Source organism: Methanomassiliicoccales archaeon, assembly GCA_035527755.1.
Lineage (GTDB): Archaea > Thermoplasmatota > Thermoplasmata > Methanomassiliicoccales > UBA472 > UBA472.
The window spans coordinates 1-49,709 of the sequence record DATKZX010000013.1; the positions used below are offsets into that span (position 1 = coordinate 1).

Consider the following 49,709-nt stretch of genomic DNA (forward strand, 5'->3'; position numbering starts at 1 on the left):
GTGAACGATCTGCTTCCCGTCGTTCTCGGTGAAGTACAGAATGTCGCCCATGTTGACCTTGCCGTACGGTGAACGACGTCCCATTGCCGCCCGACCCACCATGGTCTTGTCGCCTCGGCGCATGGCCTCCAGGGCGCCTGCCGGTTTGTCAAGGTAAACAATGTGGTCCATCTAGTGAGGGAATGGCGGAGGGGAGATAAACCAATTACTCGAAAATTCTTACAACGGCCGAAGAACTGAGATGATACGTCGCCCTTCCCCTTGACCCATGAAGATCAGGTAACGCATGACATCGACCCTGGTCCCGTCCTTGCGCTGTAAAGTGGCGGGCGCAAAGATCCGCCCTCCGATGTTGAACCGGCGGTAAGGTTTTACATCCTCGGGCGAATTGACAAAAATTTCCCGAGTGTTCCTCAAAGCTCCCAACTCCTCCCATGAATATCCCATCTCAGAGCAGGCCGATTCGTTATAGAGGTACAGGTTGCCATCGATATCGTGGACCAGCACTGGACGGGGGTATTTGTTGAGCGTTGTCCCCAACGGACCTTGAGGATCTCGGACCGCCGCCTTCAACTTCGGGGCCAACTCCCAAATTCCGGTGTGGGGGAACTCGGTCACCGGATGCGGCCGGAATATGACCACGATCATTTCCACCATATCGCCCTTGAAGACCGGTACCCGGTGAACCTGAAGCCCCGTTCGTCCGTCCATTAACGTGACCGATTCCTCGGTGACCGTTGTGTATCCATATTGGAAGATCTCCTCGTATAGGTACCGGTTCTCGGCGGGAAGTCCGATGAAAAGCTCGAAGATCGTCTTCCCCTCGAACGCGGTGTCCAACCCCAGCCCTTCCAAGAACTTCACGAAGGCGCTGTTGCCCTGGGTGACCTTCAGCTCCCGGTCCACCATCAATACCATTTCCGTCATGGCGTCCAGCATGATCCTTTGATTGTTCTCCGCCTGTAAAAGGGCGAACTCCACCATCTTGCGTCGGATGTTCTCCTCGTGAAGGCGCTCGTTCGCGAGAATGAGCTGAGAACGTTCCTCCTCCACCATCATCCTCTGGACGTTCTCCGTCCGGATGGTGTTCAATTGCTGGAAGAGATCGCGGGAGATATCTGTGGACCCACTCTCTTTTGATGGACGATGAAAGTAATTCTGACAAAGCATCCCCTGCTCGATGATGATAGGGTATGAGGTCAGTGACCGCATCAACAGCTTAGGCGAGAGGGTGGTGAGGTCGTACATGCAGACCACGGCGATCTCCAGCTCTTCCCTGATCAGGTCCAGCTTTCGCCACGTTCCCTCCTCTGGTACCTGTTCAGCCAGCTCCTCGGGCACGTCCATGATCAGACGGGCCCCGGAATATCCCTGCCCCCTTGCCTGATGGACCAGAGCACGCATCTGATCGGCGATCGTTTCAAACGAATATTCTTCCATCCTCAGGATGGAGGTGGGAACGACCATTATGCCGGGGTATGAACCGATGTCAAGCCCCAATGCTTTGAACCGGTCCTTGATCTCCGACGAGGACGATCGGGACATGAAAACGCACATCTCGTGGTGCCTAACGCCCTCTTTCAACAAGGAGATCACCGTGTCAAGCATCTCGTTCGAACGATGATAGAACAGGGCGACCTTGTCCCCGGGGCAAATGGATGAAAGGGCGTAGGGCTTGGCTTCGATGAGCGCCTCCCCGGGTTCCCTTCCACCCTTGGTCATGGAAGAGGCATGCATTATCATTGATAAAACATTCACCGCCAACCGGCAAAAGATAAGTCCGCCCTCTACGATCACCCCTTCATGTGCCTGGTCCCGGACCACGAGATCGAATCGATGCTGAACGATGGCTCCCTGGTCATCACTGATTTTATTCCGGAGGGCCTCACCCCCAACGGATATGACCTGAGGGTGGCCGAAGTGCGTTTGGAAGGGGGGGAGAGCGTGACCGCCGGTACCGTTAGCATACCGCCGGGCAGGCTGTTCTTCGTATCGACCATTGAAAGGGTGGAGCTCCCGGACGACCTGGCCGCCCAATTATGGACCCGGACGTCCTGGTTGAGGAAGGGATTGCTTATGGGTCTGGGCAAGATCGACGCCGGCTTTCACGGCACGTTGACGTTCAGCGGGCTCAACGCCTCCTCCTCGCCGGTGGAACTGCCGATCGGCAGCCGCATGGTGCAGATGGTCCTTGAGCGCATGAGCTCCCCGGTGGAGCGTACCTACGCCAAGCGCAGCGGCAACTACCAGGGGCAGCAGGGTATCACATTAAAGCCAGCCGATAAGAAGTAGATCGGCGGAGAACACCGAAGCGCTGGGAGAGTAGGTCTTAAGCTCCTCGCTGCGCAGCACCTGGACCTCCACGCCCATGCCCCTGGCCTGCGTGATCAGTTCATCCAGCACCGCCGGGAACTCGTCCTTTTCGCAGATATGGTAGAAGTGCATGACCCCACCCATCTTCAAACGCGTCAGCGCGTCAGCGAAGAAATCCTTGGCCGTATGAGGAAGGTTCATTATCACCCGGTCGGCGCAGGGCAGGTCGAACACCCATTGCCGGGCGTCCCCTTCCAACGGCACCACCCGGTCCACCTTGTTCAACTGGACGTTGTCCTTCATCAGCTCCACCGCTTCGGGGTTCAGGTCGATGGCGTAGACCAATGAGGGACGGGCCGTCTTGGCGATCATGATGGCGAAGGGTCCGACACCGGAGAACATGTCCACGACCAGTTCCCCCTCCCTGACCAGGGACGCCACCCTCCGGCGCTCGGTAGCTAGCCGAGGATTGAAGTACGCTTTCCTAGGGTCGATCTTGAAGCGCAGCCCGTACTCGACGTGCACCGTCTCGCTGCGGTCCTCGCCGGAGATCACCTCCAGGTCCCGTACGCGAAGTTCACCGGCCACCCCGTGGTCCATGAACACGGAACGCAGGCGAGGGAACGCCAACATCAGAGCGTCGCCGATGGTCTTGGCATGGGGGATCAGCTCATCGGGCAGGCGTATGATGGCTATATCCCCCAAAGTATCGAACGATGTGGGGAGCAACGCCCTCAGCTCCTCTGGCACTTGGCTCAGCACCTTGTAGTCCCGCTCGTCCCTTTCCCTTTCGCGGAACTCGCGTTCCTCCACCTCCCCGACGTCTGGCCTTGCGGTCACCGGCAGGTAAAGGTGGTCCTGGTCCTTCTCCACGTATAGGGATTGGTTCAGCAGCCCGTCCTCTAAAAGCTTTTTACGGACCGACTCCCCTTCCCCCTTCCGGACCCTGACGCTAAGGGAACGCACGGTGTTGCCATGGGAGAATTGATATTTGTTGGTTTAGGGCTAGGAGGAACGGACGATCTGAGCACCAGGGCCGTGAACGCACTGAAGGGATGCGACCAGGTCTTCGGGGAGTTCTATACCTCCAAGCTCATCGACTCCACCCCGGACGAACTGGAATCATTGATCGGCAAAAAGATCGTCCGCCTGTCCCGCCGGGAGGTGGAGGAAGAGGAGATAGTGATCGAGGCCAGCAAGAAAGGGAAGGTCGCTTTCATCACCGCCGGGGACACCATGGCCGCGACGACGCATGTGGACCTGAAGATACGTGCGATGGAGGACGGGATCAAGACCACCATCATCTACGGGATATCCATCTTCACCGCCTGCTCCTCCGCCTTGGGGCTGCAGCCGTACAAGTTCGGCCGGACCGTCACCATACCCTTCCAGGAGCCGGGGTATACCCCTCTCTCCCCCTACGAGAACATATTCGACAACTGGTCTCGCGGACTGCACACCCTGGTGCTACTGGACATACGCGAGGAGGAGGAGCGCTACATGACCGCCAACCAGGCCGTGGAATGGCTGCTGGCGGCCGAAAAGGCCGTGGGCAAGGGCATGATCACCGACAAACAGATCATCTGCGCCGCCGCCCGCGTCGGCTCCCAAACCGAGAAGGTGGCGGCCAATTATCCGCAGGTCATGCTGAACGAGGACATGGGACCGCCGCTGCACGCCGTGGTGGTGCCGGGCAAACTGCATTTCGTGGAGGCTTACGCACTGGTGAAGTTCGCTGGAGCGCCGGATGAGATCGCCGAGGATCAGAACCTGTAGGACAAGAGCAATGACGCCTTGACCCTCCGACCCAATGAGGGGTCGTGATGCGTGGTGAACAGCAGACGTTTGATCGGCAGCGCGCTACAGACCTGGTTGACGCATTCCTGTAAGCTGTCGCGGTCCGTCTCCCCTTGGGTCACCAACAATAGGGCGTTCTCAGGTACGAAGTCCTTGGAAGGGAACCAGGGTGATGACAGAGCCTCTTCCACCGCCAAACGCTCCCGGTCGAAACCGAGTCCGTAGCCGATGCCCGCCCGCATCTCCTGGCGCATGAAATTTTCTTTCAATAATGGGAGCGCATTGGCGGTGAGGCTGTGGCATATCTCCTCCGGCATGGACAGCATGATCTGGTCCATGACCCCGAAGGCCTTGCTCAATGGCAGGTTGGGCGCCAATTTTATCAGCGGGTCGTTGGCGTATACCGCCACCAGGTCCGCGGAGCCCCTCAGGCGCTCCAGTCCTTCCTTGGCCATTGCCCGGCGGCCTATCCCCTCCACCGAGAACGGCAGGCAGACGCTGACGAAGGTAAGGGTACTATGATGGGCCAGTCCGGCGATCAGAGGTGAAACGAAACTGCCTGTCTCACCTCCCAATCCAGAAAAGATGAACATGATGTCAGGGCGGCCGATAGCCTCTATCAGACGCGCCTTCCATGGAAGGTCCGAAGAGTGCAATGCGGCAGGAGAACTGGTGCGGGCCACGGCCACCTCTCTGCGTCGCAGGATCACATGTCCCGGTCCCATCGCCCCGGCGTCACCTTCTTGGCACACCGCTAATTTCGTACCGGGCATCTGCGAGGCCATGTGCCTCCCGGCCCCACCGACCCCAACCACCAGTACATCTGGTCTGGGAAGAGAGGATTGATTGGGGAGCTCTACAACCTCCGGGCGCACGTTCACATTAATGTCTTTCATAGATATGGCGTTTTCACCGCCCTTGGAGAAATTACTATACCCAATGGTCACCATGGACCGGTCGTTATGAACGATATCGGCAGGGTCTTCGGCAACAGCGTGATGGAGCTGCGATTTCGCACCTCGGAGGCGGAAGACCTCCAGGTGGGCGAGATGCTGGTTGTCGAGGAGGGGGACGTCAAGTTCCTGGTGCGCACCATGGACGTGCTCTTCGGGGCCGACGCTGCCGAAGAGAGCTGGATGGAGAAGGAGGCGGGCGTGGCCCTGCGTCATTCTTCCGAGGCCTACGATTATGACGGGGTCAGGTCCAACTTGTACAAGGTGGGGGTATGCACCCCGCTGGGCTGCCTGAAGGATGGCTGCTATCGTAAAGCCAAATCGATACCGCGTCACTTCTCCCGCGTGCGCCGTGCTGACCAGGTAGACTATGATTTTCTCAAGCCCATGATGGGCGACGTGGAGGTGGGCCATCTGCGCTCGGGGGACCGGGTCATGGACTTCCGTGTAGGCATCGAGAGCCGTTCCTTCCCGCACCACGTAGGGATATTCGCCACCACTGGAATGGGAAAAAGCAACCTGATGAAGTCATTGGCCCTTTCCTGCATGGCCTCCCGACGCTGCGGCTTTCTGATATTGGACCCGCACGGCGAGTACTACGATGGAGGCGAACGGGGTAAGAAGGGGCTCTCCCACTCCAAACTGGCCGCTGAATCCTTGGACGTCTACGCCTCACGGCGTTTGGAAGGCCCGCACAGCTCCATACACGTTTCCAGCGGTGAGATCGAGATCCCAGACCTGGCGAACCTGTACGAGTTCAGCGGTCCCCAGCTGGAGTGCCTGCAGGCGGCGCAGTACCGCTACGGCGAGAGATGGCTGGAGGACCTGCGTGACCGGGACGTGAGCACCATCGTCAAGGACCTGGGCGGGAAGTTCCACGAGGGCAGCGTCAATGTCATCAAGCGGAGATTGGATTCCATATTCCAATTCGACCTGGTGACCACGGACCGCAATCTCTCGATGACCAAGGCGGTGATCTCGGCGCTGCAGTCCGGAAAGACCGTCCTGGTGGACACTTCCAACATGTTCGAGGCAGAGGAGCTGCTGGTGTCCACGGTTCTGGCCAGGGCCGTCTTCGAGCATAACAAGGCCATCTACTCCGACAAGGAGAAGTTCGAAAGATCTCCGCCGGTGCTCATCGCCCTGGAGGAGGCTCAGCGAGTCCTTTCCCAATCGAAGGGAACGGTATTCTCGCAGCTGGCTCGCGAGGGACGAAAGTTCAAGGTCGGACTATGCGCCGTATCGCAGCAGCCCAAACTGATCAACGAGGAGATCATCAGCCAGTTCAATACCTTGTTCGTTCTCGGACTTGCGGACAAACGCGACCGGGACATACTGAGGAACTCGGCCAAGCAGGACATATCCATGCTGGACAATGAGATACAGATGCTCATGCCCGGGGAAGCCTTGGTCGCCTCGCCCTTCACCCCCTTCGCCATCCCCTGCCGGGTGCACCTCTACGAAGAATACCTGGAGGAGATGAACGCCAGGGTCGGAGATATGTCCATTAAGGTAAAGAAGGATGTAGATGACCGGTTCTTCTGAGGCATATTGATGGATGCGGAGACGACCTTCCTGCTGGAGATGGCCCTGGTCCTGGTCACGGCCGGGGCCACGGCCGTACTGTTCTCTCGCCTACGACTGCCAGTGGTCATCGGATACCTGGCCGCCGGGATCATCCTGGGACCGAACCTTTTCAGTAGCTCGCTCATCTCCGACATAGGTACCATAAGCAACCTGGCGAACATAGGCATCGTGCTGCTGATGTTCACCCTGGGCCTGGAGTTCAATCTGCGCCGCCTGCGCAAGGTGGGGTTGTTCGCCGCTCTGGCAGGCAGCATTGAGATCGCCCTGATGATCGCGCTGGGTTACGGACTGGGGCAGTTCCTGGGCTGGTCTACGGTGCAGTCGGTGTTCCTGGGGGCGGTCATGAGCATCAGCTCCACCGCCGTGATCATCAAGGTGCTCTCCGACGCCTCGATGATGCGCAAGGAGTTCGCCGATGCCATCATCGGCATTCTGATCATCGAGGACATCGCCGCGGTGGTCATACTTACCCTGGCTTCGCCTCTGGCCGCCGGTGATGCTGTCACCTTCAGCAGCATATTGCTGCAAGTGTCCTTCATCGGGATATTCATGGTGATAGCTCTGGTGCTCGGTCTGGCGATAGTGCCTAGGATCATGGACCGGGTCTATCGGAACCACTCCGCGGAAACATTGTTGGTGGTATCACTGGGTCTGTGCTTCGGCATGGCCATCGTGGCTCATTTGTTCGGCCTGTCCGTGGCCATCGGTGCCTTCCTCATGGGCGTGATCGTCTCTCAATCGAAGGCGCAGGAACGCCTGGAGGAGAGGATCGCCCCCATCAAGGAGATGTTCATGGCCATTTTCTTCATATCCATCGGAATGCTCATCGACCCTTGGCTGGTGATCGACAACATCCTGATCGCCATAGTCATAGCCGTGGTCTTCATCATCGGAAAGGCCTTCAGCGTGAGCGTGGGCACGTTCCTCAGCAACAAGGACACCAGGACCTCCCTGATGACCGGGCTTGGAATGGTGGCCATGGGAGAGTTCTCCTTCGTCATTGCGAAAACGGCGTTCGACCTGGGGGCGGTGGACCAACTGTTCTACTCTTCCGTCGTCGGCGCTGCGCTCATCACCATGTTGTTCCTCCCCGCCTCTTTCCGCCGGGCGCCGAGGACCATCGATAAATTAAGCAAGTTCATCCCCGGATCGGTCAAGGAGACCTTGCGCCGGGTGGACTGCCTGCGCAGAGATATGACCGCTTGGATGAGCGTTCACCTTGACCGCCGCCGGGAGGTGCGCCGCCAGATCTTCTGGATCTTCATCGACCTGGTCATCATATTCCTGCTGCAGTTGTTCGCGGTCACCTTCTACGATATCGTAGAGATACTGGGAGCGGACCCGGCCGGCATCGAGGCCATCACCTACCTGGCATTCATCTCCGTCCTCATCGCCCTGATGCTTCCCCCGCTGCTGAACATACTCAACCGCATACGGTTCATCGGTCTGATGCTGATACGCGGGGTCATGGAGAAGGGGCATTTCGAAAAGGGAGCGGAAGGTCGCCTTTTCAAGGTCTTCGTGGACCTGATCGTGGCCGGCATCGGCGTGTTCCTTTTCTTCATGTTCATCCCCATCGCCCCCCATGTGGAGATGTTTCCCCTGCTCCCGGTGTTCGGCATCATCATCGGGTTGATCATCTCATACTTGTTGTGGGACGCCAACAAGAGCGCCTACGACCGCATGTGCCAGATCCTAACGGACGGCTTTAAGGAGGAGTGAGCATTTTCAGTGAGCCCATCAAATGTTTATTTAAGGCCTGATGGCTAATCCCCGCTGAATGAGGATAGCGCACATCGCCGACACGCACGTGGGCTTTTCTGCTTACCGGCGCTCTGACCCCGGTTCAGGGATCAACCAGCGAGAGATAGACGTCTATCAGGCCTTCGCACGCCAGATCGACTCCATCGTAAAGGTGCGTCCTGATCTTGTACTGCATGCCGGCGACCTGTTCGATTCGGTAAGGCCGTCCAACAGGGCGTTGTCCGTGGTGCTGGAGCAGTTGCTGCGATTGTCGGAGGAGAACATCCCCATCATGCTCATCGCCGGCAACCATTCCACCCCCAGGCTGAGGGAGACCGGTAGCGTGTTCCGCCTGTTCGAGCACATCGAAGGGGTGCACCCGGCGTATACACCTGGGGCTCACAAACTGGAGATGGGGGACCTGCTGGTCACCGCCTTCCCGCATCAGGACCGGGACGGGCTCATCTCCGAACTGCAGAACTGGAAGCGGGGGAAGCACCGCTTCGAGGTAGGGATGCTCCATACCGGCATACAAGGGCTTTCCCGCTACAGCATGGGCGAGGCGAACGAGCTGAACCTACCTTCATCACTGCTCAACCTGGACATGGACTACATCGCCCTTGGCCATTTCCACGAAAGGAACGAGATAACCGCCAACGCCTGTTACAGCGGTTCCTTGGAGCGCATGTCGTTCTCCGAGGCGGGGCAGGAAAAGGGATATTTCCTAGTGGACCTGGAGCGGAGGAAGAGGGAGTTCGTACCTCTGAAGACCAGACCCATGTTCTCGCTGGGACCGTTCAGCGCCAAGGGACGCAGCGCGGCGGAGCTTCAGCGTGAGCTCGTCTCGGCCCTGGAATCGGTGGATCTCAAAGGTGCCCTGGTCCGTCTGATCGTGAAGGACATCCCCCCGGCGATCAACCGGTCCCTGGACCAGAACGCCTTGCGTTCGTTGGCCGAGGACGCCGTACATTTGGAACTGAAGTTCGACATCGTGCAGGAAGGTTCCTCCGTTCAATGGCGCTCCACCTCGCTGGGAGATATGGACCGAGAGTTCGACACCTTCCTGTCCCAGTACGCGGTGGAGGGAGTGGACAAGGAGCGCCTGCGACAGAAGGGATTGGAGTACATCCATGGGGGGATGAAGGAATGAGGCTGCGCTATATGGAACTGCGAAATTACCGCAAGTTCCGCGAGGCCAAGATCGAGTTCCCTGACGGCGTGGTGGCGATCGTTGGACAGAACGGCACCGGTAAGACGACCCTGCTGGAGGCGGTCTCTTGGGCCTTGTACGGAAATGAAAGCTCCGTGGTACGGAACGGCAAGGAAGGGGTGATCACCACCGGCGCTTCACTGGGCGATACGTGCTCCGTTTCCCTGGAGTTCGAACTGGGAGGGGACGGATATCATTTGGTGCGCAGCATGCGTGGCAAAGAAATGCGGGTGGACGCCTCATTGGAGGTCAACGGGGAGCTCGTGGCCAAGGGCGACCGAGCGGTGACCGAGGCTGTGACCACCAGATTGGGCATGGACCATCGGGCCTTCTTCGTCTCCGTCTTCGCCAAGCAAAAGGACCTCAACGCCCTGGCGAACATAAAGCCAGCGGAACGTAAGAAACTGGTGCTGCGCATGTTGGGCGTGGATTTCCTCAACGACGTGGTGACCTCGGTGGACCGGGACGCGCGTTCGACGAAGAACCAGGCCGAGCAACTGCAGCTATTGCTGAAGGACCAGCAGGGCCGGGACAAGGAGAAGTTGCTCAGGGAGGACATCTCCGTCCACCAGGTCGAGCTGGAGAAGATAAAGGTCAAAGAAGTGGCGATGACCGGGGAGAGGTTGCAGGCCGCGGCGCTGGTCAGTGAGAGCCGCGCCCTCTGGGAAAATGAGGAAGGACGCTATCGTCTGGATGTGGCCTTGGAGAGGCGCCTCACCGGCCTGCGGGTCGGCCTGGGATCCCGACGGGAACATCTGGCACGGTTGCAACGGGAGATCGGTGAACTGAGGAGACTTAGCTCATCACTACCCGGATTGGAGCTGCAGGAGGAGGAATATCAAAAGGTCAGGGCGGAGACGGAGCGCATGAACCTTTTACGGGAGGACTACCTTCGAAAACAAAGATTGGAGGAGGACATCGGCAACGCCCGTAAGGCCAGGGACGACCTGGAAACGGAAAAGGAGCAGACCGCTCAAGGTCTTTCCCGACTGCCTGACGTCGAGGGGCGCCTTTCTACTGTGGAGACCTCCCTGGAAGAGACCAGAGATACCGCTACCACCATCGCCTCCCAGAAGCGCTTGGCCGAATCAGAGCGCGACCGCCTGCAGCGATCGTTGTCAGAGTCCGCGCAAAAGACCGCCGAGATAGAGGTTTTGGGTGAGGAGAGCAACTGCCCCACCTGCCTGCGCAGGATGGGGAGGCAGTACGCCGACCTGCTGCGCCGGTACGCGGAGGAGCAAGGGTCCATATCCGACAACCTGGTGGAGCTGGGACGGACCATAGAGGAACTTGAAGGGCAACGTAGAAAGAACGAACAGCGCAAGAAGGTGCTGGAAGATCGGCGCAAGGAACTCCTGGAGCAATCGAGAAATGTCGCCTCCCTGCGGGAAAGGGAGCGCAAGATACTGCAATCACTGGATATAATTGCGGAAAGGAACGATGTGCTGAAAAAGGAGCTGACCGCCATGGGCGCGGTGGAATACGATCAGACCGCCCACGATCATGCCCGACGGAAAATGATCGATCTGGAACCGGCCCACCTGGCAGTCGGCAAGGCCCAGACCAGATTGGAACGGCTCCCGCTGGCCGAGACCGAGCAAGGGGGGATGAGTTCTATCCTGACCGAGGAGGAGGGGCAACTGAGCGGCGTCTCCCAAGAAAGGAGCGATCTGAACTTCGATGCCCTTGTCCTTCAACAACGGAAGGCAAGATACGAGGAGGTCAGGGACAAGGAGGAGAAGCTGGCCCAGGAGATGGTCCGCGTCGATGGTGAGAAGCGCCGTTTGATCTCGGAGATGGAAGGGCTGAACAAAAGATCGGAGGAGCTTGATGAGATCAAGACCAGACATCGGGTCCTGATGACCGACCTGGAGATGCTGAACCGCCTTGGCCAGGTGATGAGGGACTTTAAGGAGAACGTCATCTCCCGGGTGATCCCGACCCTTTCGAACGTCTCCTCGGACCTCTTGTCGCAATTGACCGACGGCAAGTACGGCGGCATACGTTTGGACGAGGAGTACCAGATGTACCTGTATGATCAGGGGGAGGAGCACCCGCTGGAACGGTTCTCCGGAGGCGAATCTGACCTGGCCAATCTCTGCCTGAGGCTGGCGATCTCCCGCATGATCATGGAGCGTTCCGGCAGCCAGATGAACTTCATGGTGCTGGATGAGATATTCGGCTCCCAGGACCAGTCGCGCAAGCGCAACATACTGGAGACTTTGGGGCAGCTGCAGAAACAGTTCCGGCAGATACTGCTGATCACTCATATCGAAGATGTGAAGGATAATGTCAGCGCGGTGCTGAAGGTAACAGAAAAAGAGGATGGCTCCAGTGCCGTGGCACTGGAGGATTAGTTCACTTCTGGTCCACTACTTGGATGAGGTGATAGCCGAACTGGGTCTTTACCGGTCCGACGACCTCTCCCTTGGCGTGGTTGAAGGCGGCGTCCTCGAACTCCTTCACCATCATGCCTTTCTTGAACCAGCCCAGGTCCCCGCCCTTGCGTCCGGAGGGACACGTGGAATACTGCTTGGCCAGATCGGCGAAGCTGGTGCCGTTCTTGATCATCTGCAATAGCTCGGCGGCCTTGGCCTCCTTCTCGACCAGAATATGCGCTGCCCTGACTTCTTTGACCATGCCGACGCATGTTCGGAAATGATATTAACATTATTGTTCGACGATCAGCGGTATACCTCGTCCAGGTCCACGTTCTCCAGCACCGCTTTCTCCACCAGTCTGACCTTCTCCGAATCCTCCGGTTCTATCCTGGCGATGAGGTGCTCCACCATGTCAGAGGCGGCCAAGGTATCGTATCGCGTGACCAGTATGGGCACCCCCCTCTCGTAGGCTTTGGAGACCACCTGGTTGGCCGGGTAGAGCCCTCCGGTCAATATCAGGCAGGCGGTGTCCGTGGACAGCGCGGCCAACTGTATGTCCGAACGGTCACCTCCAGTGATTATCGCCTTATGCCGGTGGCGACGCATGTACTTGAGGGCCATCTCCATGGTCATGGCACCGATGAACACGTCCTCGACCACGCGGTCCAGGTTCTCCGATCCTACCACCACGTCGGCGGAGAGCGCCTCCACCACCTCCTTGACCGTGAAGTAGGTCATCTCCGGTATGTGGGGAATGCATCCGAGCACTTTGACACCTTTGCTCTCCAGGAAATTGGCCACGGAGAGGTCGTCGGTCTTGTTGAGTATTACGCCCTTCAGATTGACCTTGTAATTTTCCATCAACTTCCGCAACATGGCGATCTTGTCCAAGGCGGCCGGGTCGGGGGTGGATATCAAAACCATATCGGCGCCGATGGCCTCGGCGATGGCCAGGCCCGAGACGTCGTTGAAATAACCGGTGGTGACCTCCCGTGTCCCTTCGATTATTATCAGGTCACAGTCGCAGGAGGCCTTGTTGTAGGCTGTTAGGACCTCGTCCATGCGCACCGTACGGAAGACATCGTAGGTGAAGGGGCAAAGTATCTCCTCGGGAAGCTCCAATTTCAACACCTCTCGCATCAGGTAGGCGTCCTGGTCGATGACCCTGTCCCCCTGCCTCATCAATCTTTCCTTAAAGGGCTTGAAAAAGCCCACCTTGCCGGGATGGTTCTTGGCCAGGCCCAGCGTCACCATGGACTTGCCTGACTTCTCCACCACTGAACCTAGGTATAGAGATCTCATTGCCGCTCCCCCTTTATGGTTACCAAAGCATCCACCGCCGTCACTCCTGTTCCCTCGTCCCCAACCATTACCGGGTTCATCTCCAGCTCCTCTATGCTGGGGAACTCCATGGAGAGCTGGGACACTTTCAATATCACGTCCACCAGCGCCGGTACGTCCCCCGATATATTACCGCGGGCCCCGGTCAGCATAGGGTATGCTTTGATGGAGCGAACCATGCGTCCGACCTCATTGCGGTCCAGGGGTGCTATGCCCTGCGTAACGTCCCGCATGATCTCCACGAAGATGCCACCTAACCCAAAGGTGATGACTGGCCCGAACTGCTCATCCCTCACCATGCCTACTATGACCTCGCGTCCCTTTATCATCTTCTGAACGGAGACGCCGGTCACCCTGGCTCGGGGCATCTTCTCTCGGACCTTGCTGAGCATGATCTCGTATGAACGGGTCATCTCCTCGGGCGAATCGATGTTCAGCACCACCCCGCCCACATCGGTCTTGTGCGCGATGTCCGGCGATTCCACCTTCATGACCACTGGATAGCCGATGCTATTGGCCAATTCGATCGCCGACGGAAGGTCGTGGGCGATACCTTCCTTGGGAGTGGCGATACCATACGCACGCAGTATGCGCTTCCCCTCGGCCTCGCTCAATTGGAGGCGCCCCTCCGACCTCACCGAGAATATCACATCCTCCACCGCCTCTCTGTCCGCATCCAAGCGCTTGATGGGCAGGGGCTCGGACCTCTCCATGCTCCGTCCATGCTCCATCATGGCGCTGAGCGCCCGTATGCCCCGGTCAGGCGAAGGATAGTTGGGTATTCCGGCAGCCTTCAGCATATCGATGGATGTCATCATTCCCTTGCCGCCAACGAAGGATGTGACTATCGGTTTCGGGGAGGAACCGGCAAAAGCGGTGAGCGTTCTGGCCACGGATGTTATGTCCACCAGGTCCGTCGGGGCCAGCAGTGCCAGGACACAGGCTACGTTGGGGTCGTCCATGACCGTGCGCACCGCGTGATCGTATCTTTCGGCGTCGGCGTCCCCCACCACATCGATGGGGTTGTACAGGCTGGCCGCGGGAGGAAGCTTGAGCTTCAGTTTTTCGACCGTGGACGCCTCGAACGTGGCCATTGTTAGACCGAAATCGGAACAGGCATCTGCGGCCATCACCCCCAGGCCACCCGCGTTGGTCACTATGGCCACGCCTTCGCCCTGCGGCAATGGCATGGTGGAGAAGGCTTGCAGAAGATCGAACAGCTCCTCGATGTCCTTGACCCGTACGACCCCGGCCTGTCTCATGGCCGCATCGTACACCTTGTCGCTGCCTGACATTGCGCCGGTATGCGAAGATGCGGCCTTCGCCCCGCTGCTGGTGCGTCCCGCCTTCAACGCGATGACCGGTTTCACCCTGGTGGTCAGTTCGGCCTGTCTAAGGAACTCCCGACCGCGATCAGCCCCTTCGATATACATTCCGATGACCTTGGTCTCAGGGTCGTCGCGAAGATACTCAAGCAGGTGCCCCTCGTCCACGTCCAACTTGTTTCCGACGCTGACGAACTTCGAGAACCCTATATTGATATTGGCCGCCCAGTCCAATACGACCACGCATATGGCACCGGATTGGGAAGAGATGGCGATGTTCCCCTGCCTCGGCGTCTCGTTGGCGAAGGTGGCGTTCATGTGGTGATGGGTGTTCACCAATCCCAGGCAGTTAGGGCCCAGTACCCGCATGCCATACTTCTTGGAGATCTCGCCCAGGCGCTTCTCCAGCTGAGCCCCCTCCAACCCCACTTCCTTGAAGCCGGCACTGATGACGATGACGGCCTTGACCCCTTTCTCACCGCACTCCTCCATGACCTGCAGGACGAACTTGGCCGGGACGACTATCACTGCCATCTCGATGTTTACAGGAACCTCCTTGACGGAAGGATAGCACCTCAGCCCGAGAACCTTCTGATAGCGGGGGTTGACCGGATGCAGTTCCCCTTTGAAACCAGACTCGATGATGTTGCGCAGGATGATATGGCCCACCTTATTGTCATCCTGGGAAGCACCGATCACCGCCACGCTCGTCGGTTCGAAGAGTTCGCGCATCTGGAATCATAATGGCTGGGCGGCGGTCATATCCTTTACGGTCGGCGCAAGATTAATAAGGTGGAGCGACCTGAAGCGTCACGCCATCAGTAAAAATGAGGGTGACCGGTGATCCCTACAATAGTCTGGTGGTGCACAGTGCGCCGATAGGTCCCTGCAGGAACTACGATGTGACATCGCGTCATGACTGGAGGACAACCCCGGGGCACGACAACGAACCACCCGCCCGGGTCAGTGTGGGGAGCGCGGTCCGCCGCGGCCATGAACCAATCTGTTAGGGCGGGGGGCACACCACCTGAACATTTTTTTATCGATCCTCACCATTTCATGTGAAGGTCATGCTGTCCATCAAGACCTTGAACATCCAGACCCCATAAATGGATACGGCGAAAAAGCAGACCGTGTACAGGATCATCCGGGTCAGCGAAACATTTTCCGTTTCATTGTAAACCCTGGTGAGCGCCAGGATCATTGTCCATAATATGAGCAGAAAAAGGACGAACGGGATCATCATGAACATTATGAGTGTGTCCGCGCCATTGGTTAGATAGGACCCCCCGATGCCGAAGAATTGAAAGGCGCAGATTCGAAAGATGAAAAGTCCCATGTAGATCAACAGTAAGATAAGGAACACCTTGAAAACGGAACGGTGATCGGTCCCGAATTTCACTTCGCCCATGGTCATCAATTATTTTTTAGAGGATATAAGGGAATGCCAGCCCCTTCATTCATTTCAGATAGACACTCCCCAAGTTCCTGTCCTGTACCCAATCGTCCTCGGTGTTGGCCGTCTTCTTGACCGTGATCATCTCCTCTATCCGGCTGTCGGTCAGGTCGGCCAGGGCCAGCGCCTGCGCCTCTGGGAACTGCGGCGTTTTCGGCGACCCATAATCGGTAGTACCGTGACTGGACAGCACCAGGTGCTGCACTTTCAAGGCCAGTTCCGGCGGGAAGCCCTCTATCATCCGGCAGGCGTCCCCTACCATTCCCGAACCTACTACAAGGTGACCGATCAACCGTCCCTCGTCCGTAGCCCCGATGATGCTGGTCACCACGTACTCGCGCATCTTTCCCAGGTCATGCAATATCGCCCCGGTAACCAGCAGGTCCCGGTCCAGGTCCGGGTGCTGACCTGCATAGAACTCGCAGAGGTTCGCCACCCTGAGAGTATGTTCCAACAGCCCCCCTATCCAATTGGCATGATGGGTGATGGCTGCGGGGCAGGAGCAGAACCGTCTGACAAAATCCTCGTCGGTGAAGAAATTGGCCAGCAGCTCCTTGAGCCAGGGGTTCTCCACTTTTCGTATCAGCGAGAAAAGCTGGGAACGCATGACCTCCACGTCTTGGGTGGTCACGGCCACGAAATCCGAGAGTTCGTACTCCCCTTCCTTGAGCGCGTTCACTGTATCGCCGGAGGAGGGGTTCACATGGATCTCCAGCGAGTCCTTGAACTCACTGACCCTCCCCTTGACGTGGATGACCGATCCCTTGGAAATGGTCTCCCAGACCCCCTTGACCTTCTGCTCGTCCTTATCCCCCCAATACTTCAAAGCCAGGTCTCCACCGGAATCGGAGACCCACATCTGGAATGTAAAACCGTTCTTGTATGCCGCCACCGGTTTCTTGAATCGGACCGCAAAAAGATCGTCCACGGTCCCTCCGGCCTTCAGCTCACTAATGGTAATTGTCTTGCGCATCTCTTTCCCCTCCCTGCTTAGCGTTGCGTCCATAAAAAGAATTGGCCTTGGATCATCGAAACTGGGGATCGGCCACGATCTTCCTGAGCCATCTCTCCGCCTCCTGATGATATGGATGGACCCTCTCCCTCTCCCGAAACTCCCGATCGTGATAGGAACCGAAACGCAGACCATCCTCCAGATGTAGCAGTTCGTGGTAGAGCACGTAGCTGGGAACATAGGAGGGGGTTTCCTGACGGTCAAGAACGCGACTTACCGCCACCACCCGCATGATAACGCTGCAGTAGCCCACCCTTTGACGGTTATCACCCTTGGTCCAGGTAAGATAGGCTTCAGGTACCTTCGATATCAGGCCCATGTCCAGAAGGTCGTTCTGCAGCGCCTGCAGGTCGTGCACATGTCCCTGATGTTGGTAAGACAGGTTCCTACTCCTTTTCAGATAGAGGGGTTGATTTCTCTGTATGAACTCCGGGCTCAGGAAATGCCGCCTCAGCCGTTCGGAATAGATGTCCTTGGCTCCGCCACGGCCCATTCGACCGAAAATACCCTTGGCCAGATCGTTAATGAGCTCCGGTCCCGAATCCATCATGTAATCGGTGATGTGCAGTTCAGCGCTACCGGAGCACCGTTTCCAGGTAGCCTTGAACTCCTTGAATCGTTCCCAATTGGCCATGACCCGGGAGAAGCCGTGCTCCGCTCCAACGTCTGAGAAGCATTGCTGCAGCTGGCGGTCCTGATCATTCATGCCGGTGGCACCCCAGTAGGATATGTCCGTCACCTTCTTCACCTACCATCTGAGTCGTTCGGCCGCCATTTAACCAGTGGGAATAGACGCAGGCTACGCAGGCGCGGTCGTCCGTCGTCTCGTTCATCATATCCGTGATGCTATGGCGAATTGTAACGGTGGTCACCACACCTTCGTAACGCACGTTCCGGCATCGCTCCTTGAAAATATGTATTGTGCCTTCGATCCATTCTCAAATTTAGATAATTATCAATAGATTTATTTAGGCTAGAACCCAATTAATGCCACCGAATGGAATCACATTCCTTCTCACGTGACCACCGGGACAAGCATATAATCACCAGAGGCAACGTCGATGGCATCGTTTCCACGGCCATCTTTCTCAATGTTCATCCGGACGCGAAGGTCACCTTCGTCACATCCCCCTCTGCTGGTGCCAGAGCATTATCCTTGGACGGCAGGTCGGAGGATATCTATCTCGTAGACCTGGCTCCGGTCCCGGACCTGGTGGAGGCCGCTCGTTCCATTCGCTCGGACCAGACCTTGACCATGGTGGACCATCATCCATCCTCGCTGTCGATAGAATGCCGCACTCTGGTGAAGGAGGGGGTCAGTGCGGCCAACGTCCTGTTCCATCACCTGCATCCTGACGAGCGCCTGCGGAAGTTGGTGGCGGTGGCCGACCTGGTGGAGTATATGTCCACACCGCTGCTGGACAGACAGATGCACCGATACGGAAGGGATCGAGTGACCCATGAGTCCATGGTCCTGGACTTCTCCTGGCGACTGGTCATCGATGACGATCGTTTCCGTTACTATGCGGCCAAGCGTCTCTCGCGGGGCCTGTGGCCATCCCAGGTCGATAGTGTCAAACGTCGCTACATCCAGGTGGTCAACGAAAAACGCTGGCCTCGGGCGTTGGCCAAGGTGGACCGCGCTCTCAAACTTCGGGGGCCGTTGGGCATCATGGACGAGATGAACCGCAACCGCACCTTGTACGGCTTCGGAACCAGAGCATTGGTCGAAGTGGCTCAGCGTCGCGGTTGTGAATATGCGGTCATGATCAATCCCCGGGGCATTTATTCTTCAGTGTCGGTTCGGGGGATAGGGTCGAGCAGCATCGACCTGGGACGGTTCGTCGAGCAGTTCACCATCGAGAACGGCGTGGATGGCGGTGGACATCCCAAGAGCGCCGGCGCGCGCATTCCCACCCTTAGCAACCCGCTTTTCCTGGACCATCTGCTGGAAAGGGTGATGTGAACGGTTCATCTGCTTGACCCTGTTCGAACGCATGTCGTTGATCGGAGCCATCGAGTTCGTCAGAGGCTCATCTTGGTCCTGAAATGATAAAGCAGCATGACCACGCATATCTGTATGGCGATGACCGATAGGACCATAGCTAGGATGGGCAGCATTATTTCATTGCTCTCCTTGGCCGGGACCGTGGCAATTATGGAGTTGCCCGGGCCGCTCTCTCCGTCCTCGTTAACAGCGGTCACGTAATAGATCCGAGTGGTCCCGTCCTCTAGGTTCCCGTCGTGATAGGCGGTTATGGGCGCGGTGACGTTGGCGATGGGGGTCATGTCGTTCACACCCGTTCCTTGGTAAACGATGTAGTTGGTAGCGTTACCAGAAGGCTGCCACCACAGGTCCACGTAATCCCTTCCTATCTCGACCTGCAGGTCTCCGGGAGAGGTAGGCGTCGCCGATAGATAGGGAGCGGCCAGTGAAAGGGCCAGGATCATTACCAAACTGAACGAGAACATGGATCGTATGGACATACGGAAGTCACCGCTCGAAAATACTGCCTTGACGATATAAAATATTGGCCTCAGACGAGCTTCTTACGCATGACCATGTTATTGCCATTGGGGTACATCAGATCGTATCCGTGATAGAAATAGAACTCCTTGGCCTTCTCGTTGGTGGCCTGGACGCAAAGTTCCACCCCGACCTTGCCCCCTTCCTTCCCAGCGGCCTCGATCAGTCCAAGCATGTGCCGTCCGACCCCTTGACGCTGCCGATCTTTGCCCACTTGAAAGGAGGATATGAAGAGGTACTCGTCCATCTCCTCAACGCAGTAGTAGCCAACGATCTCCCCTTCATCCTCCAGGACCATGGTGGTCACCTGCTGATCCAGAAGAAGTTCCAGAAGCTTCTCGTCCTTCCATTCCTCTCCCCAGGAGGCCAATATGATGGCGGCCATGTTCTCTCGGCTCATGGAGACGAGAACGGGTAGGTCGGACCTTTGGAGTTGGCGGCAGCGCATCGGAGGAGGAAAGCCTCACGCCTAGAAAAATGTAGGCCGAGACATGATGGTCCCCCTTGGTCTTTGAGAAACCTCATCAAGTGGGAACGTGGAAGCGGATGATCTCTTCATCTGGACGCTCCAAGCGATCTTTCTTTAATTTGTCCGTGTTCGCGACTTCGATACAATTGTTTAAATATCTGCTGTTATTTTGAAACCCCTAGGAGTCAGGTATAGATGGTCACTGTAACCGATGAAGCTAGCAAGTACATCGTGGATCTGATCGCCAAGAACGATAAGCCAGGATATGGCATAAGGATATATCTGGCTGGAATGGGTTGCTCCGGCGCTCAGTTCGGCATGTCCTTTCAGAAGGATGCAAAGGAAGGCGATATAATAGAGAAGCTGGACGGTTTCTCCGTATTCTACGACGATGAGACCAAGGAAGCTCTGGACGCCTGCACCGTTGATTTCGTTGAGACCCCCTACGGCTCGGGCCTGGTGGTCAATAACCCCAACGCTAGCGGAAGCTGCGGGTCCTGCGGTGGCGGTTGCCACTAAGACCCTTCCCCAATCCCTTTTCTTTTATTATCGCTAAACCATTCACCCATCGTGTATTTTGAGCACCCCCTGATCAAGAAGCAGAGCGTGCAGCTCCGGGAATACCAGGAGGAGCTGGCTAGCCGCGCTTCGGGATCGTCAACTTTATTGGTCCTGCCCACCGGCCTGGGCAAGACCGTTGTGGCCGCCATGGTCATCGCCGAGGTGCTTCACAGGAAAGGAGGAAAGGTGCTCTTCCTGGCCCCGACCCGCCCATTGGTGGAACAGCACCGGCGGACGCTGGAGGCTATGATCGAGGGGAAGCGCATCGGGATGATGACCGGTGAGGTGGACCCGATGGAACGGGAGCTCATCTTCCTGGAGAACGACATCATAGCCTCCACCCCCCAGGTGGTGGCCAACGATCTCAAGCATGGTCGTATGGACCTCAAGGACGTCCGGTTGATAATCTTTGACGAGGCGCATCGGGCCGTGGGCAACTATGCCTATGTGGCAGTGGCCAAGGAGTACATGGAGCACGACGGGCTGGTGCTGGGCATGACCGCCTCCCCTGGCAGCGACAAGGAGAAGATCAAGGAGGTCTGCCAGAACCTGAACATAAAGGAGATAGAGGTCCGTACGGAAAGGGACAAGGACGTGGCCAAGTACGTGCAGTCCATACGCATGGATTGGGTGGAGGTGGAGCTGCCCCCGGAGATGCGCAGGATCGCCGCCATCATCCAATCGTTGTATGAGGCCTACCTCAAGGAGCTGGTGGCCTTGAACGTCGTCGATAAGGACCGGGTGCTCAACAAGCGTTACCTTCTGGAGATGGCCTCATTATGGCAGGCGCGGCTGCGCGGCGGGGAAAAGACCCGCTCCTTGTACAAGGCCATCAGCGTACAGGCCAAGGCCGTGAAGGTGGAGCACGCCATGGACCTGGTGGAGACGCAGGGCATGTCATCTTTGAGAGCGTACCTGAAAAGAATACAGGACGAGGCGTCCTCGGAAGTAGGGTCCAAGGCCTCACGGGAGATCGTGGCCTCGGCACAGTTCCAGGACATCATCGAGATGACAGAGGCGGTGAGGGCGGAGCACCCCAAGCTCTCCAGGGTCATGGGGGTCATCGCCAGGCAGTTGTCCGATAGCCCCTCCTCCAAGATATTGGTGTTCACCCATTACCGTGACACCTGCGAACTGATGACCAATAAACTGTCCCGGGTGGAGGGGGCCAAGGTGGCAAAGCTGGTCGGGCAGTCCGATCGGAAGGGAGAGAAGGGACAGCGCCAGAAGGAACAGGTAGGCGTGCTGGAGCGTTTCCGGCAGGGGGAGTTCAATGTGCTGGTGGCCACCTCCGTTGGGGAGGAAGGGCTGGACATCGCCAGTACCGATCTGGTGGTCTTCTACGAGCCGGTCCCCTCGGAGATACGCAGCATCCAAAGACGGGGGCGCACCGGTCGTTCCCGGGCGGGAAAGGTGATCATCTTCATCACCAAGGGCACCAGGGACGAGGCGTACTATTATTCAAGCATGAACAAGGAGAAGGCCATGCGCCGTCGGCTGGAGACCATGAAATCCGAGCTGTCCCAGGAGCGGCCCAAAGAGGAGAGGCAGCGTACCTTGGGAGACTTCTGAACGGTCAGAATTTAATAATCGCGAGTCGTTGGGATTCCTATGCTCTTCCGGGAACTGGCCGACACCTACGAAAGATTGGAGGCCACCTCGTCCAGATTGGAGATGACCGATATCCTGGCCGAATCGTTCCGCCACTTCGATCCGGCGGAGATCGGGATGGCCACCTACCTCACGCAGGGTCAGCTCTACCCAGACTTCCACCCTTTGAAGCTAGGCATGGCGGACAAGATGCTGCTGAAGGCCATAACTTTCGCCACGGGGGCCAGGGAATCAGAGGTACAGGACCTGATGTTACGGGAGGGCGACCCTGGCCTGGTGGCCCAGGAGATCATCACCAGGAAGAGGCAGACCACCCTCTTCTCCGAACCATTGACCTTGCGTAGGACCTATGAGACGCTGGAGTCCATAGCCAAAGCGGAGGGAGGCGGTTCCCAGGACCTCAAGATCAAGCTCATGTCCAAGCTGCTGAGCGATGCCTCTCCCTCCGAGGCCAAGTTCCTTTCGCGGGTCATCACCGGCCGCATGCGCCTGGGCGTTTCCTCCATGACCGTCCTGGACGCACTGGCCGTCGCTTTCGCCACCAAGGAGGACCGGGATGCGGTGGAACGTGCTTTCAACGTCTCATCCGACCTGGGGCTGGTGGCGGAGGAGATGGCCTTACACGGCCTGGAAGGGATCACACGGATCAAAGTGGAGGTGAATCGGCCGTTGAGGGCCATGCTTGCCGAGCGCATGTCCTCGCCCGAGGACATCCTGGAGAAGCTGGGCGGTACCTGCGCCTTTGAGTACAAGTACGACGGGGTCCGGGTCCAAGCGCACATCTCCAAAGGAGACGTGCGGCTGTATTCCCGTAAGCTGGACGATCTGACATCGCAGTTCCCGGACGTGGTGGCCGGGCTGAAACGGGCCTTCGCCGCCGAGAGCGCCATCGTGGAGGGGGAATGCGTCCCCGTGGACGTGAACACCGGAGAGTTCCTGCCCTTCCAGGAGGTGTCCCATCGCCGTGGCCGGAAGTACGGAGTGGAGGAGGCGGTCGAGGACTACCCGGTGAGGTTGTGCCTGTTCGATTGCATCCTGAAGGATGGCGAGGACCTGTTATCGAGGCCCTTCCCGGAGAGGCGTAAGGTCCTGGAATCGTGCGTTACCGAGGACGACTCCGTGGTCCTGTCGGAAATGCGGGTGCTCTCCTCGGCCGAGGAGGCACAGAAGTTCTTCCTGGAAGCCATCAAGGACGGGTGCGAAGGATTGATGGCCAAATCGGTGGCCGATAATTCAGTGTACCGCGCTGGGAACCGCGGTTTCCTGTGGATCAAGTACAAGAAGGAGTACCGTTCCGAGATGAACGACACGGCGGACCTCGCCGTGGTCGGTGCTTTCGCCGGCAGGGGAAAACGCAAGGGCGTCTACGGCGCCTTGCTGATGGCCACGTACGACGTTCAGGCCGATCGCTTTCAGACGGTTTGCAAGCTCGGCAGTGGTTTCGACGATGCCAACCTTGCCTCCTTGCTTGAGATGCTGGCCGAGGACCGGATGGCCGAGAGGCATCATCTGGTCGATTCGAAGATGACCGCCGATTTCTGGTTCCAGCCCCGGCTGGTCCTGGAGGTCAGGGGGGCGGAGATCACCCTGTCGCCGATACACACCTGCGCCTTCGGGGCGATACGCAAGGACGCGGGGCTGGCCATCCGGTTCCCCCGTTTCACGGGGCGCTTCCGTGATGACAAGGAAGGCCGGGAGGCCACCACCAGCCAGGAGATGTTGGTCATGTACCAGGCGCAGCTCAAGCAAGTGGAGTGATGTCAAAAGGTTTATAGCCCCATCCCATATTGGTGAATTCTATGGAGATCGAGCTCGCAGAGAAGGAAAAGGACTCCATCAAGGTCCGCCTCATCGGTGCGGACATGACCTTGATCACCCCTCTGGTACAGGAATTGTTGGAGGACAAGGATGTCGCCGAGGTGAAGTACACCATCGGCCACAGCACGTTGGAGGAACCCACCCTGTTCATAAGGGTAAAGACCGGTAAGCCCCAATCCGCGCTTAAGAAATCAGCGAAGGCCCTGTCCAACGAGTTCAAGGAAGCCCGGGAAGCGCTGCAAAAGGAATTGAAGTAATTTTTATGGTCCAACCTAGCGGGGACCGGGAACGGGACATTGGGCTGGAGGTCTTTTTTACTGACACTGCCGGTAGCGGCGGAAAGCTGAAGACCGTGGCCGAAGATTTCGTTGTGGACGAGGTGTCGAAGTACCCTCCGGCCAAGCCTGACGGGCGCCATTGCGTGGCCAAGGTCACCGCCACCAATTGGGAGACCAACCGATTGGTCAGGCATCTGTCGAAAGCATTGGGCGTCTCCCGCAACCTCATCGGCTTCGCCGGTACCAAGGACAAGCGGGCGGTCACCTCTCAACTGATGTCCTTCGAGGCGCCGGTGGAGCAGGTCATGGCCCTTCATCTCTCCCAGGTGATCATCGAAGACGCCTACATGGCCAAAAGGGGAATGAGCATCGGTGACCTGGTGGGCAACCGATTCTCCATCCGAGTACGTGATTGTCAGATCAGCGGCGAGGAACTGCGTACCTCACTGGAGGGCACTGAAACGACCTTGCGGGAATTGGGCGGGTTCCCCAACTTCTTCGGTGTGCAGCGCTTCGGCACGATCCGACCGGTGACGCATCTGGTCGGCAAAGCCATTGTCAATGGGGACCTTGAGCAGGCTGTGCTGCTGTATATCGGCAACCCGAGCGATGAGGAGGATGAGCAGTCCCGAACGGCCAGGGAGGCACTGCACCGGGACAGGGACTATGCGGCCGCACTGCGCGATTTCCCTAGGAAGCTCACGTTCGAACGGATGATCATCGGCTTCCTGGACAGGAACCCTGAGGACTTCGCCGGAGCCATCTGCGTCCTGCCGTCGAATCTGCAGATGATGTTCGTTCACGCCTACCAATCATACTTGTTCAACATCATAATGTCCCAGCGGCTCAAGCTTGGGATCCCGCTCAACTCACCGATCGTCGGCGACGTGGTCCTGCCGGCGGATAAGGACGGCAATCCCGACCACGACAAGCAGGTGCCCGTCACCGCTATCAACCTGGACCTGGTGGAGCGGCAGGTGCGGGATAGACGAGCTTTCGTCTCCGGTACGCTCTTCGGCTCCGAATCGGTGCTGGCCGATGGAGAGATGGGTAGAATAGAACGGCAGGTCATCGAAAAGGAGGGGTTGTCCCCCAAAGACTTTTTGGTACCTGCCATACCCCACTGCTCCTCCAGGGGCTCCCGGCGGGAACTGATATGCGAGTACCGGGACCTTAAGCTGGATATCGCACATGACGAATATCTTGCCTCGTTCATCCTGGGCAAAGGCTGCTATGCCACCGTCCTTTTACGAGAGTTCATGAAGTCGGAAATGGGCGACTACTGATCACAGTCGGCTCCAGTCCCTCTCTTCCGGTTCCGATGGTTCTGGGGATCCCACACCCGTTTCCTCTGGTGCATTCCTTCTTGGCGCGTTATCACCTAAGGTGAAATTGCAGCGCGGACACTTTCCAGAGTCCTCGCATTCCTTGCACAGCATGCTGGAGCAGTTGGGGCAGACGGAAACGGCCAAGGCTCCGTGGAACAGGCAACGCCTACCCTCGACCTCATCCTTCTTCTCTGCCTTCTTCTTCCCCGACTTTGGAGGATAGAACGTATCGTAAAGCTCTCTCTCCTCTGAACCGAACAGCCGTACCCCTTCCCGGTCCTGCTGGTCCGGCGGGCGGGGGCGTTCGTCGGGCAGGAACACCGCGTCGACCTTCTCGGGCCTCTTTCTCTTCGGGCGTTCCACGAAAAGATCATCGGTGCTCCTATGAGCTTGCGGAGCCCTCTGCCCTTTAGACCGTGATGCTGGTACTGGCCTCTCCCCGGCCTTCAAGGAATTGGTGATGGCGATGATGTTCCGTGCCTTGTACACCCCGATGTTCAACCCCTCCATGAGGGAGAACAGATTGCGGCGTTCCTCGGGCATGTTCAGCGCGGTGCGCAGCAACTGCTCGGTCTCCTCGTCCGGCATGACATAGGTGAAGTCGATGTCGTTGACGCCCTCGATATAACCGAGTACCCTCTTGGCCCGGGCGATGTTCCTATCAGGCAATGACGAATAGACGTCGGCCAGGGTCATTCCCCCTTGGCCGCTGCGGGAGCTGCGATAGTAGGTCAATAACGCAGTTCGAGATTGCATCTCCAGGGAGCTGAACTCCTCCTCGGATAGCTGCGATGGGTCGACGTATTCCCGCTGTTCGATGAAACCGAACACATCGTCAAGCATCTGATAGGGCACGTTGCACTCACGGAAGACCTCCTCCTTGCCCATGCGCCTCCCGTTCCTATACTGGAACTCTAGGACCTTACCGGCCATCTCCGACACTTGGTTCTCGCGCTGCTTTCCGTCGGCCATGCGCAGCCCTTCCGTGGCGGACGTCATGTTCGGACTGAGCTCCAGGGCCTTCTCGAAAGCACGTTTAGCTTGATCGTGTCGCCCTATCCGCAGCAGAACGAACCCTTTCCCGTTCCAGGCGGCCGGGTCCTTGGGGTCCAGGCCGATGGCGTTGTCATAGCTGCTCAACACATCTTCGTCCCTTTTTAGCCGTTCGGCCATGTCCGCCCGCTCCATCCATCCCCGGCGATTGTGGGGATCTATGGCCAGGGCCTGTTCCAAGAGACGTATGCCATTATCGGTGTTACCGAGCTTGTCCTCTAGCATGGCCATGCTCTCAAGTACAGTGGCCTCCGACGGGTCCAAGACTAACGCCTTTTCGTAGGAGTCCATGGCATCGTCGTTCCGTCCCATCTCCTCCAGCACTCTGCCCCTGAGCTTGTAGACACCGAACTCCTCGGTACCGAGGTCCACGGCCCGGTTGAAGCAGAGCAGGGCGTTCTCCATCTCCCCCAAACGATAGAGGGCGTTACCCTTGTACTTCCAGGTCTGAGCGTCAGAACGGTCGAAGGCCAGTGCCTTATCGAAAGCCGCTATCGCGTCCTCAATGCGGTTGAGCGAGGCCAGCGCCCTCCCGCGATCGCTCTGGTAGTGCGCGGTGTTCGGGTCTAAGGTAACACATTGGTCGAACGCGTCCAGCGCTAGTTCGTAGTTGCGCATCATGAGCAGGGCGCGGCCTTTGCTGGCAAGAGATTCCACGTCCTTTTGGTCCAATCTGAACGAGGTGTCGAAGGCCTCGGATGCCTCGCCGTACTTGCCCATGGACATGAGCACCCGCCCCTTACCCTTGTAAAGGAACGCGTCCGTCTCATCCAGGAATATCGCCGCGGAGAAGGTGGAGAGCGCCTCCTCCAACCTGCCCAACTTCTCTATGGCCCCAGCCTTATCGATGAGGGCCGACTTGTTGCGGGGGTCGATCCCCAATATATCGTCACAGACCTTCAGGATATCTTCTGGTTCTCCCTTGGCCACCACGGCGGATCGCTTCAACTGCAAGACCTGAATGTCCCCTGGCTCCACATCCAACGCCCGGTCGTAGGAGCGCACCGCATCCTGGTAGTGGTTCAATCTGGAGTATGCCAGACCGCGATCCACCCAGGCGATCTTGTTCTTGGGATCCACTTTTACGATCTTGTCGCACACCTTTATGATATCCTCATTGCGACCCAGTAGTTTCAGGCTGTTCTTCTTGGACACCAGCACCTCGATGTCCTTGGGCCCCATTTCCAGAGCCTTGTCGAACGATATGACCGCCTCTTCGTTGCGACCCAGCTTAGCCAGGACCTGCCCCCGGCGTGCGTGTACGAAGCGCCCTTCCTTGTCCAGTATCGCTGCTTGATCGTAACACCCCAATGCCTCCTCGAACCGTTCCAGCCATTCAAGGGCTATGCCCTTGCTGATCCAGACGTTCTTATCGGTCACATCCAGGGTGATGGCCTGATCGTAGCAGACCACCGCTTCCTCGAAGCGGTGCAGGCTTTCCAGACATAATCCCTTCTGGTAGATCAGTTTCTTATCCTGAGGGGATAGCGCTATGGCCTTGTCATAGGCCTTCACCGCCTCCTCGAACCGCTTCAAGGTGAAAAGGGAGTCCCCTTGGATGCGCCAGAACACCAATTGTTCCGGGTTGTGGATACTGCCAGACACCGCCCGGGCCAAAGCCTCTTCGAAGCGGCCTAGGGAGAAGAGCCCTACGGATATGCCCTTGGAAGCGTCCACATCGTTGTGGTCCAGGGAAAGCACCTGTCCATAGAGGCCGACGGCATCCTCTTTCTTGCCCAATCGGTCCAGGGCTACCGCCTTATCGAAAAGGGCGACCTTGTCGTTCGGTGTGATGCGCAGCAACCGGTCGCACACCTCGGACACGTCCTTGTCCTTACCCGCTTGCTTGTAGCATTCCTTCAGGGTCCCCAGCAATGCCGGGTCGTCCGGTACGTTCCTCAACCCCCGTTCCAAGGTCTTTATGGCCTCGCTCACCCTACCGAGCGCCAGCTGTGATTCGCCCAGGTCCCTTAACGCCTGCACGTGGTCCGGTTTTACGGCCAACTGTTCCTCGCTCAAGACCATGACCTCCGGGAAGCGCTTCTGCTTTACCAGAATGGTGCGGCGACGGTCCATCAGTTCCAGGTCCTTGGGGAATGACCCCTGCGCCTTGGTCAGTACCTCCAGGGCATCGGGCTCGGCGCCCATCTTCATCAACATCTCAGCCACGAAGAGCGGGGCGGCCGGATCATTGGGTATCCCGTGCATGAGCTCCTCGGCGGCGGCGTCAAATCCGGGACGGTCGTTCATGGTCGCTAGGACAGTGCAGCGACCATATAGCGCCTGTACATTCCCCGGTATGACCTCTCTCAACCGATCGTAGGACAGCAGGCTTTCCTCGTACCTTCCCATCTCGTTCAGAAGAGAGGCCACTTCCATCCATCCCAACGAATTCTCAGGGTCGGTGCGCAGAGCCCGCTTGTAGTGGTCCAGGGAGTTTGACATGTTCCCGTCGACCCTCGCCTGTCTGGCCACCTTCATGTTGGCCAGAGGATTGTCCTTTTCCCTGTCCAGTACTTCCTCCAATAGGTCCTGGGCCTCCTCGTTGCGTCCCAATTTTTCCAGGGACTCGACCTTGATCATCATGAGGGTGGTGTTCCTAGGAGCCAGAACCAGAGCCGATTCCAGCTCCGTCAGGGCGGCCTCGGGATTATCCTTGTGAAGCATAGCCGATGCCTTCCTCCCCTTCCAAAGGGGTATTTCATCGGTCCTCTGCAAAATAAGGTCGTAAGTACTTTCGTCCAGAGGGTCGGCCTCCAGAGCCTTTAGCAATGCCTGGAACGATTCGGTGGGACGGTTCATGGCATCGAACACCTCTGCCCGGACAACGTGTGCCGTTCGGTCATTGGGTTGAAGGGACACGAAATCGTCCAGTATCTTGAGGGCGCCCTCATTATCCCCTTGTTTTCGGTATAAAGCAGCATACAACAGAACGCTGCTGCGGTCATCGGGAGCAGAACGTACCAGTCGTTCCATGACCTCCCTGGCCGGTACTGGGAGACCGCTGCGCATATAGGCATCCGACAAACGGGCCACGGCATCCCTGTAGATATCCGGACGGGCGCTGGTCTTGCGGTCCATCCCCTCCAGGATAATCCTTGCCTTCACTAGCTCGGCCTTTCCCCGGTCGATCTCATTGGATTGAATATACCGGTCCGCGGCGTCCATTGATCGCGAGGCCTTCTTGACGGTCCTCATCTCCCCGTCCATCAAGCTGTCGAATAAACCCATATGTCCCACCTATACCGACTTCAATGGGGCCCTGACAATTAATATCTTTGTCGGCGCCCCTAGACCATGATTGTCATACGTTTATTTCATAATTGTCTGACCGATGATCAATAAACAATAATGATGCCACCATAGTAAGCTACACCCACACTGGCATCTAAACATATATGCCCATAATAAATTATATATATCATAGGACACTATAACTTAATTTGTCCGACTAATGTCGGACGGATGGGATGCGAAATGAGGCGAAATGAGAGCTCGCTTTGGGAACAGCAAAACGATGATCATGCCGTTGAATGGATGAAGACCCATACGATCCAAGACCTCAAGCTGATGGCTTTTCAAATGGACCAACAGGGAGAGGATTCGTTGGATATATGGGGCCTCATAAATGATCTGAGAGTCATGAGCAACTAGGTTCATACGTTCCTGGAACAAGTTCTGGTGGAAAGAAGGACCCCCCTTAGCCTTTCCACTAGCCTCTAATTTTTATTTTTTCTCTGGCTATTCTTGCCAGCGTTCTTCACTTTATGAAAGGCTTAAAATACAAAATCTCCATTATGAGCGCACCGCGCAGGTGTAATCTAGCGGTTAGGATTTTAGCCTTCCAAGCTAAACACTCGGGTTCGAATCCCGACACCTGCACTCCATCTCCTATCCAGAGAATTATTTTCTGGATTCAATCAAAAGGGTAATTACAAAAACCCTTTTCTTTTTTATTTTTTCAATTGACCGGAGGGATCATCTTGTGCGATGATTCCCCGTCTTCGCTCGTTCCGTATAATGGAAAAAGTGGGCTGGATGATGAAAAACCTAGAAAAGAGTATGATTTTTCTGATGGTTGTCAAAATTCTTATTCTTTTGAATTAGAGTGCCACGAATGTGGAACGAAGATAGATTTAACTGTGGGCTGTGGAAAAAGGTTTCCACAACAATGTCCCATCTGTTCTAAAAAATGGAAACGAAAGACTTTTAAGAAATATTATCGAGCAATAACACAATTTAAGGATCCTAAATTTTTAACGCTTACCCTTCGATATGATAAGACAAAAATAGAGTTCGTGGCTAAAGACAGGGATATCTGGAGCATGAGGAAAGAATTGTTCAGAGTGCTCAGAGAACAGTATCATAAACCCATCAAGGGATGGGTTGCTACTGTTGAATATCCTAATCATATCCATTTGGTGATCGATTCCCCCTACATCGACCAGGATTTGATTTCTAGGACATGGCAAACTATTACCGGGGATTCTTTCAAGGTAGATATTCGCCAGGTTAAAAAATATGAATTCAGGAAGATGGCGTCCTACTTGACAAAATATATTAGTAAGGCTACTTGTTGGGATGATGTTGATCTGGATCAGTTAAAAGGTTTTCACATCAAAGGACAATGGGGTTTAAACCCTGGTGTCCCTCCCCCAAACCTATGCCATTATGGCCAAGTGCATAAGGTTGAGCATGAAACAAGTTATTCCAGTCATGCTAATGCTGATCGTCTGAGACTGTTTTTAAAGGATAGTTTGCCCCCACTTGGATGAGTAATAGAACCCATCTATCCGGGCATCATTTATTCGAGAATTTTATTAATTTTACTTACTGTAATATTTTTGGATTTCATTATGAAATTGATTAAATCTTCTTTTTCATCACCATCGAATAAAGGAGAGTAATTCATGTCCAGTTCGGAAATTATTTTTTTTAATTTGGGTTTTGATAATGTTTTTAATTTTTCCTTTTTTGTAAGTGGTTTTTCATCACCTGTTTTTGTCTTTGTAGCTGTATCAATGTTTTCTTTACTTTCTTTAATGCCAAAATGTTTTTTCTTATATCTCTCAATAGACATTGTGCCCATACCACGGTTGCAGGGGCCACAAATAGGCCTTAGGTTGTCGATGTGATCATTTCCGCCTTTTGATACTGCCTTGTTATGTCCAATTTGAAAATCGGTTATGTGAATAGTTCTGATTTGGCAACAATAGCACTTTCCTTCAGCTTTGTTTCCGATGTATTTGAACCAGACTGCATCTCTAGTGTTTTTATCGATCTTTCTCCGTTTCGGTTTTTCTTCATCTAACCAACCGAACACTAAATCACCATGGAAAGTGTATTTTTATAATGAATAAATAAAGATATTTAGAAATTTACTGATATTGAAAATAATCATTTGAAGGAAAAATTAGATGTTATCGAAATGATATTTTGAACAGTTCTCGATGGGTCTTTAAAAAGATTGGTGCAGAGGCCTATCTTCTCGGGCGTGCGTCAGCACGACCGCCAACGGCGCAGAGCGCCGGTTTTCAATAAAACAGTACTGAATGATAAAATTACATTTCTTTGACATATTTTAGAATACCAATCAGTAAACAAACTCCACCAGCAAGAAGAGTAAGATGTGCTGGAATAACTAAGAATAGATAGGGTTGACCCATAACTGGAATATGATAAGATCCAACATAAGTTATTACAGTAGAAAAAGCAAATAAATATGTTATATAGCCGATTGCAATCAAAATAAATCCATAAACAATAAATCGAATTCCATCTTCACATTTCGGTTTTCTTTTAAATTCGGATTCTAATAAAAGATCATTATCTCTCAATTAAACCATCCATAAATGATTTACATCATTCAGCTTATAAGTTGCCCATCTTTTTTAAAAATAATTATACAAAATATCAATAATATATTATTGTACAAAAATATTAATAATCATATATGTTATTATATAATATACAATTATTAAAAACAATCATATGACCTGATTTGTTGGTCTATTTATGGTATACCAGATATGTGTTTAAAATATACAATTATATTACATATTTATAGAAACATTTATTAACAATTAGGCCAATTATTTCATGCACTTAAGTGCTTAAAAACTGTAATAATACTGACACGCTGCCCACGATCTAACTCTGTTCTGTTTGTGATAATTGTTGTGATAAAATGTTAGATCGAACGATCAGGAGAGCAGCAGGTCAATGTCTTTCCCTAAGAATGACCCGGTTAAAATCGGAAATTCATCATCATTCAATGGGAATGCTGCACCAAAGATAATTACTCCAGAGCCTAATTCTCCTTCTGAGGGTTCGAATGCCAAGCGCAAAGCTGGCAAAAGTAAATCCTCTGTGGTCAAACGCAAGCCAGGAAAGAAAAGGAAGGGGAGAAGTATGGGCAGATACCCCTTTCTAACCTGGAAGAGCAAGTATCTTGAGACGATGGGGAGTAATTATACGGAGGCTACTAGAAAGGAGCATGATCGGAGATATCGAAGGATGCACAGGGATATGACAATGCTGGTTGAGAAGGGAAAAATGACTACCACCAATCCTGAGAAGATGACAGCGGAGGATATTCTAACTTTCATGGGATACCTTAAATCGAAAAAGGTCAAAGAAAGTGAAAGATGCCATGATCTGTCAGCTTTGAAAAATCTATTTGCCTTTGTCGGTAGTCTAGCCGTGGAACAGTTTAAAATTAAGTATAAAACAATGGTTCCACAAAGAAGACAGGGACGATATCCCCCGATGCAGGATACCGACTTTGAGGTCTTATTAAAGGCCTCTGAGACGGTCGATAATGACAATTGGAGGCTATTGCAGGCCTATGCCATTGTCATTCTTTCCATCTGTGCAGGTCTGAGAAATAAGGAGCTCCGCCTCAGCGATGTCTATGATCTTGACGCTAATGAATGGATATTCCATGCTAGGAGGGTCAAGGGAGAAGACACATATGGCCAGGCCAGAGATATTCCGATAAGGCCTGAGGCTCGTAGATTACTCATAAGATACTTGAGATTGAGAAAGCGATTAGTTGCCGAAAAAAGACCGGATAACTTGGCTCTCTTTCCAGCATTGGGAGACAAGAGGGATGGGTATTATGTTGGCAACAGTCTGCAAAAATTGAAGACCTTAGTGGAACAGGACACCGGAATCAAGTTCGATCTGAGGATGTGCCGTAGGACATTTGGACAATTGGCACTCGATGAAGGGATGAGCATTGAATCTGTGTCTGGTTTCTTGGGTCATAGTAATACAAAGACCACAGAGAACAACTATTGCCGGAGAAAACAGGATTTGGCAATAAAGGAAGCTAAGAGATTATGGAACGATCAACATGATTCTAGCTCCTTGCCGATTGTAAAAACCCCTCTGATTGAATCTAAATATGAGGTGACTGGATATGTTTGAGAGTGAAGACCGACACCTGCACCATTTTCCCTTTTATGCCATATCCCTTCACCGACCATTTTTCTATTCATAAAAAATTTCCTGTGGTGACGAACATGAGCGATTTATGTTATCCCGCCCATGCAGGCGAAACGGTGAGCTTTCAGAAATGAATGATCTATGATAAGACATACATGATCCACGGCCAGCTGCATAACTGATCTGAGGATCGTCCGTAAGATCGGAAGTTCATTGGAGCTGTGCAAGAACTATCTGAAAAAAATGTAAGGCGGGGGAGACGGGGCCTGTTGTCCCCCTCCGCCTTGGGATGGTCGTCATAGTCAGGGGCACGAAGCCCGTATTTTATGGTAGTTCTTGCTGATATTAAAGGCAAGAAGGGGAGAGGTGAGTGAAAATAGAATGGGGGCAATAAAAGACTGGCCCACCTTCAATATCAGTGAAAATGTTTACTCACTTTCGCTTGTGCCGCACCTTGACCGCTTCACCCCGGCGCATATCCATCATCTCCCGGCCGCCCATGGTAGCTACGCCTACGCCGACGACCTTCTCGTTGCGCATGATAGCCACTTCTTCGCCAGCCCTGATGGATTCATCGGCGTCCGCGACACCGACGGCGAAAAGACTTCCCTTCAGTTCAAAGTCTCCCATGACCACCTTGGGCATTACCGGCAATATCGATTCCGCGCCTTCGATGGTCAGGGAGATCATTCCCCGCTCCGGGTTAAGCATGCCCCTCTGCTCCTTTCGATGCATGATCTTCATGAAGGGATAGTTGCCCAGGATGTGAGCGTCCTCCAGCAGTGCTTCGCCCCCGGGCCCGAACTGGAAACCGGATACGGAGGACATGGCCGCCCAGCGGTCCATCGACGGATCGATGCGATCGTAAGTTCCGCAGAGCGCCACCAATGTCTCCTTGAGCTTACCCAAGGAAGCGTTGGATGTGGGGGAGCCGTCCGAGGTGATGGTCCCATCCAGCACCTCCTGGATGATGGGACCCTCGTCTCCCAGATGGATGATGACGTGATCGTAGCCCTGCTTGGCCACGGACAGTGTCATGTCCTGTACCATGGCCTGCTCCTCCCGGTCCCAGTGACCGGTGACGGGTATGTCGTACTGCGCTGCCGGATAGAACAGTTCCAGTTCTCGGGGGACCGCCCCTAGTGGTGAGGTGATGATCATCTCTTGGACCACTGCTCCGTTGGGGACCTCCCACAGCACCTGACGGAAGAGCCTATGGCTCTTCGACGTGTAGTAGGGCTTCTTGGCCGAGCAGGGGATGAGCAGCAATATCTTACGGTGGTCGGGACGATGGAAACGTGTTTTGACCATCTCCCTGAAACGTTTGACGTCCGGTCGGACCAGGGATTGCTTGGCGTTGCAGTAGAAACGTGGACCGACCACCCCGAAGTCCGTCTCTTGATAGGCGTAATGATCGTCATCGCAAATACGCAGTGCGGCCACGTTCCAAGGGGTGGCCTGGGAACGTAGCTCTGCCAGTTCCCTCATCCTGCCCATGGATATCATATGCTTGATCAGACCGATCTCGTTCATCATCTGTTGTCGGTTGAACTGCTTCAGGTCGGTCTTCCCGTCCATAAGCCAGGAGGCCTTGTCCGCCGATATCGCTCCTTCCGGCAGGGATAACTGCCCCAATGCCGCCCGGTGATCGATCAATGCGCTGTCCACGAGGTCCACGCCAAGATAGATCAGTATGGCCAGGTTGGTGGTATCGGCCATGCCGGGAGCGTATATCAGCTTGGAACGTCCCACTTCGCTCCTAAAGGACACTAAGGCGTTCACGAACGTTCGGGCGTCCCGACGCAGTTCAAAGGCGTTCTTCAAGACGGCGATCTCGGTCGATTCCGGCTCCGGTGACAAACAGCTTTCTTGAAGGAGGTTCCTGGCCCTCAGCGATGGAACCATCCCATCGCTCCATATCTTTAGGACCTCGCGGTCGCCCATTTTCAGTTCTGGACCTTCCTCGCCCATGCGGACGCTCAGCCCTTGTTCTCCACCCACCATGAAGACACCAGGTGTCTCTACCGAGCTGTCCTCTAAAGACCATAGGCAACGGCGAGCAGTTCCGGACCGGGCCAGCAGTTCCAACATAAAACGGTGATTACTCTATCTATTAAAAAGGATGGTGAAAGGGGTTTCAGAAGGTCGTCACCAAATCGTGCTCGGCGATCACCTGACGGGCCTTTTCCCAATCGATGACCTCCACGCCCTCGATCAAAGGTACGTCGCCGACCACTTTCAGAAGGTCCTCGCCAACCACGTATATCTTGGCCTCGAAGTCCAGAAGGTCGGTTATGGCTTCAGCGTTGGATGGCATCTTCACTGCCTCCGGTCTCTGAGCCTTGACGGCGTTAAGCGTGCCTTCCCCCACCAGCAGTACGTCGGATACCGGGACCAGCCCCGAGACCAGCATTCCCAATCCTGCCCGCAGACCGGCGAAGGCCTCCTCGAACCCATACGGAGGTTTGGTGACCAATATCAATATGCTCTCTGCCATCTCATCACCTCGCTATGGTCACCATGCGATCGCTCTCCGCAACAAACCTGGACAGGTCGTTGGTGAGGCTTCCGATCTTGGTGCCCTCGATCTCTTCTCCACGAGCGATGCCACGAGCCTTGCAACAGGTCTCGCAGACCACCACCTCAAGCCCTTTCTCCAGCAGCTCCTTGGTCTCGTTGCCCACGTTGGGAAAGCGCTTGGGGTCCTGACCGTTCTTGATAAGCGTCACGGCCTCTCCATAGCCGAAGATGCGCACCCCGTACCCTTTGTCCAAAGCGGCCCGTGCCAATTTGACCATGACGTTCGCGTCCATGTTCATCATGGTGCCGGTCCTTACTTGGATCGTCAGTGTCTTCATTTCCTCACCTCACACCGTTATGGTCTGTTCGAACCTCTCCATGATGAGGTCGACCGCTTCGGAATAGTCGATGATCTTGAACTCAGGCATTGCCAGAGGTAGACCCCTTGCTTCCCAGTCGTCCTTTATGACATAGACATCCTTGACGACCGATCCCAGCTCCTTGCCTTTCTTGGCATTTGCGGCGAACAGCACCGCGTCCTCGAAAAGCAAGGCGGCGCTGGGGGCGCCCTCGCCCATCGATCTCACCAGGTCGTAGCTGGTGAACTCGTGGGGAGATTTTAGCAATATGAACAATTTGGACCTCATGTCATCACCTTCAGCCGAGGAACAGCTGCATGTCCGAGTCCGCTCCGATGTCCAGGAAGGCTGCGGCACCCAATATGGTAACGCCGTCGATCAGATCTTCCTTTTTAATGCCCATCAGCTCCATGGAAGTGTTGCAGGCGTACAGGTGAATGCCCAGGTCCTTGGCCATCGTTAACTGTTCTTGGAAGGCCTCTATCCCCATGCCCTTCATCTTTTTGATCATCATTCCGGTGAAAAAGCGGAACATTCCTGGCATTTTTGGATTGGACCCCTTCTTCAATAGTCTCAGGCCGAAGAAGGTGAAGAATATGTGGGTATCCAACCCCATGCTGGCCGCAGTATTGCCCATCATCATGGACATCATGGCCTTGTCGAAGGTGCCTTCGGACACCACCATCGCGAACTTCTTTGTCTCTACCATTACCATCACCTACTGTCGATATGATTTGATTCACGTCTCTTTATTGTATCTTTTTAATGTAGAAGTAGAACACGTTCCCCTCATCCCTCTGATCTACGATCTCGTTCCCGGTCCTCTTGCACCATGCGGGAACGTCCTCTTTGGAGCCAACGTCATCAGCGATGAGCTCCAGCACGGCACCGACCGGCATCTCCTTCATTTTCTTGGCCAATTTCACGATCGGCATAGGGCACATCAAGCCCTTGGCATCAAGTGTATCGTTCTTTTCCATTGAACCCACTCCAACGGTTTTGCACGGTTGTGCAACAATTATATATAACTGTAGGTTTATAAGCTTTTCTAACTAAAGGAGCGTGGTCTCTTGTTACCAGAATCGATCAAAGATATCAACAGCTGTCAGGATCTGGTACAGTGCGTCTTCAACCTCAACGGGTTCGAGGTGGAAGTGTACGAGAAGCTATTTGAGATAGGACCGGTGAACGCCAACGAACTGGCCGATGTAATTGGAAAGGACCGCTCCACTGTCTATCGAGCATTGCAGAAGATGCTGTCCTGCGGAATGGTGTTCAGGGAGACCCGGAGCATCCCTCGTGGCGGTTATTTCCACGTATACCGGGCCATCGGAAAGAACGATCTGCGTCTGAAGTTGGAAGGATGCGTGGATAATTGGTATGGAAAGATGAAGCTCGCTTTGGACCAGCTCAGCGGTAATGATTCAGCATAGGCCGGATCAAAGGGTCGCCTTCATATCGATCTGTATTTATTGGTCCAAGGTTTATAATATAAATAATTATATATTATATCAATAATATTAATATTATCATCTGAAATTATGAGATGGGTGATTATCCCAAGAGTCAAATACGGTCTCGAAGATTCAACATTGAGAGCATGAGCTTCACAGGAATGGACATCGTGTCGATCCGCGATCTTACCCATGAACAGATCGAAGAGGTCTTGGAACGGTCCGAGAAGATGATCCCCTACGCCAGGGGAGAGATGAGGTCCAAAGCCCTGGACGGGAAGATATTGGCCACCCTTTTCTTCGAGCCATCCACCCGCACTCGAATGTCTTTCGAGAGCGCCATGATGCGCCTGGGAGGAAGGATAACCGACCTGGGCGTTCCCTCCATGAGCTCCATATCCAAGGGCGAATCCCTGGCGGATACCATCCGCATGGTGGAGGTCTATTCGGACATCATCGTCATCAGACATCCCCGTGAGGGAGCGGCAAGGTTGGCGGCCCGTTTCTCTTCCAGACCGGTCATCAACGCGGGGGACGGCGCCGGGCAGCACCCTACTCAGACATTGCTTGACCTTTTCACAATAAAACGGATAAAAAAGGACTTTAAAAAGCTCAAGGTGGTCATGGTGGGTGACCTGAAGTACGGACGGACCGCTCACTCCCTGGCCGAAGCGTTGAGCTCCTTCGGCGTGGAGCTTACCTTCGTAGCTCCGGCCACCCTGCAAATGCCCAAGGAGACGGTCAAGCAGGTGGAGAAGATGGGCTGCAAGCCCAAGCTGACCAACCACCTGGAGGAGACCATCGCCGATGCCGATGTCCTCTATGTCACCCGGATACAGAAGGAAAGGTTCCCGGACCTGGCCGAATATCAGAAAGTGGCCGGAATGTACCGGGTGGACCGCAAGCTGCTGCGGGAGGCCAAGAGCGACCTCATCGTCATGCACCCCCTGCCCAGGGTGGACGAGATCGATCATGAGGTGGATGAAACGCCCCATGCCAAGTACTTCGAACAGGCTTTCAATGGAGTGCCGGTGAGGATGGCGCTCCTCAACCTGGTCCTCGGAGGTGAACTATGATGAAGGAGTTCAAGGTGACGCCGATACGAAACGGCACGGTCATCGATCATATCGAATGCGGCATGGCGTTGAAAGTGCTGCGCATCATCGGCATGACCGAAGGCAAGGTGCAGTCCCCGGTCAGCGTGCTCATGCATGTGCCTTCGAAGAAGGAGGGATGGAAGGACGTGGTCAAGGTGGAGGATCGCGAACTTGATCCGAGAGAGGTGGACAAGATCGCCTTGATAGCACCTAAGGCCACCATCAACATCATCCGGGATTTCAACGTCGCCGAGAAGCACAACGTAGTGATGCCCGAACGAGTCGTCGGCAAGGCTCGCTGCAGCAACCCCAACTGCATAACCAATCAGAACGAACCTATTGAACCTGAGTTCGTCGTAGAGGGGAAGAACCAGCCAGTGCTTCGCTGTGTCTATTGCGACCGGAATGTGGACGATATAGCCGAGAACTTGCTCTGAACGGGCCGAGCCCGCCGGACATCTTCCCCGATTTTTTCTTAATGTTGATTCGAGCGACCTATCTTGAAGAAGTCCACCTTTGATATAACCGTTCAACGTTTGATGGGGTGAAGTTCATGGGCGTATTCATACTGACTGGCATGCCCGGTGCGGGCAAAGAGGAACTTGTGTCCGTCGCCAAAGGGCTGGGGTTCGAGATCAGAAGGATGGGCGATGTGGTCAGGGCCGAGGCGTTACAGCACGGCATCTCACCTCAAGACCAAGGTGTGGGGAAGTTCGCTCACAGGGAACGCGAGCTCCATGGATACGACATATGGGCCAAGAGGATTGTTCCCTTGGTGGGCGACGGTGATACGATCATCGACGGCTGCCGCGGGATGTCCGAGGTCAAGATATTCAGAGATGCGTTCGGAGAGCTTGTCAGGATCATCGCCATCCATAGCGCCCCTTCCACTCGCTACCCACGCCTGGTCAATAGAGGAAGGTCCGACGCGCCCAAGGACCTCAAGGAGTTCGAGGAGAGGGACCAGCGGGAATTGGGTTGGGGATTGGGAGAGACCATCGCCTTGGCGGATATCGTACTGGTGAACGAAGGCGATATCGATTCTTTCAAAAAGGAGGCGGCCAAGTTGCTCAAGGAGATCAAGGGATGAAGTTCAAGGTGGAGAGGATCTGCCGTACCGATTCCATGTCTGCGATACCTATGGAGAGGATAAGGTTCGACCTTAAGGCCTCAGTGGAGACCATAGAGCAGGCAGGACATGCTGTGGAATCTCAGGAACTTTACCTTGCCATCAAGATGGAAGGACTGGACGTGACCATCTACCCCAGCGGTAGAATGCTCATCCACCCTCTTAACGACAAGCCTAAGGCCAAGGAGCTGGCGCAGCGGGTTTTCTCCTTTTTGATCGAGGAAACCGATTGACCGACGCTCGGACCGTATCGTTATCAAAATAAGCAGCAATCCGGGGGAAACGCCTTCCCAGACTGAAATGGGTCCATCCAGACCTAGCAAATTATTTATCTGGAGAAATGAATATCAAACGATACGGGGTGGGCATGAGACGATTAGCGGTAGCCGTGCTGTTATTTTTGTTCCTTATCAGTACGACGCTTCCCGGCACCGCTACACCAGCGTATGGTAGTGCAGCAACCCTCGATTACGAGAACCCAGGAATCGATGATGGAACATCGCTTTTTGATGAGTTCTCTCAAACTTTCGTCATTAGCGGTGAACCGTTGGACCAAGTGGTCGCTGATTTTAACGGGGATCTTCGCAACGATATTGCGATAATATATGTCAACTCACCAGTTGTTGACATTTTCTTTTGTAATCCACAAAATAGCTTTTCCTATACGAATCGTACGAGCGTCAGTTTATCCCCCTACTTTGTAACGGACATAGCGGTGGGAGACATGAACCACGACGACCTGAACGATCTTGTGGTGACCTTGAACACCACCAGCAATAATGTGGTCATCCTAAACCAATCGAGTGGTTTCATCGTTTCGAACGAAAACAAATATAATACAATCCTAAGGCCACACGGAGTACTCCTGGAAGACCTAGACAATGATACCTTTTTAGATATCGTGACCCTTTTTTCCAGAGATTCCGCCCCTTTTGATTCTGGAATAAGGATTCATTTCCATTCTGATGATTATGGCCTGGGTGGAGTAGAGATTGATCTTGATAACGTCCTCTATAACATGGACCTGCCCCGTTACTTCACGCTAGGTAACTTCAATGGGGATGATCTGGTCGATATGATCGTGGGAGACCAAACTACGGGAACGGTGGTCGGTTTTGTAAACGGTAATTCCAACGGTCTGATCTGGACCGCCACGACCTCCATCCCTCTGAACAATCCAACCGCTATCATGCTGGAACAACTCGTAAGTGGCGGGTTGAAGGATCTAGTAATTGCTGAAAAAGGAACCTCCATGCTTAAGTTCTGGCGTTACTCGAACAGCACCAGTTCGTTCGAAATGTACACGAATAAGGGGGACCAGTCCATGATATCATCGTTGGCTGCCATCGATATCAACGGTGATGGAAGGATAGATGTGACGAGTTCATCGACCCTTTACCACAACATCACCGTATTCAACACTCCGATCTCAGGTTCATACAGCTATTCCAATGCCATCACCTTCCCCACACCCTTGAACCCAATAAGCGTGAAGACGGCGGATATGAACTCGGATGACTTGAGCGACCTGGTGGTCATTTCCCGGCCCTCGACCGGATATGGAACCGTTTCCATCTATTATCAGAACCTGGATACCGCATCCAACGCCAATGATAATCAGTTCGTGTCAGGGATATCCGCGGACCTCTCGACGATGGGAGACTTCAACGGAAATGGAAATGCGATCGCGACCTATAACCAGTCCTTATCCATCATCAGATTCATTCGTGAAGGCAGCCCCAATCTGGCTCAACGATACGTTGGATTGAACCTATCGGCCATTTTGTCGACGGACCTGAACGATGATGGTTATGACGATCTGATCATGGCCGCTTTCGACACAAAGGATGTCATTGTAATGTTCGGCGCTCCGACCTTCCTAAGCGGAGGAGGGACGACCCTCAATTTGACATCTACCTTTTCTCAGACGTTATCCCTTACCAGCGGTGACCTTAATGATGATTCACTGACGGACCTGGTCGTGGGTGGGAATGGAGGAGTGAACATTTTTAATAACTCTGGAACGAGTGCTCCGTTCTCTGATTCTCAACGCTTTACGCTCGCTTTACCAGGCTCCTCGGTTTCATCGATCGCCACCGGACAATTAGCATGGGACAACGACCACATGACTGATATCGCCCTGGTCAATTCCAGCGCATCTCGTATCGAGATATACTATCAACAAGGGGGTTCGACCAGATTCATCGCCAGTGCTCACCAGTACATGAATATCATGGCAAATATCAGAGGGCTCGCGGTCGCCGATCTTAATTCAGATGGCCTCGACGATCTTCTGACCTCCACATCTACTATGATGCATTTGTATATGCAGAACCCCTCATACGAAAATGGGTTTGATCAGAGCCAACCAATAAGGACCGTAGCTATTCCGGAGGGGTCACAATATTTCAAGCTCGGAGACCTGGACGATGATGGCCATTGTGAGTTTGCTGTGATAACTAGGAATTCTACCCTAATTGCATACGAATATTCAGGCTCCGGTTTTTCCATTTTGACCCGACAGACCGTTGGCGCCTCCCCCGTATTGCTCATGATCGGAGACGTGGATGGGGATATCAAGGACGATCTGATCGCGTATTCCGTCCTTTCCCACACCATATCATTCTTTTACCAGAACAATTTCGCGCCGACCGCGTTCTGGACAGTAGAAGCGGGTGAACACTTTGAGGGGGTTGCCGTCACATTCGATGGTTCATCGAGCTTTGATTCAGTGTCTGACCAGGCCTTGCTGACGTACGCATGGAACTTTGGCAATGGCCAATATCGTTCAGGGGGCTTGAACCCCTATTACAATTATTCCTACCCGGATAATGGGACGTTCACTGTCACTCTCGTAGTGACGGACCAAAGCGGTCTGAATCACACGTACTCGGACCAGATCATCATAGAAGATGTTGGTCCAAAGGCTGCCCTTTCATACTTTGGAACGACGCTGATGGAGGGTCAGCCGGTCCAGTTCAACGACCTTAGCACCTCCTATCCGGACACAATAACCTCCTGGCATTGGGATTTCGGAGATGGTCAGATCTCTTCGATTCAGAATCCACAGAACACCTATGCTGGAAACGGAACTTACGATGTCGAACTGACCGTGACCGACGATGATGGTAGCATGGATAGCGCCACCATCAGCGTTACGATTAATGATTCAGCACCAATCTCGCTCTTCCAGATCGATACCTCATCGCCTCTGGAAAAACAGATGGTATATTTCTCCGACCACAGCACCTTCACCGATGACATCACCTCTTGGTTCTGGACCTTCGGCGATGGAGGGAGCAGCGCCCTGAAGGACCCGACCCATGTATATGAGAACAACAGGACCGAACCATACCTGGTGACATTATTAGTCACAGATTCCGATGGTAGCACACATTCCAGCAGCAGGACCCTGATTGTCGGGGATACGAGTCCGAGCGTGACCGGCCTGTTCACCAGCGATGGCAAGAGTACCTACAATGAATGGGACGAGGTCCGTTTCATAGTGAACGCCACGGCCACGCAGGATGTCATCGTACGTTATCAGTGGGACTTCCAGACCAATGGCCTCCAGATGGACAATACCACCTTCAACACCGTGGCCCACCGCTATACCGTATCTGGCTCTTACCTGGTCACCGTTAAGGTGTGGGACGCTGACAGCTATTCCGAGATATCCTTCACCCTATTGATCAATGACCCAGCACCATCAGCCGATTTCACTTTCGCGCCCACCCAGAACGCCGGAGAGGTATCATTCTCTGCCGCTCTGAGCTCGGACACCGAGAACGACCAACCCATACTCCAATACCGCTGGAACTTCGAGGGGACCTGGACCTCCTGGAATACTTCGTATGAGATCACGCACACCTTCCTGAACGATGGCCAGTACCCGGTCAAACTGGAGGTCAGGGACGACCATAACACTCCGGTCTCCAAGACCAGGAACGTGACCATCGACCTGTTGCCACCGGTCATAACAATCTCCAACCCGGTGCTGAAAGGCGAGGTGGGTAAACCAATAATCATTCATGTCAATGTCACGGACGTGGTCGGCGTCGAGTCTGTCACGCTGGAATATACCATCGACAATGTCACCTGGACTGTGGCCATGACCCTGGAAGACTCGGGCTCTTACTTCGGACAGATCCCGGCACAGAACCGTTCCAAAGAGATATCCTACCGTATCATCGCTGAGGACCTGGCCGAGCACGTAGCTACCACCGACCCCTTCGTCATCTCCGTGGAATACGAAGACTCCAGCCTGTTCATGCTCACCTCCGCCCTGTCTTTGATATGCCTCCTGGCCCTGCTGACATACCTGTTCCTGTCTCGGCCGATAGTCGACGAGGTCTTCGTAATGTACCACGACGGAACGCTTTTGGCTCACCAGACCCGACGGCTGAAGCCCGGTATGGACGACGAGATCCTCGGCGGCATGCTCATAGCCCTGCAGAACTTCGTTCGCGATTCCTTCAAGGACGAAAGCTCCACGGTGCTCAGCCGAATGGACTTTGGTGAAAAGAAATTATTAGTGGAAAGAAAGGACGATTTCTTCCTGGCAGTGATGCTCAGCGGCAAGAGGGCCGGTTCAGCACCTCAGCGTATGCAGAAAGTCCTGGATAACATAGATGATAATTACGCCGGCGTCCTCCGAGAATGGGATGGCGACCTGGAGAAGGTGCGCGGTATAAGGGATGACACCAAGCCAATTTTCCAGCGGGGCAATCCCCTGGACCGTTTTAAGCGGAAGGACGGGGATACGGATTCCTTTTAATATCTGCGAATTTTTGGGTGGGACGGAATGATAACGCTAGAACAGGCGGCGATCGTGCTCGCCCTGTGCGCGACGCTCTCCCTCCTCTCATGGAAACTGGAGCTCCTGACACTGGACGGTAGCTTGGCCTCCTTCATCATAGGAATGGTCCTAGGGCTCTTCGGTGGGATAGGTTGGCTGCTGCTTCTGATCGTGTTCGCATTAACTGGCTTTGTGGTCACAAGATACAAGATGGAGTTGAAGATAAGGAAAGGGGTGCAGGAGGGCCATAAGGGCGAGCGCTCCTACCGCAACGTGGTGGCCAACAGTGCTGTGCTGGTCCTCGTCGCTGTGCTGACCTTCCTGGCCGGGTGGGAAGGAGAGGTGCCAGCCCTGATCTTCATGAGCGCGATATGCGTCGCCGCGGCGGATACGACGGCCAGCGAGCTGGGCGTTCTCTCCGACAGGGTGTATATGATCACCACCTTCAAGCGGGTCCCCCCAGGAGTGGACGGGGGGGTCTCCCTGTACGGCACGTCGTGGGCCATTATGGCGAGCGCCTTTGCCGCTTTGATCGGATGGGTGGTCATATTAGGAACTGTGCCACAACCGCTGGTGCTGATCCCCATCGCCATGGGAGTTTTGGGCTGTTTCATTGATAGTGTGATCGGCGCGACATTGGAAACAATGGGCTGGATCAGCAAGTTGTGGAACAACGTGACCTCCATGGCATTGGGGGCGGCGATTGCCCTGTTGCTGCTCCTCTGAACAAACAGTTTTAATTGCCAGCACCCCTATGTAATAGGGGTTGTCGAGTTGGTAGGAAAGGAGGAGTTCGGGGCCTTTCTGATAATTCAGGAAGAGGTCAATGTGGTATCGACCTTCTTGCATCGTTTGGTCGAAGAGGGGCTCGACACGGTCCTGGTATCTCCTCAAGACGTTGACATCACTTCGGACGCCGACATCACCATTCTGGAACCTGATCGCGAAAACCGGGCCATCAGAACCGATGGCCTGGTGTTCCTGCTGCGACACTTGACCAGTCATCTGAGAAGGGGCGAGGGAAAGGCCGTGGTCATCTTCGGCTTTCAGGAATTCAAGCAAGGCAACGACTTCTATGATCTTACCAATTTCATCGGTCGTCTATACGAGGAGGCTTGCGTCAATCGAGGGATCGTGCTGATATTTACCGATCCTAGGAGTTTCACGCAACAAGAGCTGGCGTTCCTAGAAAGAGAGACCATAGTGCTGGAGAGTCCAGAACAGCTGTTCGCCTCTACCGGTTCAGAAACAGTTAAATAGATAGTTCAGATTCCTGGGATTCAAGGATGGTTTGACGGCCATCGCGGCGGGGATACGCCTGGTCTCGTCTGATCCCAGAAGCTAAGCCCGCCCGCGTTCTCCGTTGTACTGTGGTGCGCGAGCCCACGGGAAGCCTGGAACGCTGTCAGCCATCCTTACTTCATTATTCATGTTTTATAATTGATGGGGATTCCCATCGAACGCTATTAGAAAAAAGAAAGTCTTTAACAGGGGGTTGCCCCCCTGTTTAGGGTTTTATTCTAACGATAGATAGTTGACCGCGCGGATTACTGGCCAACCTCCATAATTGGCTCGTTCTCCTCGTGGTTCGCTTCCGACCCTTCGTTGAAGTCTGCGGCATCCTGGTTCGGGACCTCGTCCTGTATGGTGTCGATTCCGAACCTAATGATGCATACCTGAGTTTCGAGATCGCGGTTCAGGTAATAGCTGCAGGACATGTAGTCGCAGTCATCACCCTGATCGCACTCGTGGTCGCAACCATCGCATTCCGAGTCCGTAGGCATGGTGAAGCAGGCGGAATCCTTATCACAGACCCATAGGTCCTGTTCGACCGGGCCCCATTGACCGAAGGCGATGGCGGTGTTGCATATCGTGTGCGAGCATCCCCCACAGTCGTCACAGCAGCGATCGCAATCATCGCAGCCGCATCCGTCTTCGTGGCCGTAACAGTTGCAATCATGGCAGAAGTCGCCCGGTATCTCGTAGGTATAGGTGAATGCCCAACATTCGCCTATATCCAGTATGCCGTCGAGATCACCATAATCGCAGAGGCGGAACCATTGGTTTAACAGCGTGTCGTATACCGCCACGTTGTACAGTGCAATACCGCCGCAGTTGACCACGTTGATGGTGTAGGTCAGGAGACCCATGGGCATTCCAGCGCAGAACTCGCCCTCGTTGTAGGAGGCCAGTATCCCGGCCAGGTGCGTAGCGATATTCCTGTCGCAATCCTGTGGGTCACTGCCTACGGGATGGGCTGCCAGGAACTCCTCGGCGTCGGTTATGAACTCAACATATCCGTCCGGGGCGCCCCACATCAGATCGTTCAGCTTGGCTGCTATATACTGGTGGGCCAGGATCAGCGTGGCATCGCCTTTCACCGGGGTGTTGAACACCTCCATGTAGGTAAGGCCATCAGGATAGACGGAGAGGTCCACCCACGGGAATAGGTCGCCTGGGAGTATTCCCAGTCCTACCCAATCACATGGATGGTTCTTCCAGTATCCTTGGGTGTGAGACATGAACTCATAGAGCTCAGCGCTCATGTCCTTGTCCACACAGATGCAGGGGTTAGCGAAGAAGTTCAGGAAGTTGATATCGCTAACCAGCTGACCGGACCGCTCTAGGGACACTTGGATCTCCGGCGGACTTGTGGCCAGCCATCCTTCCTGCATGCCCTCTATCACGGTATAGTCGCCGATCCTCAGGCCACAGAAGGCATAGTGGCCATCCGCGTCAGTAAGGGTCCAGGCGATCATATCGCCGTCCTTCCACAGCTGGATCTCCCAGCCCTCGATGCCTTCCTCGGTGCACATGTCCCAGACACCGTTCATGTTGGCGTCATTGAACTTGTACCCGCATATGCATCCGTACCGGACGTTCAGGAAGGTCACGTCGGCCCTCGGTCCGTCCAGTACAACTACCTGCGGATTGTCGGTGGTGGTGTACCAGCAACATGTCAGCATCTCCCTTACGGTGTACTCGCCGACCCTGAGCTCGAAGCATACCTTGCCCTCCTCATCGGTGACCCCGCGGGCCACCTCCTGACCATCGTGGCAAACGACTATGGTAACGCCTGGAACTGCTGGCTCACCCTCCTGCCAAACGCCATCCCCGTTCAGATCCTCGTACTTGTATACGCATATCCAACCGTTCTGGGCGTTGAAGAAGTTGACGTTGCCTCGTCCTCCGGACTCGTCAATCACTACGACATCTTGGGTAGGCCCGGTGGCGTACCAGCCCTCTTGCATCACTTCGACCACGGTGTATTCACCGAACTCGAGGTGGCAGAAGCAGTACATACCATTGCGGTCGGTGTGCGTCATCGCCCACAGCATACCGTCCTTCCACAGCTGGATCTCCCAACCAGGAACGGCGGTTTCCGTGCACGGATCGAACATACCGTTCAGGTTCTCATCGTAGTACTTGTACCCGCAGATCATGCCGAATCGGACGTTGCCGAAGCTTACCATCTGATCGCGGTCCTGAGCGCTGAGAGTTACCCAGACCATACTATCGGTCGAGTTGTACCAGCAGCAGTCCATATGGCTTGCTGCCAGGTTCTCGCGGACGATATAGTCACCGAAGCGCAGCAGCTCGAAGCAAACGAATCCGCCTTCATTAGTAACATCTGAACGGATCAGTTCGCAGTTCTGCCATACCTCGATGGTCACTCCGGCCACTCCAGGCTCGCCCTCTTGCCATTCGCCATCGCCGTTCAGGTCCTCATACTTGAAGACACAGATCTTGCCATAGCGGATGTTCAGGAAGTATTCACTTACCCTTTCGCCGGACTCGTCTATGACCACTTGTTTGAGCGTGGGACCCTCGGTGTACCATTCGTTGGTTAGGGTCTCCTCGACATAGTAGGTGCCTAGGACCAGGTCGGTGAAGCAGACCAATCCGTACTCATCGGTGACTCCAGAGGCCATCTCCATCATTTGGTCATCGTATAGGGTGATGGTTATTCCCGGTACTATCACGTCACCGTCGTCCAGCATACCGTTGCCGTTGATATCCTCGTACTTCATCACGCAGATCTGTCCCTTCTCGATGTTCAGGAAGGTGACGTCCACGTGTTCACCGGATTGGCCGATGGTGACCTCGAACTCGGTCGGAGCCACGCTGTACCAGCCAGTA

At 54.7% G+C, this 49,709-nt stretch carries 43 protein-coding genes, 1 tRNA gene and 1 rRNA gene; 24 read left to right on the top strand and 21 right to left on the bottom strand.

Annotation, left to right across the window (positions count from 1 at the left end; all coding sequences use genetic code 11):
- Nucleotides 1–219: 219 nt before the first annotated feature.
- The gene (locus VMW85_05165; GenBank protein ID HUT27417.1) at nucleotides 220–1,722 is read right to left on the bottom strand and encodes an MEDS domain-containing protein; all 1,503 of its coding nucleotides are present in this window, start codon (nucleotides 1,720–1,722) and stop codon (nucleotides 220–222) included.
- An 81-nt stretch (nucleotides 1,723–1,803) separates the two neighbouring features.
- Here VMW85_05165 and dcd point away from each other — a divergent pair, with 81 nt between their 5' ends.
- Complete coding sequence (gene dcd / locus VMW85_05170; GenBank protein ID HUT27418.1) at nucleotides 1,804–2,292, top strand: dCTP deaminase; 489 nt, start codon at nucleotides 1,804–1,806, stop codon at nucleotides 2,290–2,292.
- On the opposite strand, the gene VMW85_05175 is transcribed toward dcd, so the two are convergent.
- Complete coding sequence (locus VMW85_05175) at nucleotides 2,269–3,279, bottom strand: class I SAM-dependent methyltransferase family protein (protein ID HUT27419.1); 1,011 nt, start codon at nucleotides 3,277–3,279, stop codon at nucleotides 2,269–2,271. The two genes, dcd and VMW85_05175, sit on opposite strands and share 24 nt — an antisense overlap.
- 9 nt (nucleotides 3,280–3,288) lie before the next feature.
- Here VMW85_05175 and dph5 point away from each other — a divergent pair, with 9 nt between their 5' ends.
- Nucleotides 3,289–4,089, top strand: a complete 801-nt coding sequence (dph5, locus tag VMW85_05180; protein ID HUT27420.1) for a diphthine synthase — start codon at nucleotides 3,289–3,291, stop codon at nucleotides 4,087–4,089.
- Here the strand turns inward: dph5 and VMW85_05185 are convergent.
- Nucleotides 4,077–5,006, bottom strand: a complete 930-nt coding sequence (locus tag VMW85_05185) for a hypothetical protein (GenBank protein HUT27421.1) — start codon at nucleotides 5,004–5,006, stop codon at nucleotides 4,077–4,079. The genes dph5 and VMW85_05185 overlap by 13 nt on opposite strands.
- A 66-nt stretch (nucleotides 5,007–5,072) precedes the next feature.
- On the opposite strand from VMW85_05185, the gene VMW85_05190 reads away from it, so the two are divergent.
- Genes VMW85_05190 through VMW85_05205 form a run of 4 tightly spaced genes read left to right on the top strand, consistent with a single transcriptional unit; the run spans nucleotide 5,073 to nucleotide 11,960 of the window.
- Complete coding sequence (locus VMW85_05190; GenBank protein HUT27422.1) at nucleotides 5,073–6,608, top strand: ATP-binding protein; 1,536 nt, start codon at nucleotides 5,073–5,075, stop codon at nucleotides 6,606–6,608.
- 9 nt (nucleotides 6,609–6,617) lie between these two features.
- Nucleotides 6,618–8,372 carry a cation:proton antiporter gene (locus VMW85_05195; GenBank protein ID HUT27423.1) on the top strand — a complete coding sequence of 585 codons (1,755 nt, stop codon included), beginning with the start codon at nucleotides 6,618–6,620 and terminating at the stop codon, nucleotides 8,370–8,372.
- Between the two features lie 58 nt (nucleotides 8,373–8,430).
- A complete protein-coding gene (locus tag VMW85_05200) occupies nucleotides 8,431–9,543 on the top strand; it encodes an exonuclease SbcCD subunit D (GenBank protein HUT27424.1) in 1,113 nt (370 codons plus the stop codon).
- On the top strand, nucleotides 9,540–11,960 hold the full coding sequence (locus VMW85_05205) for an SMC family ATPase (protein HUT27425.1): 2,421 nt from the start codon (nucleotides 9,540–9,542) through the stop codon (nucleotides 11,958–11,960). The genes VMW85_05200 and VMW85_05205 overlap by 4 nt, the downstream gene beginning before the upstream one ends.
- 1 nt (nucleotide 11,961) lies before the next feature.
- Here the strand turns inward: VMW85_05205 and VMW85_05210 are convergent, their stop codons facing one another.
- From VMW85_05210 to VMW85_05235, 6 genes are all read right to left on the bottom strand, one after another.
- Nucleotides 11,962–12,243, bottom strand: coding sequence for a peptidylprolyl isomerase (locus VMW85_05210; protein ID HUT27426.1), 282 nt, complete (start codon nucleotides 12,241–12,243; stop codon nucleotides 11,962–11,964).
- A gap of 44 nt (nucleotides 12,244–12,287) precedes the next feature.
- Nucleotides 12,288–13,286, bottom strand: a complete 999-nt coding sequence (locus tag VMW85_05215; GenBank protein ID HUT27427.1) for a DRTGG domain-containing protein — start codon at nucleotides 13,284–13,286, stop codon at nucleotides 12,288–12,290.
- On the bottom strand, nucleotides 13,283–15,382 hold the full coding sequence (locus VMW85_05220; protein HUT27428.1) for an acetate--CoA ligase: 2,100 nt from the start codon (nucleotides 15,380–15,382) through the stop codon (nucleotides 13,283–13,285). The genes VMW85_05215 and VMW85_05220 overlap by 4 nt, the downstream gene beginning before the upstream one ends.
- A 325-nt stretch (nucleotides 15,383–15,707) precedes the next feature.
- Entirely contained in the window at nucleotides 15,708–16,061 is a 354-nt protein-coding gene (locus VMW85_05225) for a hypothetical protein (GenBank protein ID HUT27429.1), read from the bottom strand.
- 49 nt (nucleotides 16,062–16,110) lie between these two features.
- Complete coding sequence (locus tag VMW85_05230; protein HUT27430.1) at nucleotides 16,111–17,079, bottom strand: HD domain-containing protein; 969 nt, start codon at nucleotides 17,077–17,079, stop codon at nucleotides 16,111–16,113.
- Between the two features lie 52 nt (nucleotides 17,080–17,131).
- Nucleotides 17,132–17,866 carry a hypothetical protein gene (locus VMW85_05235; protein HUT27431.1) on the bottom strand — a complete coding sequence of 245 codons (735 nt, stop codon included), beginning with the start codon at nucleotides 17,864–17,866 and terminating at the stop codon, nucleotides 17,132–17,134.
- 249 nt (nucleotides 17,867–18,115) lie between these two features.
- Here VMW85_05235 and VMW85_05240 point away from each other — a divergent pair, with 249 nt between their 5' ends.
- Nucleotides 18,116–19,084 (top strand): DHH family phosphoesterase, encoded by a 969-nt coding sequence (locus VMW85_05240; protein ID HUT27432.1) that lies wholly within the window; start codon nucleotides 18,116–18,118, stop codon nucleotides 19,082–19,084.
- Between the two features lie 59 nt (nucleotides 19,085–19,143).
- On the opposite strand, the gene VMW85_05245 is transcribed toward VMW85_05240, so the two are convergent.
- On the bottom strand, nucleotides 19,144–19,605 hold the full coding sequence (locus VMW85_05245; GenBank protein ID HUT27433.1) for a fibronectin type III domain-containing protein: 462 nt from the start codon (nucleotides 19,603–19,605) through the stop codon (nucleotides 19,144–19,146).
- 50 nt (nucleotides 19,606–19,655) lie between these two features.
- Nucleotides 19,656–20,093 carry a GNAT family N-acetyltransferase gene (locus tag VMW85_05250; GenBank protein HUT27434.1) on the bottom strand — a complete coding sequence of 146 codons (438 nt, stop codon included), beginning with the start codon at nucleotides 20,091–20,093 and terminating at the stop codon, nucleotides 19,656–19,658.
- A gap of 216 nt (nucleotides 20,094–20,309) precedes the next feature.
- Here VMW85_05250 and VMW85_05255 point away from each other — a divergent pair, with 216 nt between their 5' ends.
- From VMW85_05255 to truD, 5 genes are read left to right on the top strand one after another with little or no spacing between them, the layout of a single operon-like run.
- A complete protein-coding gene (locus tag VMW85_05255; protein ID HUT27435.1) occupies nucleotides 20,310–20,633 on the top strand; it encodes an iron-sulfur cluster assembly accessory protein in 324 nt (107 codons plus the stop codon).
- Between the two features lie 51 nt (nucleotides 20,634–20,684).
- Nucleotides 20,685–22,247, top strand: a complete 1,563-nt coding sequence (locus VMW85_05260; protein ID HUT27436.1) for a helicase-related protein — start codon at nucleotides 20,685–20,687, stop codon at nucleotides 22,245–22,247.
- Nucleotides 22,248–22,286: 39 nt separating this feature from the next.
- Nucleotides 22,287–24,044: an ATP-dependent DNA ligase gene (locus VMW85_05265; GenBank protein ID HUT27437.1), complete on the top strand. Its 1,758-nt coding sequence runs from the start codon at nucleotides 22,287–22,289 to the stop codon at nucleotides 24,042–24,044.
- Nucleotides 24,045–24,085: 41 nt separating this feature from the next.
- Complete coding sequence (locus tag VMW85_05270; GenBank protein HUT27438.1) at nucleotides 24,086–24,361, top strand: DNA-directed RNA polymerase subunit L; 276 nt, start codon at nucleotides 24,086–24,088, stop codon at nucleotides 24,359–24,361.
- Nucleotides 24,362–24,366: 5 nt separating this feature from the next.
- Nucleotides 24,367–25,668: a tRNA pseudouridine(13) synthase TruD gene (gene truD, locus VMW85_05275; GenBank protein ID HUT27439.1), complete on the top strand. Its 1,302-nt coding sequence runs from the start codon at nucleotides 24,367–24,369 to the stop codon at nucleotides 25,666–25,668.
- Here truD and VMW85_05280 read toward each other — a convergent pair whose 3' ends face one another.
- Nucleotides 25,669–29,994 (bottom strand): tetratricopeptide repeat protein, encoded by a 4,326-nt coding sequence (locus VMW85_05280; GenBank protein HUT27440.1) that lies wholly within the window; start codon nucleotides 29,992–29,994, stop codon nucleotides 25,669–25,671. It abuts the gene before it with no gap.
- A gap of 579 nt (nucleotides 29,995–30,573) precedes the next feature.
- Between VMW85_05280 and VMW85_05285 the strand changes: the two genes are divergently transcribed.
- Both VMW85_05285 and VMW85_05290 read left to right on the top strand, forming a co-directional pair.
- Nucleotides 30,574–30,645, top strand: a tRNA-Gly gene (locus tag VMW85_05285).
- A gap of 101 nt (nucleotides 30,646–30,746) precedes the next feature.
- On the top strand, nucleotides 30,747–31,538 hold the full coding sequence (locus tag VMW85_05290) for a hypothetical protein (protein ID HUT27441.1): 792 nt from the start codon (nucleotides 30,747–30,749) through the stop codon (nucleotides 31,536–31,538).
- A 29-nt stretch (nucleotides 31,539–31,567) separates the two neighbouring features.
- Here the strand turns inward: VMW85_05290 and VMW85_05295 are convergent, their stop codons facing one another.
- Both VMW85_05295 and VMW85_05300 read right to left on the bottom strand, forming a co-directional pair.
- Nucleotides 31,568–32,086, bottom strand: a complete 519-nt coding sequence (locus VMW85_05295; GenBank protein ID HUT27442.1) for an HNH endonuclease signature motif containing protein — start codon at nucleotides 32,084–32,086, stop codon at nucleotides 31,568–31,570.
- 238 nt (nucleotides 32,087–32,324) lie between these two features.
- Nucleotides 32,325–32,600: a hypothetical protein gene (locus tag VMW85_05300; GenBank protein ID HUT27443.1), complete on the bottom strand. Its 276-nt coding sequence runs from the start codon at nucleotides 32,598–32,600 to the stop codon at nucleotides 32,325–32,327.
- A gap of 385 nt (nucleotides 32,601–32,985) precedes the next feature.
- Here VMW85_05300 and VMW85_05305 point away from each other — a divergent pair, with 385 nt between their 5' ends.
- Nucleotides 32,986–34,194 carry a site-specific integrase gene (locus VMW85_05305; GenBank protein ID HUT27444.1) on the top strand — a complete coding sequence of 403 codons (1,209 nt, stop codon included), beginning with the start codon at nucleotides 32,986–32,988 and terminating at the stop codon, nucleotides 34,192–34,194.
- A 450-nt stretch (nucleotides 34,195–34,644) separates the two neighbouring features.
- Here VMW85_05305 and VMW85_05310 read toward each other — a convergent pair whose 3' ends face one another.
- From VMW85_05310 to VMW85_05335, 6 genes are read right to left on the bottom strand one after another with little or no spacing between them, the layout of a single operon-like run.
- A complete protein-coding gene (locus VMW85_05310; protein HUT27445.1) occupies nucleotides 34,645–36,303 on the bottom strand; it encodes a DUF5591 domain-containing protein in 1,659 nt (552 codons plus the stop codon).
- Nucleotides 36,304–36,349: 46 nt separating this feature from the next.
- The gene (locus tag VMW85_05315; GenBank protein HUT27446.1) at nucleotides 36,350–36,709 is read right to left on the bottom strand and encodes a DsrE family protein; all 360 of its coding nucleotides are present in this window, start codon (nucleotides 36,707–36,709) and stop codon (nucleotides 36,350–36,352) included.
- Between the two features lie 4 nt (nucleotides 36,710–36,713).
- Complete coding sequence (locus tag VMW85_05320) at nucleotides 36,714–37,070, bottom strand: DsrE family protein (GenBank protein HUT27447.1); 357 nt, start codon at nucleotides 37,068–37,070, stop codon at nucleotides 36,714–36,716.
- A 9-nt stretch (nucleotides 37,071–37,079) separates the two neighbouring features.
- Nucleotides 37,080–37,379 (bottom strand): sulfurtransferase complex subunit TusB, encoded by a 300-nt coding sequence (tusB, locus tag VMW85_05325; GenBank protein HUT27448.1) that lies wholly within the window; start codon nucleotides 37,377–37,379, stop codon nucleotides 37,080–37,082.
- Nucleotides 37,380–37,389: 10 nt separating this feature from the next.
- On the bottom strand, nucleotides 37,390–37,800 hold the full coding sequence (locus VMW85_05330; protein HUT27449.1) for a DsrE/DsrF/DrsH-like family protein: 411 nt from the start codon (nucleotides 37,798–37,800) through the stop codon (nucleotides 37,390–37,392).
- A gap of 40 nt (nucleotides 37,801–37,840) precedes the next feature.
- Complete coding sequence (locus tag VMW85_05335; protein HUT27450.1) at nucleotides 37,841–38,071, bottom strand: sulfurtransferase TusA family protein; 231 nt, start codon at nucleotides 38,069–38,071, stop codon at nucleotides 37,841–37,843.
- A gap of 90 nt (nucleotides 38,072–38,161) precedes the next feature.
- On the opposite strand from VMW85_05335, the gene VMW85_05340 reads away from it, so the two are divergent.
- The 9 genes from VMW85_05340 to rrf all read left to right on the top strand — a co-directional run bounded on the left by VMW85_05340 (nucleotide 38,162) and on the right by rrf (nucleotide 46,980).
- Entirely contained in the window at nucleotides 38,162–38,524 is a 363-nt protein-coding gene (locus VMW85_05340) for a helix-turn-helix domain-containing protein (GenBank protein ID HUT27451.1), read from the top strand.
- Between the two features lie 167 nt (nucleotides 38,525–38,691).
- Complete coding sequence (gene pyrB / locus VMW85_05345; GenBank protein ID HUT27452.1) at nucleotides 38,692–39,621, top strand: aspartate carbamoyltransferase; 930 nt, start codon at nucleotides 38,692–38,694, stop codon at nucleotides 39,619–39,621.
- Nucleotides 39,618–40,079 carry an aspartate carbamoyltransferase regulatory subunit gene (pyrI, locus tag VMW85_05350; GenBank protein ID HUT27453.1) on the top strand — a complete coding sequence of 154 codons (462 nt, stop codon included), beginning with the start codon at nucleotides 39,618–39,620 and terminating at the stop codon, nucleotides 40,077–40,079. Before pyrB ends, pyrI begins: the two co-directional genes overlap by 4 nt.
- 116 nt (nucleotides 40,080–40,195) lie before the next feature.
- Nucleotides 40,196–40,732: an AAA family ATPase gene (locus VMW85_05355; GenBank protein ID HUT27454.1), complete on the top strand. Its 537-nt coding sequence runs from the start codon at nucleotides 40,196–40,198 to the stop codon at nucleotides 40,730–40,732.
- A complete protein-coding gene (locus VMW85_05360) occupies nucleotides 40,729–41,004 on the top strand; it encodes a hypothetical protein (GenBank protein HUT27455.1) in 276 nt (91 codons plus the stop codon). Before VMW85_05355 ends, VMW85_05360 begins: the two co-directional genes overlap by 4 nt.
- 491 nt (nucleotides 41,005–41,495) lie before the next feature.
- Complete coding sequence (locus VMW85_05365) at nucleotides 41,496–45,548, top strand: PKD domain-containing protein (protein ID HUT27456.1); 4,053 nt, start codon at nucleotides 41,496–41,498, stop codon at nucleotides 45,546–45,548.
- 27 nt (nucleotides 45,549–45,575) lie between these two features.
- On the top strand, nucleotides 45,576–46,295 hold the full coding sequence (locus VMW85_05370) for a DUF92 domain-containing protein (GenBank protein ID HUT27457.1): 720 nt from the start codon (nucleotides 45,576–45,578) through the stop codon (nucleotides 46,293–46,295).
- A 48-nt stretch (nucleotides 46,296–46,343) separates the two neighbouring features.
- Entirely contained in the window at nucleotides 46,344–46,829 is a 486-nt protein-coding gene (locus VMW85_05375; protein ID HUT27458.1) for a DUF835 domain-containing protein, read from the top strand.
- A gap of 30 nt (nucleotides 46,830–46,859) precedes the next feature.
- Nucleotides 46,860–46,980, top strand: a 5S ribosomal RNA gene (rrf, locus tag VMW85_05380).
- Nucleotides 46,981–47,116: 136 nt separating this feature from the next.
- On the opposite strand, the gene VMW85_05385 is transcribed toward rrf, so the two are convergent.
- On the bottom strand, nucleotides 47,117–49,709 hold a 2,593-nt coding region (locus tag VMW85_05385), incomplete at its 5' end, for an SdrD B-like domain-containing protein (protein ID HUT27459.1).

Coding starts and splice junctions, on each gene's coding strand:
- VMW85_05165 (HUT27417.1), bottom strand. CDS start 1,722: ATGACCAAGGGTGGAAGGGAACCCGGGGAGGCGCTCATCGAAGCCAAG.
- dcd (HUT27418.1), top strand. CDS start 1,804: ATGTGCCTGGTCCCGGACCACGAGATCGAATCGATGCTGAACGATGGC.
- dph5 (HUT27420.1), top strand. CDS start 3,289: ATGGGAGAATTGATATTTGTTGGTTTAGGGCTAGGAGGAACGGACGAT.
- VMW85_05185 (HUT27421.1), bottom strand. CDS start 5,006: ATGAAAGACATTAATGTGAACGTGCGCCCGGAGGTTGTAGAGCTCCCC.
- VMW85_05190 (HUT27422.1), top strand. CDS start 5,073: ATGAACGATATCGGCAGGGTCTTCGGCAACAGCGTGATGGAGCTGCGA.
- VMW85_05195 (HUT27423.1), top strand. CDS start 6,618: ATGGATGCGGAGACGACCTTCCTGCTGGAGATGGCCCTGGTCCTGGTC.
- VMW85_05200 (HUT27424.1), top strand. CDS start 8,431: ATGAGGATAGCGCACATCGCCGACACGCACGTGGGCTTTTCTGCTTAC.
- VMW85_05205 (HUT27425.1), top strand. CDS start 9,540: ATGAGGCTGCGCTATATGGAACTGCGAAATTACCGCAAGTTCCGCGAG.
- VMW85_05210 (HUT27426.1), bottom strand. CDS start 12,243: ATGGTCAAAGAAGTCAGGGCAGCGCATATTCTGGTCGAGAAGGAGGCC.
- VMW85_05215 (HUT27427.1), bottom strand. CDS start 13,286: ATGAGATCTCTATACCTAGGTTCAGTGGTGGAGAAGTCAGGCAAGTCC.
- VMW85_05220 (HUT27428.1), bottom strand. CDS start 15,382: ATGCGCGAACTCTTCGAACCGACGAGCGTGGCGGTGATCGGTGCTTCC.
- VMW85_05225 (HUT27429.1), bottom strand. CDS start 16,061: ATGGGCGAAGTGAAATTCGGGACCGATCACCGTTCCGTTTTCAAGGTG.
- VMW85_05230 (HUT27430.1), bottom strand. CDS start 17,079: ATGCGCAAGACAATTACCATTAGTGAGCTGAAGGCCGGAGGGACCGTG.
- VMW85_05240 (HUT27432.1), top strand. CDS start 18,116: ATGGAATCACATTCCTTCTCACGTGACCACCGGGACAAGCATATAATC.
- VMW85_05245 (HUT27433.1), bottom strand. CDS start 19,605: ATGTCCATACGATCCATGTTCTCGTTCAGTTTGGTAATGATCCTGGCC.
- VMW85_05250 (HUT27434.1), bottom strand. CDS start 20,093: ATGCGCTGCCGCCAACTCCAAAGGTCCGACCTACCCGTTCTCGTCTCC.
- VMW85_05255 (HUT27435.1), top strand. CDS start 20,310: ATGGTCACTGTAACCGATGAAGCTAGCAAGTACATCGTGGATCTGATC.
- VMW85_05265 (HUT27437.1), top strand. CDS start 22,287: ATGCTCTTCCGGGAACTGGCCGACACCTACGAAAGATTGGAGGCCACC.
- VMW85_05270 (HUT27438.1), top strand. CDS start 24,086: ATGGAGATCGAGCTCGCAGAGAAGGAAAAGGACTCCATCAAGGTCCGC.
- truD (HUT27439.1), top strand. CDS start 24,367: ATGGTCCAACCTAGCGGGGACCGGGAACGGGACATTGGGCTGGAGGTC.
- VMW85_05280 (HUT27440.1), bottom strand. CDS start 29,994: ATGGGTTTATTCGACAGCTTGATGGACGGGGAGATGAGGACCGTCAAG.
- VMW85_05305 (HUT27444.1), top strand. CDS start 32,986: ATGTCTTTCCCTAAGAATGACCCGGTTAAAATCGGAAATTCATCATCA.
- VMW85_05310 (HUT27445.1), bottom strand. CDS start 36,303: ATGTTGGAACTGCTGGCCCGGTCCGGAACTGCTCGCCGTTGCCTATGG.
- VMW85_05315 (HUT27446.1), bottom strand. CDS start 36,709: ATGGCAGAGAGCATATTGATATTGGTCACCAAACCTCCGTATGGGTTC.
- VMW85_05320 (HUT27447.1), bottom strand. CDS start 37,070: ATGAAGACACTGACGATCCAAGTAAGGACCGGCACCATGATGAACATG.
- tusB (HUT27448.1), bottom strand. CDS start 37,379: ATGAGGTCCAAATTGTTCATATTGCTAAAATCTCCCCACGAGTTCACC.
- VMW85_05330 (HUT27449.1), bottom strand. CDS start 37,800: ATGGTAGAGACAAAGAAGTTCGCGATGGTGGTGTCCGAAGGCACCTTC.
- VMW85_05335 (HUT27450.1), bottom strand. CDS start 38,071: ATGGAAAAGAACGATACACTTGATGCCAAGGGCTTGATGTGCCCTATG.
- pyrB (HUT27452.1), top strand. CDS start 38,692: ATGAGCTTCACAGGAATGGACATCGTGTCGATCCGCGATCTTACCCAT.
- pyrI (HUT27453.1), top strand. CDS start 39,618: ATGATGAAGGAGTTCAAGGTGACGCCGATACGAAACGGCACGGTCATC.
- VMW85_05355 (HUT27454.1), top strand. CDS start 40,196: ATGGGCGTATTCATACTGACTGGCATGCCCGGTGCGGGCAAAGAGGAA.
- VMW85_05360 (HUT27455.1), top strand. CDS start 40,729: ATGAAGTTCAAGGTGGAGAGGATCTGCCGTACCGATTCCATGTCTGCG.
- VMW85_05365 (HUT27456.1), top strand. CDS start 41,496: ATGAACCACGACGACCTGAACGATCTTGTGGTGACCTTGAACACCACC.
- VMW85_05370 (HUT27457.1), top strand. CDS start 45,576: ATGATAACGCTAGAACAGGCGGCGATCGTGCTCGCCCTGTGCGCGACG.